We start from the raw sequence: 57671 nt of genomic DNA on the forward strand, positions 1-57671 counted from the left end.
CGACGACATGACCATGCGCCGCTTCTCGAAGGAGACGCAGCGCAACTATCTTCGCGATGTCGGACGGTTCGCGACCTGGCTCGGACGCTCGCCCCACACCGCGAGCGCCGAGGATGTCCGGCAGTTCCAGATCGAGCAGCAACAGGCGGGCGTCCCCGCACCAACGATGAACAGCATCGTTGGCGCGCTGAGGTTCTTCTTCACGCACACGCTCGACCGCCCCGATCTCGCGCGCAAGCTCGTCCGCACGAGGCAGGTTCGCAAGATCCCGGTCGTGCTGACCATGGCCGAGGTGAAGCGGCTGCTCGATGCGACCCGTTCCCTCAAGCATCAGGCGGCGCTGTCGGTCGCCTATGGCGCCGGGCTGCGCGTCGCCGAGGTATCGGCGCTCAAGGTCACCGATATCGACAGCAAGCGCATGTTGCTGCGGATCGAGCGCGGCAAAGGCGGTCGCTACCGCAACGCCATGCTGCCCGAAGGCCTGCTCCTGCTGCTGCGCGACTGGTGGCGCGCGGGGCGGCAGCAGGGCATCCTCGTTCCCGACGGCTGGCTCTTTCCCGGACAGAGCGCCGCGGCGCCGATCAGCACCCGCCAGCTCTATCGTGTCGTCGTCGAAGCCGCGGAGGCCGCCGATATCGACAAGCGCGTCGGACCGCACACCTTGCGCCACAGCTTCGCCACCCACCTGCTCGAGGATGGCGTCGACATCCGCGTCATCCAGGCGCTGCTCGGCCACGCCAAGCTAAACACCACCGCCTTCTATACGCAGGTTGCCACCAAGACCGTCCGCTCGATCGTCAGCCCGCTCGACAGGCTCGCGCTCGCATCGCAGAGCGAGGAGGCCCCTGACGGCTGAGCGGTGCGCGCCTCACTCGAGGTTGCCGACATCTTCCGCGATGCTGGACCTGCCTATCGCGCCGCCCACGCCGGGCACATCAGCCTGCATCAGCTCAAGATCATGTCGGCGATCGAGCATTGCCGCACCGCCGCTCTCGGCGGTCATGTCGAGGCCTGCACCGACTGCGGGCATTGGCGGATCGCATACAACAGCTGCCGCAACCGGCACTGCCCGCGGTGCCAGGGCGCCGCCGCGCGCAGCTGGCTCGAAGCGCGCGAGGCCGACCTGCTCCCGGTGGGCTATTTCCATGTCGTGTTCACCCTGCCTGCCGAGGTCGCCGCGATCGCCTTCCACAACAAGGCGCTCGTCTATGACCTGCTGTTCAAGGCCGCGGCCGACACGATGCTGACCATCGCCGCCGACCCCAGGCACCTCGGCGCCCGGATCGGCATCACCGCCGTCCTCCATACCTGGGGCTCAGCGCTCACCCATCATCCCCACATCCACATGATCGTGCCGGGCGGCGGCATCTCGCGCGATGGGACACGCTGGATATCAGCACGCCCGGCCTTCCTGCTGCCGGTCCGCGTGCTCGGCGCCCTGTTCCGCCGGCTGTTCCTGACCCGCCTTCGCGCGCTGTACGATGCCGGCAAGCTCGCCTTCTTTGGCAGCATTACGCATCTCGCCGAGCGGCGCGCATTCCTGCGGCACCTGTCACCGGTCCGCAAGAAGCGCTGGGTGGTCTATGCCAAGCCGCCGTTCGCGGGGCCCGAGGCGGTGCTCGCCTATCTGTCCCGCTACACCCATCGCGTCGCCATATCGAACAGCCGGCTCCTCCGGTTCGACGAGGCCGGGGTCACATTCCGCTACAAGGATTACCGCAAGGCCGGTGACGGACGGCAGCAGGTCATGACCCTCGACGCCGACGAGTTCATCCGCCGCTTTCTTCTCCACGCTCTGCCGCGCGGGTTCCACCGCATCCGCCACTATGGCCTCCTCGCCAGCGCACGCCGCAAGGATCATCTCGAACGCGCCCGCCGCCTGCTCGATGTCGCATCTCCACCCATCGATGAGCCCGCCGACGATGCCGAACCACGGCCAACCTGTCCGTGCTGCGGCGGTACGATGATCATCATCGAGGTCTTCGAGCGCCGCTATCAGCCTCGCGCGCCGCCACCGTCCGTACTCTCATCCGGGGCACCTGCGCCGTGACCCGGCACGGCCCATCGCCTTCCTCCTCCAGGGCACACCCGCGCCTGGAAGCGGACCCGCTCACCCCGGCGCTGCCCAAAAGCAGACGTCGCCTCACCAAAATCGGCCCGTCTGCTTTTGCACGTCCGCTATTACGACCCATATCCAGACGGTCCGATATCGCGCACGTCTGCTTTTGGGCAGCACCTGGCTTCCCCACCATCAGCGCAAAACCGCTTTCCCCATAGCTCAGCCCATGACCCCCGCGGTTCGGGCATCGAAGACTTTCCGACGCCTGGCGGCGTCCGAAACTCTCAACGTTAGCGGTCAGGCAGCTTTCGGCCAACGAGACAACAATGCAGACTTTTCGACGCGGGTCGTGCCTTGGCATGAATGACTTAATCGTCAGGTCAGCCCGAAAACAGCTCAAATGGGGCCCATAGCCCCGGATTGTCGACTTTCGCTTCACCGTCATTTCCCTTGCGAACCGTCAATATGGCGGCGCGCAGGGCCTCGGCGGGCGTTTCGCCGGCACGCATCCCGCCGACCATGCCGACCGAGAGTCGCCGCGCGATATCGTCGCGGACGGGCCAGTGACTCGCCATCACCTCGTCGGCTCCGGCAAGGAAAAACCCCTGAACGAGCCCCGAGAGCTGGGGCCGGTCGGCACCGGCCGCGCCTGCGCTGTTGCAGGCTGAAAGGATGACCAGCCGCGCCGGCAGGCTCAGCGACCCAATTTCGCTCGGCTTGAGGAGACCGTCATCCTCTCCCGCCGGGTTGAGCAGCAGCGCCGGCTCGTCCAATCCGTCGAAATCGCCGGGCAACAGGCCATGCGTGGCGAAAGCGAGCACCGATCCCGGCGGCACCGCGGCCGCGCGCAGGCCCGCCTCGGTCGCGTGATCGCCGATCAACAGATGGTTGCTGCCGGTCCCCAGCGCCTCAGCCAGCGCCCCCAATTCACGTTGGGCATCGGGCAGATCGGGCAATTCGGCGATTTCGTGCGCCGCGCCGCCCGATCGCATCGCCATCCGTTCGCCCGTCCGGCGCCCCTCCACGCCGCCGAGCGCCACCAGCGTGTCGATCGCGCCGGCTCCCGTTTCCGCACGCGCGCCTTGCGGAGCCCGGACCAGGCGGCTGATTGCCATGCGGTCGATCAGATAGGGTCCGCGCTTGCCCCCGGGCATCAACATCCCGAACGGCAGGGCCCCGAGCGATCCATTGGCGATTACCGCCAGCCGCTCCGTGCCCTTCAGCATGGTATCGGCCTCGCCGGGGAAAAGGCGGGCGTAGAGCATCGTGGCGGCGGCCGGATCGAAATCCGACGCCGCGCCGCCATCGATCGCGGTGCGCAGACGGCCGACGAGGCTCGCCAGCGCCGCCCCGTCGGGAATCAGATATTGCCGCGTCCCGGCATCGGTCGCCATCGTTGCCAGCCAGGACGGACCGAGATCGGTGAACATGACCGACGCGCTGCGCGGGGTGACCGGACCGGCAAATTGCGCGAGCGTCGCCGGCGTGAAGGTCAGCCTTGCGCGCTGCGCGGCGGAGAGCGTGGCGTCGAGATCGCCGATCGCGCGCCGGTTGTTGTCCAGCTCGCGGGCCAGACCAGCCAGATCGAAAGCCGCATCGGGGCGCATCAGATTGGCGTCGAGCTTCGCCTCCAGCCCCTGCCGCGCGGCGAGAAGCTGGCGGCGCGTTGCAACCGCCGCGGCAAATTCGGGCTCGACCGTCACGGCGCGTTCGCTTTCGACGATCGCAAGCGCGTCGTCGATGCTGCTCCGCGCCGCCCATTGCTGTGCCTCGAACGCATCCTCGACCGCCCCGCGCCGGGCGAACAGTTCGGCAAGCCAGCCATAAGCCGGGCGCTGGCGCTCCGCCTGCGCCGATCCGCGCGCGAGATTGGCGTTGAGGGTCAGCGCCCGGAACAGCGCGCGCGCCTCCATCAGCAGATCCGCCGGCGGTCGACGGTCGGCGCGGTCCTGCGCCCGCAGCAGCATGGCACGCGCCAGCAGGAGGTCGGGATGTTCGGGTGGCAGCATCCGGTCGCGCAGCGCGACCGCCTCTGCCGCAGCCTGCTCCGCCGTCTGCCAAGCGGCATTGACAAAGGCAGCCTTCGCCAAATTCTCGCGCGCGTTGGCGCGATCCCGATGCCCCTCGGGCAAGCGCGCATCGCGAATGCCGATCAACTCCCGCGCCAGCGGTTCCGCCTCTGCGCCGTGACCGGTGTTGAGCAGCGCGATCAGCCGAGTGTCGCGGGCAACCAGAGCGCGGTCGCTCTGGGCACCGAGCTGGGCATCGATGATCGGCGTGGCCGCGTCCAGAAAGGCGATCGCGTCGACATCGCGCCCGGCGCGGATCAGCGCCTGTGCGAACTGGACTCGCATCGCCGCGCTGTTCTGATTGGGGCCGCCATTCGCCCCCTCGGTCAGTTCATAGGCATGGCGGATCATCGGCATCGCGTCGTGCGGACGGTTCACGCGCAACAGGATCGCACCGAGATTGGCATAGAGATTGGCCATCATCGGATGGTCAGGGCCGATGGCCGGGCCGACGCGGGCGATGGCGTCCTGCGCTGTCGCGATCGCCTTCTCGGTGCGACCGGCCGAATAGAGATAGACGACGCGATTGGCGTTCCAGATCGCCACGTCGGGGGGAACCGGATCGAGCGTCAGCGCGATGTCGATCGCCTGCCGGTTGCGCGCGAGCGCATCGTCGAGCCGCCCATGTTCGAGATAGGATGCAGCGAGATTCGAGAGGGTCGTCGCATAGTCGCGCTCCTTCCGGCCCTCGGGGATCGCTTCATAATCGGCGATCAAGCGTTCGTTGAGCGCGAGCGCCGCGGCATGTTCGCCCTTGAAATTGAGAATATAGGCGCGCGCGCCGATCGCATTGCGCCAGTTCCCGCGATAGGCGGGATCCGCCTCCAGGCGCGGGATCGCGCGATCGACAAGGGCGAGCGCGGCGTCCATGTCGCCCGAAGAGGCCAGCGCCATGGCGACATGCAGTTCGCCCAGCGCGATATCGGGGTGATCGCCGCGATGGAGGCGCTTTGCCTCGGCCAGCGTTTCGTCGGCCAGCGCGCGGTATCCGGCGGGATCGGCGTCCGCCGTTGCGGCGTCGAACTGTGCGGTCAGAGCTTCCAGCCGGCTGCGATCGATCGCGCCGTCCTGCGCCCAAGCCGCCGCGTTGCAGGCTAACGCCGCAGCAAAGCACGCGACCCAGACCGTCCGGTCGATTCCCCGCGTGACCATGTCATCTCCCGAAAATAGGGCTAGAGCCGGTACGATCTTGATGGAGTCAAAATCTGGCCCTAGCTTGTTGTTTTACCGCGATTTATGATTCGTGAAATGTTCCATTTCACTCGAAATCACTCTAATCGACCACCAGATAATAATGCGCCGTCGCCGCGCCGCCATTGGCGATCTCGATCCGGTAGCGTTGCGTAAAGACGGGCGTGAAGCTGCAGTCGCGCACATGGGCGGGCGAGCGGTCGCAGACCAGCTTGCCTTCACCGTCAAATATCTTCAGCCGCAAATCCTTTTGCGGTCGCGCGCTGGCGGCCACCGTCGCCACCTGCCCCGACAGGAACACCTGGTCCATGCGCCGCGCCCCGCCCGGCGCCAGCGTGCCGCGAACATAACCAGGGCCGAGCGCGCGTCCGCGCACGGGCGGTATGGCCTCGGGAACGGCTTCGCGCCAGCGGGCGACGGGATCGCCCGCGCTGTCGTCGATCGGATGCGGGTTGCGCCGATCGATGCGCGCCACCGCCGTGGCAAGTGCGGCCTTGTTTCCGGTTTCAAAGGCCCGTTCGGCATCGATCATGTCGCGGGCCAAACCGCCAGCCAGCGACGCGGGCTCCGCCGGGCTAAGGCCCGCCGCTCGCGGCGCGGCGCAGGCCGACAGGACCGAGAGGAGGATTGCCGCGCCCGGCCATATCACTCCGCGTATCATCGCCTTCCCTCCTTCACCACAAATCTGGCTCCCCTTTCGGACGGCTCGAGCACGATGGTCAGATCGTGTCGTTCGGCGATCGCCTTTGCCAGCGCCAGACCAAGCCCGCTCCCCGGCGAATCGGACGCCTCGTCGCGGCTGCGATAGAAACGCCCGAAAATCCTGTCGCGATCGGCTTCCGCGATTCCGGGGCCGTCATCCTCGACGGTCAAGACCGGTCCGGCGGCGAGCGAGAGCCGGATCGTGCCGCCCTTCGGAACATATTTTAGCGCATTGTCGAGCAGGTTGGTCACGAGCTGCGTGAGTTGCATTTTCTCTCCGTCGAACAGGATGCCGGGCGAGATGTCCCAGGCGAATGCATGGCCCGAATCCTCGGCGCTGTCGGCGTATAGCTCGCAGATTCGCGTGACCATTTCGCTGAGGTTGAACTGCTTGAGGCCGTGGCGATCACCCTGACGCGCCTTGCTCGCCGCGATGTCGAGCAGCGATTCGAGCATTGCAACCAGCCGCTTGATGTCGGCGCGCCCTTCAAGCAGACGGGCGGCAACGGTCTCGCCGGGGTCGGCAGCGAGCGCCTTGGTCAGCCGCCCGTCGAGATGCATCAACGGCGTCCGGATTTCGTGCGCGATCTGATCCGACGTGTCGCGGTAGGCCTCCACCAGCCGCTTCTGCCTCGCGAGCGCCGCGGCGCTGTGCCCGGTCAGTTCGTCGATCTCGTCGGCGCGGCGGCCCGGCGCCATGGCCGTCAGGCGTTCGTCGTCGGATTCGCGAAAGGCATCGTTCAGGCGCTGGATGCGCCAGCGCAGTCGCCCCGCCGCCGTCCGCCCCCACGCGCCGACCAGCAGCACGAACAGCGCTCCCCCACCCAGGAACACGATGGCGACATGGCGGCGAAGCACGCCATTGTCCGACGTTTCGCGCGCGACGAGCAATTGCAGGTCCGGCCCCAGCCGGGTCGCGCGCGCATAGGCGCTCGTTCCCTTGCCCACCCGGATCGCGCCGCTTTCGGAAATCGCCGGATCGAGCTTCGGCCATTGATGGATATCGCCCGCGATGCGCCGCCCGTCCGCGTCGGCGAGCATGTAATGCGGCGCGCTGCCGTCACGCGGCGTGATCGCCAGCCGGTCGGCGATCCGGCGCTCGAGCTCTTGCGGACCGCTGGCCGCATGGATGTCGGCAAGACCGGCGAGATCGACGTCGATCGACCGGCGCGCCGATGTTTCGAGCGTCGAGCGGATCGTCCGATCGGTCAGCGCCCACAGGCCCGACACGAGAGCGACGGACAGGAAAATCGCAACGGCGACGAGGCGCGAAAAGATGGAACGGCGAGCGATGCCGACTACCTCCCGTCCAGCAGGCGATAGCCCGAACCCCAGATCGTTTCGAGCGCCGGTGTGGCAAACCCCTCCTCCAGCTTGCGCCGCATCCGCCCGACATTGACATCGACGACATTGGTCTGCGGGTCGAAGGACATGTTCCACACGTCCTGCAACAGCATTTCGCGCGTCACGACCTCGCCCGCATTTTCCATGAAATAGCGGAAGAGTTCGAATTCGCGCGGGCTGAGCGCCAGGTGCCGGTTGTCGCGAAAGGCGGTGCGCGCCTTCACATGGCATTCGAAGGCGCCATAAAGGATTACCGCACTATGTTCGCGGCCGGCGGCGCGCCGGTGCAGCGCGCGAAGGCGCGCCAACAATTCCTCGGCCTCGAAAGGTTTGGCCAGATAATCGTCGGCGCCGGCATCGAGTCCTTCGGCGCGGTCGGTCGTGCGGCCGAGTGCCGACAGCATCAGGACGGGCGTCCCGACCCCGCTTTCGCGCAGCCGCTTCAGAATCGTCAAGCCGTCGAGGTCCCCGAGCATCCGGTCGAGGATGATGATATCGAACTTTTCCATGCCCGCGCGCAGCAGCCCCCCCGACCCGCTGTTTTCCCAGACGACCATATCGCCCCGACGGGCGGCCAGTTCCTGGACCTCGCCTGCGGCGCGTTGATCATCCTCGACATAAAGGATTTTCAGCGTTTCCATGTCGTTGGCGCTGTCATTCCCCCAAGATCGCGACCCCGGCCCTTTTGGCATAGCCTCCGGACCGGGGCAAGACGGGCTCTCAGCCAAGGTCTTCGACCGATACCCATCCCTGGGTGCCGTAACTGTCCTTCACCTCAATGAAGAGACCATCGCGCTTGCCCGTCGGGGTCAGGTCGGTCCCGGCGCGCAAGGCGCGGACCGAAGCGCCATCGACGGCAGGCGTTGCGCGCATCACCGTGTCGATCGCCACATTGGCTGCGGAGGCAGCAGGCGCAGCGGCGGCGAGCGGTGGGGCCTTGGGCAGCGAGGCGAGGGTCGCGCCCTGGGCGGACACGGCGTTGAAGGCCTTGACGAAGGCCTCGACAAGCATCTTGCCGTCCTTGCTCGCGCCATAGCCCGCAGCGTTCGCCCCGGCGGTCCAGGCATTGCCGCCTCCAAAACTGATCGAGGTCTTGCGTACCTCGCCGGTCCCCGTGACGATCGCTTGTCCGGTGGAGGGACTGAGCAGCTTGATGCCCGCAGCGACGCGCTTTTTCTTGCCGCCAAAACCGCCGAACATGCCGAGCAGGGCACCGCCGACGGGGATCTTTGACACCAGGCTGCTTGCCGCGCCGGAACGCACCAGCCCTTCGACCGCCGCCGATTTCGCCATCTCGACCGATTTGTCCACCTCTTCGGAATCGCCCGCAACAACGTTCATCAGGAAATCGGCCGGGGCGACCGACGCCGGACTATGCGGCGTGAAGCAACCCGATTCGATCGCCAGCGAAGCGATCAGTTCGCGCGGCGAGCCGAGACCATAGTTCGACCAGCCCTGCGTATCACCCTCCACCACGGCGATGGTGCCATAGCTTTGCGTGCATTTGTTGAGCGTAACCGCTTCCTGCTCCGCAGCGTGGGCGGCGGATAACGGGCCCGCGAGCAGCGTGGTCGCGGCGATGACGGCAATCGACTTGTTCATGGAAACCCTCCCTCGTTTGAACAACGGAATATGGGCCGCGTCATCGACACGGCCCACACACCAAGGCTGTCAGGCAAATGACAATTGCCGTTAGGAAGCGTCGATATCAGGGTACGGCAGGCGGCGGAGCCGCGAATGTCGCAACACCACTGACCGCCAGGCTTCCGTCGTTGATCGAGTAGCCGACCCCGACATGCGATGCTCCCGGCCCGAACAGGGCGCCGCGCACATTGCTCGAACAACTGGTGGTGCAGCTCGCGGCGGTCGTGCCGCTGATCAGCGCGGCGCCGTCGAACTCGACCTGTCTGCTTCCCAACAGATTGTGGCCGCCGTTGGCCGGGTTGGCCGCGCCGCCCGCCGTCCGGACTTCCCAGCCATATTGGTCGATGGCGACGGCGAAATCGAAACCGACCTTCTTCGTCGCGAAATCGATCGCGAGGTTGCCGGTGAAGGTGCCGGGTTCCAGATTGGCGTCGCGATCGACCGGCCGCGTCTTGCCGATCAACTGATATTCGACTCCGCCGCTGGTCGGCAACGCCGATGCCTGGGTGCCCGTCACGATCGGATTGCCCGAATTGGGCAGCTTAGGGTCGCTAGTGTTGAAATTATTAGTGTCGAGCCAGCGCGCCCAGCCGATCACCCCGTTGACGCTGCCGCTTTCCTCGGCGGGTCCGCGATGCTGCGGCAGGACGCCGACCGGCGATCCGTTGCTGCGCGTCCACTGCGTGATCGCCCCGTTCGCGTCATAAGTGACCTTCGAATTATAATGGGCATCGTTGGTCCGGGCGTAGGTCACGTTGAGCAGATACTGGTTCGTATAGTCGCCGGTCGAGACGGTCGGGGCGGGCTGCGCCGCGAAGCCGGCGACACCGATCACCTCATTGGTCGCGCTTCCCAGCTGGACGACATATTCGAGGCCCATTTCCTTGCCCGAGGGTCCTGCAAGAAAGCCGGTCCAGATCGCCCGGCAACTGGTGGTGCAGGTGCCGCCCGTGCTGGTCACATTGCCGTTCGCGCCGATCGCGTAAAAGGCGCCGTTTGAGAGCGAAAGCTCGCTCGCCGACAGATCGGCGAGCCCGCCTGCGGTCCGGGCGGTGAAGCGGTCGCTGTTATAGTCGAACACCAGATCGATTCCGACTTTGGCCTGCGCGCCGAACTGCACCGCCGCGGCGCCGCTGACCAGTGCGCCGGGCGCACCGGCGCCATAGCGCTGCGTCGGACGCGTGCCGCCGACGAGCTGATAATCGACGCGGCCCGAAGCCGGCAGGTTGACGGATGGAGTGCCGACGATGAAATGATAGCCCTGGTTATCGGAAAGCGTGACGGGGCTCCGGCCGCCAGTGCCGGCATTGCGCCCCATATCGAGCGTACCACCCCTCCAGCGCGTCCATTGCAGGACGCCGCTGTCGGTCATTCCGCTGTCGGCGTGCGTCGCGGTGCCGATCCGGTCGTATCCGCCGAAGCTTCCAATGGTCCGTATGCCGACAATCGCGCCGCTCGCGTCGATTTCATAACCCTGGTTCGCATTGGGGTTTGCCGTGACCGACAGGTTGATCGGATGGATGGTATTGGCGTCGTATGTCGAACTGAGCCGCGCCTCCGCACTGAGGAGGTTGGCGGTCACGAAGGTCGGCTCGGGCGCAGGGCCCCCGGAAAGCGTTCCGTTGCCGAACAGCGCGGCGCCGATCAGCGTCTTGGCGTCGCCCAGGTCGTTGCGCGCGGCATAGGTCAGGCCGAGTTGCTCGCTGTTGCCGGCAAAGGCGCCGTTCGCGTCGAACTGACAATTGGCCGTCTGGCAGTCGGGGCCGGCGACGCCGGGAACGAGGAAGCCGAAACGGCCGCCGCTGGAGCTGGTGAGGCTGGTCTGGCTCTGCGTCGGGTCCGACATCCCGCCTGCGGTCGCATAGCGGAAGGTCCGGTTGGCTTCGCCGATCAGTCCGGGCATGGTGATCGTCGCGTCGAACGCCACCTTGGGCGCGGCGCCCAGCACGATCGCCATATCGCCGTCGAAGCCGCCCGCCGGCAGCGAACCGTCGATGATCGTCGGCCGCGTCGCGGCCAGCAGGTCATAGCTGATCAGGCCCTGCACCGGCAGCGCGAAGTCCGATGCGACGGGTCGGGTCAGCATGTAATGCAGTCCCTGATCGGCGCTGAGTGTAAAGGGATTGGCGCCGGTGTTGACGCCATCGGTCCAGCGGCCGATCAGCATGTCCGCATTGCCCGACGCGTCGGTGATCGTCGTGCTCCCGTTGGTCCGGGTGACCCCTCCGTGGGTATATTGAACGAGCCCGCCATCACCGGACAGCCCGTAGCTGGTCGCGATCGATCCGCTCTCGCTTCCCGGGACCGTCTGACCGTTGTTCAGGGTCAGCGTGGTGATGAAGTTGACCACCGGACCCGTCGGACTGAAACCGCCAGCATAGGCGAGCCGGGGCGGCGGTGCGACGCTGTTATACTGCGGATCGGGGTCCGGATCGACGCCGCCGGTGCCGGCCGAGGCAAAGGCGACTGTGCCCTGAATGCGCTCGGCACTCTGGAAATTGGGGTTGTCGACCGTCTGATAGGTCATGCCGATCCGGTCCTGCGACCCACCGAAGCCGCCGTAGAAGAGGATCAGGCAATTGCTGCTGTTGCAGGCGCTGCCGCTGCCGGTCATCTTGCCATTCATGTTGAAGACCGGGTTGATACCGCCGGTATTCACCAAAGCGCCGGTGCTGCGTCCCTCCGACGCGAAGTCGTAGCGGACGTCGCCGCCATTCTCGGGCATGACGATCGTGCCGTCGAAGCCGTAGCTGAGGTTGGAGGGGCCGAAGCCGATGGTCAGACTGGCGTCGAAGCTGCCGGGCGCGGCGCGGCCGGAGGCGAATACGGGCTTTGTCGCGGCGAGCACCTCATAGTCGATCGTGCCGGCCGTCGGCAACGGCGCGGCGAGCGGCGCGGTCACCACCCACGGCACGCCGCCATTGGGGCCGATGTTGACATTGCCGCCGCGAAAGCGCGCGGTGCCGTTGGTATAGCGTCCGACGACCACCGACGCGTCGCCCCCGACATCGGCGACCTGTGCATCGACGTTGGCGAGGTCGCCCGCGTCGGTCAGGGCGCCATTGGCATCGAGTTGGGGCGCTCCCGACGCGTGTGCGGAGACACCGGCATGGGCGGCATAGGCGCGCGCGCCGGTCACACCGCTCGGGAACCCGCCCGGATAGCCGGGATTGGTGCCAGTGCCGGGCAGTCCGGCGAACTGGTCGGGATCGGCACCCGTTTCGATATGGGCGAGATAAGCGACCAGGAATTGCAGCGCCGCGCCCGGCAGCCGCTCCTCCAGCACCCCTGCGCGGTCGAGCGCGGCAAGATAGGTTTCGACCTGTTCCGGCGTCAGCGCCGTATATTCGGACGGCACCCCACCGCCGAGCAGGAAAGCATAATAGGCCTGCACCGCCTGCAGCCAGTTCGCATAGACCGGCAGCCCGCCATAATCCGCGGCATCGCCGCCACCGGCGAGGAAGGCGTAATAGGCGCCGAAAAAGGCATCGAGGTCGCCATGCGCCGCAAAGCCGCCCGCCGCATTCAGCGCCGCAAGATAGGCAGCGATCTGCTCCTGCGTCAGCGTCGTATAGCCAGCGGGGAGGCCCCCGTTCGCCAGATAGGCATAATAAGCGTTCAGCGCCGCGACATAGACGTCATGGACGGGAAGATCCGCATATTGTGCGGGATCGCCGCCGCTCGCCAGATAGGCGTAGTAAGGGGCGAAAAAGCCATCGAGGTCCGCAAAGGCCGACAAGCCGCCAGCGCCGTTGAGCGCCGCCAGATAGGCGCGGATCTGCGCCGGTGTCAGCGCGCCATAGCCCGCCGGAAGACCCCCGTTCGCGAGATAGGCGTAATAGGCATTCAGCGCCACGACATAGTTGGCATAAACTGGAAGGCCGCTGAAGCCGTTCGGGGCACCGCCGCCGGCAAGATGGGCGAAATAGGCATTGAGAAGCGCCGCATTGTTGCCGAGCAGGTCGGCAAGCCGGCCCGAAGCGACGACCGCGTCGAGATAGGTCTTGAGCGTCGCCAGGCTCTGTGCGTCATAATCCGCCGGCAGGCCGCCACCGGCGAGGAAGGCCGCATAGGCATTCAGCGCCGCCGCGAAGGCGGGATAGTCGGGCGGCACGGGCAGCCCGGCATATTGATCGGGATTGCCGCCACCCGCGATGAAGGCAAGATAGCCCGCATAGAAATCGGCCCTGTCGCCGAGGAAAAGCCCGCTGGCCCCCGCCGCGTCGAGCGCGGCGAGATAGGCGCGTATCTGCGCCGGTGTCAGCGCGGTATAGCCCGACGGAATGCCGCCATTTTCAAGATAGTCGAAATAGGCCGCCAATGCCTGGGCGTAGCCCGCGAAGATATTGGCGTTCAGGCCAGCGAAGGCGTCGGCCTGTCCGCCGCCCTGCAGAAAGGCGAGATAGGCGGCAAAGAAATCCGCCCGCTCGCCGAGGAAGCGTTCGAGCGCCCCGGCAGCCTGCAATTGCGCGAGAAACGCCTGTAGCTGCGCGACGTCCGCACCCTGATAGGCGGACGGGAGCTTGCCTGCCGCGAGCCAGGCGAAATAGGTGTCGAGTTGCCCTGCGTAGCCCGCAAAGACATTGGCGGGCAGCCCTGCGAAGGCATCGGGCGCGCCGCCGCCGCGCAACCAGTCGAGATAGGCGGAGAAGAAGGCCGCCCGCTCGCCCGCCACCGCGGAGAGCAGACCGGCGCTCGACAGCGTTTCGAGATAGGTCCGCAGCGTTGCGGCGTCGAGTTCCGCATAACCGCTCGGCAACCGGCCGGCCGCGAGCCAGGCGAAATAGCCGTCGAGCGCCGCGCGATACTGGCCGGCGAAAGCCAGCCCGCCGTTCGCCAGATAGGCATCGAGCAAGGCCCGATCGCTCGCGCCGAGTTGCTGCGCCAGTCCGCTGTCGGACAGGAACGCGATGTAGCGGGCGATGGTGTCGGCGCTTGCCTGTGTGAAGTCGTCGGGATTTCCGCCTGCCCGGACGAAAGCGAGATAGGCCCTGGTCAGATCGACGAAGCGCGCGGTGAACAGGTCGCGATCACCGCCGCCCCGCAGGAAGGCCAGATAGGCCTCCGCCAGCGCGCGATCGCGCGCGCCGAGCTGGGCCAGTCGGCCGGTCCGGTCGCCATAGGCCAGAAAGGCCTCGATGTTGGCGAGGTCCGCCGCGCCAAAGCTCGACGGCGCCGCGCCCGAACGCAGCAGATCGAGATAATCGCCGAGGAAGCCCGCATAGGCCGTCAGGAAATCGGCGCGCGAACCGCCTCCCGCCAGCCAGGACAGATAGGCGCGAACAATGTCTGCCTGCGCCGCCGGGAAGGATTCGCCGCCATAAGCATGGGCAAGGTCGCCGGCCCGGGCGACGAGCAGCGCAAGATCGCCACTCGGGAACGTCTCGATCGCCGGATTCGCGACCGCCGCATCGATGCGGCGCGCCGCCGCCAATATGTCGCTCGACGCACCCGCCGCCGCCAGCGCATCTCCGAGGGTGACGGGCACGCCGTTCTGCGCGGCCGCGACGGGCCCGCCGTCCGCCATCGACACCACCGGCGGCGCGTCGGCGCCGGGCGTCGCCTGCGCGCCGTTCGCGACCGTCTGTTCGGGCCGCCTGCCCGGCGCGAAGGCAAACATCTCGCCCGCCTTGAAGCGCCGCAAGTCGTCGGCGGGGCCAACGCTCACCTGCCCGGACAGGGCATGACCGCGCCCGGCGCCGTCGGCGGCCACGCTGAAATTGGCCGCCGAACCGCGACCGGCCACCCGCCCTTCGACACCGGCCGGCATCCGGACGACGGTCTCGCCGGCGCCGCTCGCGACCGTCACGCTTCCCGCATACAGATCGACCGACCCGTCGGCGTTGATCCGATAGTCGGCGGCATCGAGCACCGAAATGGTCGCACCGCCGTCGAGCCGGATCTGCTTGAGCCCGTCGACCTGGTGCACCCGTTCGCCGACCGACGGCAGGGTATCGCCCTTCGATGAGAAAAGGATGTGCGCGGCCTGGGCCGGTATCGCGAGCGACAGACCCGAAACAGTCGCCATCAGCACGGCGCTCAGGCGAATCTTGGGATTGGAAGTCATCACATCATCTCTCCCGGGGAAATCAGCGGATCAGAATTCGAGGCGAAGGCCGGCCGAGACGGTCCAGCGTTCGTAATCGTAAAGGACGATGTTGCTCCAGTTGCGCGTCCAGGTGGCGCGCGGCTGGAGGAAGAGCCGGTCGGTCAGCGCGAACTTCACGCCCGCCGTCAGGTCGAGGCGTTCATCCTGGCGCTTCGTCAGGAACAGCACGTCCGGCTGGTCATAGCGGCGCAGATCGAACGCCGCGCCGGCGACCAGCGCCAGCCTGGGCGCCACCGGCAGTTCACCACCGATATTCGCGCCCGCGAACCAGTTGGATTCGGCATCGCCCGCCCGGCGCCGCACCTCCTCCTTGCCGCCGGTCAGATTGACCGCAACGGCACGGGTGACATAGCCGATGCCCACGGCAAGACGGTCGGCATCGCGCAGCGGCGCGCCATCATAATCGAACCGGTTCCACTGCGCCGACAGGGTCAGCGCGCGGCCGCGATCGAGCGTCTTGGTATATTGGCCGATGACGCCATAGGAGGTGCGATAGCCATTGTGACCGAGCCAGAATCTCTGCACCTGCCCCGACATGGAAACGACATCGCGATTGGCGAAGCTGTGCGCGTAGCCTGCGGTGCCGGTCAGCGCCGCCTGGTCGAAGACGCGGCTGTCGACATTGTCGCGCCAGTTGCCGAGCACGCTCGCGAACAGCCGATCTTGCCGCCCGATCGCGGTGACGCCGGACACGCCGCCCTGGATTTCATAATATTCGTCATCCTGCGCGACCGCCCCCGGGCCGAGCGTGCCGGGGCCCAGAAAGCTGAACAGCGGAATGACGATGCTGGTCAGGTCGGTCGCGGCGTTGACGTTGCTGTCGTGCCCGACGCGCGCGTCGAGAAAGCCCGAGACGTCCGACCCGCCCCCGCCGATCTGCTTGTCGAACTGGCGCACGAAACCGGTGAAGCGCTGCCGCACCGGGTCGGGCAGGCTGGGGTCGTCGACGACCGTCGAGAATTCCTGCCGCGCCGTGTCGATGTCGCCGGCAAGCGCATAGGCGCGAGCCAGTTCCGCGCGAGCCGGGGCATTGTTGGGCTGCACTGCCAGAACGCGCTGAAGCGCGATCACCGCCTCGCCATAATGGCCCGCGTCGAGCGCCGCGATCCCGAGCTGATAGTCGAAATCGGGATCGCCGGCCCGCTGGCCGACCTGTGCGGCCAGCGCGTCATAGCTGGCAGTTGCCGACGCCTGCTGCGCCGCGGCAGCTTGCAACGGCATCATTGCTCCCAGCGCAAGTACCGTCAGGCTGGTCAATAATCGCGTCGTCATGGCCCCATCCATCCATCGTTTCGGTGAGGACCGACCTATGGCGACGCCGGCCGCCCTGTCCGCTGACGAAGCCTGTAGGAATGATGACAATCGCTGACAGGTGAGGCGATGCCGAGACAGCGGCTACCCGCCGTGCACATCCCGGACGGTTACAACCGGGTCGGAATGGAGCGACAGCGACATGCGCGTGTCCAGGCACCGACGACGAACGGCATCATCGCAGCGCCGTTGCTTTGGATTAATCACGACGAACCGAAAAGCATGTGCACGGTCAGATTCGTCCACCGCAAGGAGTTAAATGTCCGCTCTCAGATTCCCTTGCCCTCATCCGAGCAGCCGGAAGCAGGCGCATAACTGTCACCCCGGCGTGCGCAAACACTACAAAATCGGCAATCGGATGCGGGCCTGGGAGCGCGCAGCCTCGCAATGTGGTCATCCCCAGTTCTGGGTATGGCAGAGCGCAAACTAAACACCGATGATGTCGGATATTCACTCAGCCGAGAGGAGGAGCACATGAGACCGATCTGGATTTTCACCGCGATTGCGACGGCCAGCCTGAGCGCATGCGGGTCGCCCGAGCCGCGAAGCGAGTTGTTTTTTGCCGAGCATCTTGATGAAGCGAAGCGCGTCGTTGAAGGTTGTCGTGATGGTTCAGTCCGCGGCGAGGAATGCCACAACGCCGAGCGTGCCCTTACGCGAGCCAAGGCCAAGGAACGCTCGGAGAGGATTTTCGGCGACGGAAAGGCCTATACCCCGATAAAATAGGCGTGGCACCCCGGCAGTCAATTCTCGACTGGACGCTCGCCTGCCAAGGCTTCGAGTTCGGCGATCCGCTCGGAGCAGATCACATGGACGGCGCGCCCCAGATTTTCGACCCGGGCACCGAGCCACCGCAGTTCCTCCGCCGAGATGCGGTAATGTTTCGAGTAGCGCGCTTTCACATAAGCTTCCTTGAGCTTCTCGAACCGAGCGCGGTCGCCGCGGGTTTCGCGCGGCCAGGCTTCGACGAGGCGCATGTCCAACCGCTCCGCTTGCGTGCGGAGAAAGCCAAGATTGTGTACGTGTGGCGTGTAGAAGGTCCGGACTAGGAGCACGCAATGATATAGAAACTCTGAGCTTTGATGCAGATCGAAGGCGGCCGGCTTCAAAAACCCCTTCTCCGCCCCCATCTTTGAAAGTTCAAATCGCTGCATCGCGAGCGGAAACCACTCGTCAAAATATTCTCGCGCCATGTCGAGCGCCTGCTCAGGCGTCTTCGGCTTTGGCGTGTGCAGTTCAACGTCGTCAAATTCGTAGAGCGCAATCCCATCGCGCGCGACATCCATGAAAAAATATCGCCCGTGCGCGAGCCCGTCATTCACTTCCTGTAGGGTGTGAACGATGAAGTTCACCGGCGTGTGGAGCGTGCGGTCGATCGCGAGCTCGCGCGTCAGCCGATCATCAAGCTTCGACCAATAATCGACCTTGTCGGTGAGCCGCTTGTCGTTGACGATGATGAGCAGGTCGAAATCCGAACGATAGCCTTTCGCGGTGTGGGGTTCGTCGACCCAACCGCCGCGCGCATAGCTGCCATAGAGGATGATCTTGTCGATCCGGCCCTTCTTCTTCCAGCCTTGGGTCGCGAGAGCCAGCGCATCTTCGAACTCTTCGAAGACGATCTGCTTCACGCGCTCGAGTTCGCGCTGTTTGTTCGCCGGAAGATGATCAAGATCGGTTCGCATTACGTCTTCTACTGTGTCCGCGCATGCCGGCATTGGCAAGGCCGAACCCCTTCCATTCGGGAGGAATCGCAACCGTTCCCGGATGTTAACCGCAGCGCGCACGACTAGGAAATCGATGGTCCGCCGCGCTGGCGCCCGAGCGACCAGTCGATGCCGCCGGCACGAAGCGTTCCTGCAATCGTTTTGCCGATATGACGATCGAGGACCGGGCGCCATGGCACCAGGGTAAAATCGCGCGAACGTTCGACGAGGACATGGCGCCTGCTTTCCATATTCACGAGACGCGCAAGCCGGCCCTCGATTCTCTCCCCGATCCCCGCCTCGTGAAAGCGCTTTCCGAGCTCCTCAGAAATCCGGTTTGCCTCACGCAAAAGTTCGCGACGCGCGAGGAGGTTCAGCGCGTCGCGGCGGATGATGAGCCGGCCCCCGCTTTCATGGGCCAGATTTTCATCAAGAAGCCACTGGCGCCGGATCGCCTGGGCCGCCCTGACTTCGCGCCCGAAACCCGCATCGCGCACGGGAGCGGGATGGTCGGATATCATATCGCGATCGAGCCAGGTCGCGCCATCCAGCGTCGCCGTCCGCTCGACCGGTTTGAACGACAGCAGCTCGACGCCGACCGGCTGGTCGCGCAGGCGCCCTCGTTCCCAGGCTTCGACCTTCGCCAGATGATCGGGGGTGATCGTCCAGCTTCCATCGGCTTCGCGCTCGACGCTGCGCATCGCCTTGCGCATCGCCTCCAGCCTGCGGACGTGCGTGCCCGCGAAAGCTTCGCTCGCCCCAGCGTCATATTCGAGATGGGCGTCGAGTGAATATCGCCCACCGTTTGCCGCCGCCACTTCGACGATCGTGCGGTCGGCCTGCCGCACGCGTGCATCGCGCTTATCGATGCGAATGATAGCGCCTTCGGGTGTCGCCTCTAGGTGACTGCCCAGCCCGACATCGACATAGTGAACACGCCCGTCGACCCCATCGACGATCACAAAATGTCGGTCGCGAAGTTCGTCTGCGAGCCCGCGCGAGACGACGCGGCCGAGGAGCGGCGCCGTCCCCTGCTCCTCCGGATCGAAAATCACCCGGTCGCTGTGCAACTGCGCACCGCCGCGCGCCGTGATCTCGCGCTGCATCGTGCGGATGATATCGCCGCGCTCGCCCATCCGGCGCAACGTAGTGGCGAGATCGGACTCGAGCCGCCAACTTTCGCCGCCCATATACGTCGCGAGACCGAGGCGCGCGAGCTTCTGCAACCGGCCTGTGCGAAGCGCCTGTCGAAACGCGTCGGCAGCCGACGCGGATACTATACGATGCTCGTCCATATCGGCGATCAGCTGACGGTCGATCCCGGTAAGCCGCTCGGCCCCCGTCTCGGCGCGCAGTCGCGCCTCGATTTCGAGTTCTGTGCGGGGCCCGAGATCGAGCGTCGCAATCTCAGCCGCCCGCTCCCGCGCCCCGTGGGAAATATATTCGCGGGCGATGACGAGATCGTCGCCGCGATCGTTCCTGCCACGAAGGATGATGTGGCTGTGTGGATGGCCGGTGTTGAAATGGTCGACCGCGACCCAGTCGAGGCGGGTTCCCAGATCCTTTTCCATTTGGTCCATCATGCGGCGGACGAAGGGCTTGAGATCGGTATATTGATCGCCGTCCTCCAGCGACACGATCAGGCGGAATTGATGGCGGTCGCCGCCGGAGCGTGACAGGAATTCGCGGCCGTCGGCGATGTCCGTCTCGGCGGAATAAAGCTGCCCCGGCGAACCCTCGCGCGTCACCCCGTCGCGCTCGATATATTTGAGATGTGCCTTTGCGCCGCCGGCACCCCTTCCGCCAAGCGTCGCGAGACGAAATTTGACGACCGCCCGCCGGGACCGAAAAGCGGAATGGCGATCGCGCGATCGCAACACGCGGGCGACGCCGGCGCCGCGGCCGATACGGCTGCCGTCGAAGCCTCCGCGTCTGGGCGCGCGGCGGCCTGCGACGCGCGCGGCTTTCACGACGAGTGCAAGATAGCCTGCTTCCTTGCCCCGGCGGCGCATCCGCCCCAGCCGCGGCGTAAACTCCTCGTCGTCCATAGTGCGTCCTTCCTCGCGGAATGACGCTCCCCGGAACATAAATGGGACATCAGCGCCGCGCCGCAAGGAGTCTCGCGGTATTCCGCCACAATCAACGCAAATCCGCCGTTGGCGCTTACCATATCTCGCCGGCGGGTGACCTGTCTCGCGATAGCGACTAAAAAAGGATGTGCAGACAAAGGCTTGCAGTATCGCGAGATATTGCTTCTATCTTGCCCTCCGGACTTCTGCTCCCCAAGCGTGCCCCTCAGCCGCTCCTACGCCCTCCCCGCCAACAGCTCGCGAACCGCCAGCCCGAGCTCGGTCGGCTCCCACACCAGCCATTCGTCGCCGCTGTCGCTCTCCCAGATTTCGCCGCAGGTGAAGAGGTCCTCGGGGATCGCTTCGGCCTCTTCGAAACTCGTTGGACCGCAGGCGACAATATCGCGCTGGGTATCCGAGAGCGCGTCGGCGATTTCCTGCGGCGTCGGCTCGGTGGCAGTTTTGGTCATGCAAAGAGCATAACGAAACGCATTATGGAGTGAAGAGCCGCACCGCGCCGGGAATGCGAAAAAGGCGGCACCGAAGCGCCGCCCCTTGGCGGTCTCGTGCGACCGTTAATGCATCGATGCAAAGGCGCGGCCAGCGTCTTTCTCGTTCGCAAAATCGCGGCACCCAAGCATTCCGTGCACCGCAAATCCTGCATCCAAAAGCAGCACCGCAACATAGAAATGGCCGTCGATAAAGCCCAGGACCGCGACCCGTTCGAGCGCTATCTCCTCCTGCTCGAGGCTCCAGTAGCAGCCGAGGACGCGCTCGCGGATGCGCGCGTCCCAATGGAATTCGGCATCTTCCGCCGCGACGAAAATGCGCGCCAGACCTTCTGCTGCCGCCTCCCCGAATTCGCGTTCGAGCCCCGCGACAAGCGCCGAGAAGCAGCGGTCCGAGGGCTGAATTTGCGATGTGTAAGCCATGTTATCCTCCTGGATTCGACCGTTCCCGACCTTGGGAACAACCTTCCCGGGACGGGCGGCGGCGCGGCTGTCAGGGCCGCGCGGAGCGCGCCGCGAAGCGGCGGTGGGGGAACCGATTTTCGCAGAAAATTGGGGGGACCGCCGGCCTTGCACAGCCGCGCCGCCGCCCGTCATACTCGGCCTTTTCCGAGACGAACCATCCACCCTCTCGAAGCGGCGCGCCCCCTCGGCCTTTAGCAATTGCCAAACAATCTGTGCCGCCACTGACGTACGACACGCGCCGTCTTGAGGGAAAAGAGCAGCGCAAAGCCCCCGCAAATATTGGTGCGGGGGCTGCGCGGACCGGCCGGATCAGTCGTTCGGATTCCAGATCAGCGCATAGGCGTCGTCATCGTCTTGTCCCGCAGCGCGGCCGAGATTGCAGTAGAGGCGGCGCGGCCCGAACTCGGGGGCGGCGAGGCTCAGCGAGACATATTCCTTGCCCGAAACCTCGCCGGTGCGGATCCAGCCTGCGCCGATTTCGACGCCGTCGGAATAGACCCGGTAGTCGGGCTGGGTTTCGCCCGCCTTGCTGCGATTGGTGCGGACCTCGATGCCCGCGCGGATGGTGAGCGTCTTCAGCTGGCCGACAAAACCCTTGTCGATGCTGCCGTTCACAAAGCCGATTGCTGCCATTTTTCGTCTCCTCAAATCCGCCGCCAGGACCATTCCCGGTGGCATGGGCGGACCAGAGGCCGGCGCCGGAGGCGGGGCGCGAACCCGCAGGGCCGCAGCGTGAGCGGAGGACCCGAGACGCGCGATTATTTGGGAGCGAAGCGGCCGCGAGGAGCCCGCGCATGCGGGCGGGGAAATAATCGCGCGGCGACGGTTTCGCGCGCCGCCGCGCCGGACCAGGTCATTTCGCCCGCCGCCGGACATGGCTTTGGAACGCCGGGAGACGAGCGGCACCGGCGCGTAACGTGCTGCATCGCGGATTGGCATGCTGGGGACCTTCCCGCGCGCTATCGTGAACCGAACCAGCTTCGGCGATGGCCTCACCCAGTATGATGCGGTCTTCGAACCATGGCGCGAGGAGGCGTGAACCGACCTCGATGATCGGAGGCAATATGGCTCGACGCGACACCGCCACCGACGTTTTGGCGTTTCGGTGCAATGCAACGAGACGCGCTGACGGCAGAGGGGCGCCGACGGCATCTTCTGCCGACCGGAGGCTGCAGCGACCCGCAGCCGCCAACAATCTGTAGGGGCGATGATCCCGGTCATGGATAGGCGGCGCGCGGAGCAATCCGCGCGCCGCCGCTTTACTTTGGGGCTCGCGCGGGCCGGTGCCGCCCTGCGGCGCGGCCCGCGCGCGCAAAAAACCATCGCGCCGTCCCGAGCCGCAATGCGGCGAGGGGCGGCGCGATGGCGCACCGGACGGGACCGGAAAGCTTTCCCAAGGAGGCGGACACCGGGGTGCCCGCCTCGCTCAAGGTCAGGCCGCGAGCGGCGGCGTCTCGATGTCGCCGTCGCTTGTGCCAGCGTCATCGGGATCGCCCTGTCGGGCTTCGGCGTCGATCATCGCTTCAAGCTCGGCGCCCCACCTCCGATGCGCGCGAACGCTCCCGACGCCGCCGCGCGAAGTATAGGCCTCGGGCGGGAATGCCATCCACTTCGGCACCCATGGCGCGATCTGCGCACGCCCGTTGGTGCCGTCCAGATGGTCGGCGATGATCGCTTTCTGCGCCTTCGCCTTTTCCTTCGCATTGGCGTCGGCGACCGCCTCGCCCGCAACTTCTGCGGTGATCGCGAGCAGCACTTCGCGGTCGCGAAGCTGATCGAAAAAGGCCGCATCGGCGCGCCAGTGGGCGCGCATATCGGTGCCGAGATAAAGACCGATCGCCTCGACCGCCTCGCTGCCCGCCTGCAAGGTTTCTCCCATCACGATCGCGACGATTTCGAGCACGACGGGGTCGGGAAGTTCGAGCAGCCGCGCGAAGACGCCCGCGAAGGTCGGGCGATTATAGCCCGTGCCGGTGACGGTCGGCACCTCGGAATCGAAGCCGAGCACGCCGAGCACCGCGCGGCGCTGCGTATCGAAAACCGTCTCGGCGGCGCAGGTCTCGACGCTCTCGGCAATATCTTCCTTGGGCCCGCGCTGGCCTTCGACATCGACGCGGTAATGGCCCGAACCCGCGATGACATGCGCCGCCATCGCGCGCAGCGCCGTCCCACCGTGCCGCGCCAGATCGGCGCGGACGGCGGCATGGCGGTGAAGATCGATATAGGCGTTCATCGCCGATGTGACCTCGGGCCGCACCGGCTTCGCCGCATCGGACGGCGCCCCGTCCGCGCCGCCGCGCGAGCCGCGCGCGGCTTCCTTCGCCGTCACGAAACCCTCATGGAAGCTGACCTCGCCGCTGTCGCGAATTTCGACATAAATGCGCCCGCCTTTGCGCTTCGATGCATGGGCATGATCCCATGAACGGAACCAGTCGCCGCGCGCCATCACGACGACATCGCTCCATCCCGCCTCGATATAGGCCGCCTTCCGCGCCTCGATTTCGGCCATCTGCGCGGTCCAGAATGCATCGCCGTCAGCGAAGAAACGGTCTTCGCCGAACAGGTCGGCGACGATGGCGGCGCCGCTCGCATCGACGTCGAACAGCGCATGTTTGACGGCGACGGCGGTGCCGCCGAACAGCCATGCTTTCAACTGGTGACCGGTCGGGCAATAGGCGTCGGCGTCGTCGCGAAGCGCGAGCCATGCGGTCTGCTGGCTTTTCGATGCGAGGGTCAGATGGCGCACCGTCGCGGCGTCGATTTCGCCGCCACGATACAGCGTACGGATGCGCGGCAAGAGCGCGCCGAGGGCGAGAATCCGCTTCACCGCCGCCGTCTCGAAACCGAAAATATCGGCGATGTCGTCGATGCCCCGTCCCGCCTTCACGAGCGCGACGAAGGCTTCCCACTGGCTCACCTCGTCGGGCCGGACGCGCGCGAGATTTTCGAGCATCGATGCTTCGATGGCGGCGGCGTCGTCGGCATCGTCGAGGATCGCGCAGGGAAGCGGACGCGCGGCACCGCCTTCGCGCACGATGGCGTTCGCAGCCGTGAAGCGGCGGCGGCCCGCGACGATTTCGAAGCGCCCCGCCTCGCAGTTCGGGCGCACGAGCAGCGGCACGAGTACGCCGCGCGCGCGGATGCTCGGCAGGATATCGGCGACGTCGGGGTCCTTCCCCTTGCCGCGCATATTGGTCTTCGCAATCGAGAGATTGCCGAGATCGACAAAATCGAGTTTCATGATGCTGCTCCGTGTGAGCGCCGGTCCGTCGAGTTTCGCGATTGGGCGGACCGGCAATTGACGGCGAAACGCGCCGCCGCGTCAGCTGCCCTCGCCCCCTTCTCCCGCGTCGGGGAGCATTGGAGGGCGGGGCAGAAGCGGGTCGGCCTTGCGGCGCCGGAGCGCGCTTTCGGCGCCAACAATCGAACCGAGGCGCCGCGCCTCGCGCGTCCAGACCGAGAGGGGCCCGAGCGGATCGAACTGCCGGTCGCGCTCGATGGCGAGCCCGAAGGGCAGCCGCACCGCGCGGATTTCACCGAGCGAGAAATAGCCGAGTTCGGGGCAGCCGAAGCCGAGGTCGGCGAGCCCGAACAGCGTGTCGCCGTCCTCGCCAAGTTCGGTGGCGATCCATGTCGCGGCGCCCACGGGGTTGAAAAGCTTGATGACCGGCCACGGGTCGAAAGCTTCGTCGCGCGCGGCGTGGATGCGGCTCGTCACGCCATTCGCGTTGAGCGCGAAAGCGAGGCTGTGGGGGAGCAAGGTCATGCGCCCGCTCCCGCCGCGTCCACGCCGCGCGCGCCGTCCTCGGCATGGCTTGGCGCGAAGGCGACCAGATAGTCCGCCGCCTTGCTGGCAAAGCTCGCGGCCTTGAAAATCGCGCGCGTGTCGGCGCGCATGATCGCGAGCCACGCGCCGATATAATCGGCATGGCGCACGCTCGGCACGATGCCGAGCGACGCGCAAAGAAAGGCGCTCGCGAGTTCGGCGCACAGTTCCTCGCGGCCATAGGCGGCGCTGCCGAACGCGCCGGTCTGGTCGCGGCCAAGCCGCGAACCATGGCCGGTCCAATGCCCCAGTTCGTGGAGCGCGGTGCGATAATAATCGATCTGCTCGCGGAACGCCTGTTGCGGCGGGACCGCCACAAAGTCGTGCGAGGGCGAATAATAGGCCTCATTGCCGCCGACGCGGAAGTCGGCGCCGGTCGCCGCGATCAGCGCCTCGGCGTGGGGGATGGTGTCGCGGGGCGGCAGCGGTTCGGACAGCGCCGTGCAGCGCTCGGGCAAGCCCTCGCACTGGTCGACATTGAAGACGGTGAAGCGCTTGAGGAACGGGATCGAACGCTCGGCGTCGCCGCCGCCGTCGCCGTTTCCTTCTCCCCTCCCGGCACCTCCACGCCCGCTGCCATCGCCGCTTTCGCCCTTGGGCGTGAAGCGGGCGGCGTAGAAAATCGTGGTGCCTTTCTCGCCCTTTCGGACATTGCCGCCGACGCCAAGCGTTTGGCGGAAGGTCAGCCAGCGCTGCGAGCGAAAGCCCCGCGCCGCCGCCTCGCCCCAGAGAATGAGGATGTTAATGCCCGAATAGCCGCGCCCACTGTCCGCGTTGACCGGAAGCCCCGGCGCAAAGCTTGCCGCATCCCAAGGCTGCACCCACGGTACGCGGCCCGCCTCCAGCTCGGCGACGATCCGCGCGGTCACCTCGTCATAGAGCGACAAGCGGGGCGCCGCACCCGCGCGCGCGCCCGCGCCGCCCCGCGCGGGAGCGCGCCGCTTGTCTCCAAAGGCCTGTTTTTCCCGGCACGGCGCAGTCGCAGCAGCGCGGTTATTCGGACCCGTCGAGCCAGTCGCGGCGCCCTCGCGGCCATCGGCCAAGGCTTCGATTTCATATGACATCGGTGCGGTTCCTCCTGACCAAAATCCGCCGCGGCTCGCCCCGGACGGCGGGGCGGGCGGCAGATCAGGACAAGGGGACCGCCTCCCGAGGCGGGTTCGCACCCGAAGGGCCGTAGCGAAGCGAAGGAGCCGGCTTGCCGGCTTGCGAACGCGCCGGGCGGGCCCATGGCCCTGCGCCGCCCGGCACGCCGACCCGGTGCGCCGCCACCGAAACGCCGCCGCGCGCGTCCAGCGCGGGGCGCCATCTTCGGGAGGCTATGCCGGTGCGATCAACATCCCGTCGCCCCAAGCCCCCTCGACAAATGAGAACATTAAGTGAACAATGCTGATATCGAATGTGAGTCGGAGTGAAAAAGATGGAGCTGACGCCCGAGCAGGTCGACGCTTATGTGAACGAGGCGACCCCGCAGCTTTTAAAGGCGTTGATGCCTGAAAATGTGATGATCGACGGCAAGCCTGCGACATTTTTTGCCATCGAGGGCGCGCTGGCGGCGCTCGCCAGGACTGCCGCGATGGTGGTCGCGATGAGCGGCCATTATCGATCCCCCCGCGACCGCCGGTTTGTGCTCGAACAGATGACGAAGCAGGCGGTGAAGGAGGCGAACGCGATTTCGGAGAGCGGCGAGCTCGCGGGCCGCAATTTTGCGAAGATGTGGCCCGCTGGGCTCGTGCGCGGAGCGAACGACTGATGTTTCTGGTGCGCTCCATCACGCCGCGCGAACTCGATGCCGCCGAAAATCTGCTCGCCGCTGCTGTGGCGGAGGGGCGCGAACGGGTCCCGTCGCTCGCGGTTTATACCGATGGCCTCTACCATAATCCTGAGATGGCGCTGCTCATCCGCGAGGACGGGCGCGAGTTGATCGAAGCGGTCCTGCCGGGGGGCTGGGGGCCGTGCACCGACGCGGAAGATTATGACTGGTTCCTGTGGGCGGGCAGTCCCTTCGCCGATATGCACCGGGGCCTGAGGCTCGCAAGTCTTGGCGGTGGCTATAAGGCCTATTCGACGCGCCCGCGGAATGACTATTCGACCCCGCTGCCCTTGTTCGCCGACGCATGACCAGCGGCGCACATTCTTCCCAGCGCCGCGACGCAGACCGGATCGCCGCCTATCTCGAAACCAAGGCGGAGCGGTTCAGCCGGCGCGCCGATCGGACGGGCGACGACGAGCTTCGCGGACGGGCGACGACGCTCAACGCTGCCGCTTCGGATATTCGCGCGCGTCTTTTCGAAGATTGAGATGGTCTATCGCAAAGGCGAGCGCCCGGTCCCGAAAGTCGTTCGCGCCTACAATGAAGCGCATCCGGTCGCCAAGTGCATCGCAGACGGCGACCTTTGGCTGCGCGCCTGGATGGTCCAGATGTGCACGCCCTGGCCGTCGATCGCCCGGAAAACGGGGCTGTCGATCGAGCGCATCGCTGAACTCGACAAGGGCGCCGAGCCTACGCAAAGCGAGGTCGCGAAGCTCGCCGCGCTGTGGTGGGTGACCCCCGAGGATCTGAGCCTCTCGATCGCGCAGGCGGCGGGTAAACGATAATCCGCCGCTACCGCCCTTTGCCGCTTTCCCGCACCGTCGTTCCAATGAGCTTGCCCGCAGTGATATTGGAGCGCCCCAGAATTCGGGATCGACGCCAAGTCCGGCGCCGCGCGCCGGGACCTGAAGGAAACCGCGCCCTTGGCGAGCCGCAGACGGGGCGGCGTGGGCGCAGCCGCGGCGGGTCGGTCCTGGCAAAGCCATGACCGGGACAGCGGCGAAGCGCTGTCTACCCGATGCGGAAGCGACCCGCCGCGCCGGCAAGACAGCGAGACCAAGAGCGCGCGCGCGCCAGCAAGAACGGAACGCGGCCTCTGGCGGCGGCTTCCGCCGCCAGTGCACGCTCCTTCGAGACGCGCTCACTGTTACCGCGACCAGCGGGCAGCCACCGAAAACCTAACAGCGCTGGCGTCGCGTCAGCGCCGGATGAAGAAAATCTCGCTTTTCCGAGCAGCCTCTTCGGGTCGAGGTAGCCCGCCGCTCCGAACTCCAATATCATCGGCGCGCGGCGCGGCCGACACCGATCGGCGCAGCTTGGCTGCCGGGACGATTGATGGGTTCGCCCCGCTGTCCGTTACTTTCATCATATAAGCACGCGTCTCGGCAGGCAGCTGCTGGCGGCCGCCAAGATAGGCGGCATAACGGGCGGGCCCCGCATTATAGGCACCGAACAGGCCGGGATATCCGAAGCGGTCGTGCATCAGGCGCAGATAAAGCGTCCCCGCCATGATGTTGTCGCGTGGATCGTGCGGATCGGAACCCAGTCCCAGCCGTCGCCGCATGTCGGCCCAGGTCCCCGGCATGAGCTGCATGAGCCCCATTGCGCCCGCGCTGCTCGTGGTTGGTCTTCCGCGGAACATGGTACGCCCGCCGCTTTCGGCCATCATCACGCGCTTGATCCAGCGAGCGGGAACGCCGAATCGGCGCGATGCTTCCTCGACGAAGGGACCCCAGGCGACCGGCGATGCCGCCGGTCCAAGTCCGATGTCGACAGGCTGGGCCCCCGCCCCGATTGGCATCGCCGCCGCCGGGGCCGCAAATGCCGCCAGCGCTGCTGCAAAGAGGCACGGAAGCATCGGGCGACGGCCCGGAAATGTCAGCGCGTCCATAGCTGCCGAACCTCGCCGATGAGGTCGGCCTGCGACGTCGGACCGAAATAGCGGCCATCGAAAGATGCCGCGTCGTCCGTGAGGAGCAGATATTGATCCCGTCCCAGCGTCCGGCAACCCTCCCAAGCCGGCAGCCGTCGGCCTTGACCATCCTGCTCGCGGCGGATCGCGGCGACGCGGCCGTTGATCGCGAGGCTGCGGCCGAGTGAACATATGCGGTCGCCGCCCGCCGCAGCGACGCGCTTGATCAGCGGCACATTGGCCGGAATATAATGGCGGCCACTCGCGATGCCCCGCCATGGAAGCGGCACCCGCGCCGCGACCATATCCCCTCGTACGATGCCCTGTTTCGACTCCAGCAGATAAGCCCCGATGGGCGCGCTCGGCGACATGTTCCAGATGATAATGGGGTGCGGCGTCCAAACGAGCGTCGCGACATTGGCTTCAATAACGAGGGTAACGACCATGATCCAGCGCGTCAGCCGGCGCTCGGATTCTGGGGGGTGAAAAAGTCGCCAAAGGATAACCAACAGCGGACAGCGATCAATTTCCATGCGATTTCTCTCGCGAAGTCGCACGCGACCACATCTCAAGATCGTCGCGATGATAAAGGATGAGGCGGCCATGCCGCCGGAAGTCGGGACCTTCCCCGGCGACCCGGAGCCGCATCAGCTTGCGCCAGCCGATACCGAGATAATGAGCCGCCTGCGCGGTATTGAGGAAGGGTCGGTCCGCCCGCTCGATTCCGGTACCGGCGTCACCCATGGCGAACGACCTTGTCTGCTGGTCGGCACCGCGCCGTCTCGCAGCCGGCCTGGGCGGACGCGCTCCCGACTGCTCCGCGCGGCTTGCCCGCCGTCGTATCGCCGTCTCTTTCCAATCGTGTCTGCATGATCTGCTCCCGTTTGTTCGACGGGGAAGGGGAGCACCGATCCGGAAGCGCGGGGATCATCATTACTGTGTAAAAATGTCGTCGATGCCGAGCAGCCCGAGCCGGTGCGCAAGCCGAGCGAGCTGGGTGCGGCTCCGGACCCCGTAGACGCGGCGCAGATACGCCATATGCGTTCGCACCGTGGCGAGCGCGATGCCCATCGACGCCGCGATATCCGCGTCGCTCATGCCCATGGCCGCAAGACGAAGACATTCATGCCGCCGATGGCTCAGCGGCGGGGCCACGTCGTCGCGCGGCACTGGCAGTCCATGCAGCCGTCTCGCCTCCGCGAAAGCCTCGTCGATGATCCACGCGGCCGCGCGGCAGTGCTCGCGCGGCGGAAGCTCGCTGGCACCGGTTCCGATCGATCCGCATCCCGCTGGCTCGCCGGGTACGCCGACCGGGACCGTCATCCCGCAGCTGAGGCCATGCCGCGCCGCTTCGCGGAGGATCGGCTGATGCACATGTCCGGCACCGAGGATCGCCGATAGCTCGCTCCAGGCAAAGCAGCGGTTCGTCCGCAGCGAAGCGAGATGCGCGGGATCGCGCCGGTAATAACCTCGCGCAAGGAAGACGTCCCGCCACTCGCCATAATTGTCGAGACAGAAATGCTGCGGTCCCCGCTGCTGAAACCATATCATCTGGACGAGCGCGACGCGCTCGAACCCGAGTTCGCCTACCGCGCCGACGGTATGGCCGAGGAGCTCGCCGCCGCTTCGGGCGGCGCGCGCGGCGCGCCTATGCTGATCGATCAATCGGTCGATCATCACATACGCCTCGAGGTGCGGTGCCGCAGCGGGTCCATGTCGAAGCCTCCCCGTGGAACCGGCCGCCTGCTATCGCGCTCGCGGCAACGGCGCCCGGCTGTCCTAGATGCTCGTCCGAATGCCACCGGCCAATTCGCTCCTTGAACGACACGGTCTCGGTTTCTCATTGATCGACACGACGCGCGCTATACCCAGAAGCGGTTCCCCAGCGGAGGGAAGGGTCACCGTCCCCCACATCACCATATCACTGGCCCGCGATTCCGCTTCGGAGAGGTAAGTGCTTGCGCAACCGCGCTTTTTGACAAGAGTGTCAAAATGCTCGATTCGGGGTCGCCATCACCGGAAGACGAAGCCTGCTGGGCGCGCCTCACGCCCAAGCAGCGCGCCTGCCTCGATCTGCTTCTCGAGCGGAAGACATCGAAACAGATTGCGCGCATCCTCGGAATTGCGAAACCGACCGTCGACCAGCGGATCGCGACGGCGCGCGCGGTCCTCGGCGCCGAGGACCGCGATGAGGCCGCACTTCGATATGCCGCGCTCAAGACAATGTATGACCGGATCATACATGATCCGGTGGGTATTCCGGCTCAGCCGACGTTCGTGCCATCCCATTTTCAGGACGGAGACCCCGCCATGCTGACGTCGCTCAAGGATGACGCGTCGGACATTCAAGGGTCGTCGGGGTCGCATCCGCCGTTCGGGGATATTTGGAGACCCGACCATTCTCCCAAGACGCGAGTGATGCTGATCGCCGCCATGCTCGTCATCGCGGTCATCCTCATTCTCGCCGGCCTCGCCATCGGCAACGCTTTGACGGAGCTGATCGCGGGCTGACCCCTTTCCGCAGCCAAGAAGATGCCCGGCGCGAACATATCGCGTTCCGGGAAAGGAGAGACTATGCCTGACATGATCGCCGCCACCACCGCCCGCCTCCAGCGCGAAGTTCCCGCAGCCGAGCATCGCATCGACGATGCGATCGTCGCCATGTCGTCCCTCATGGGAACCATCGCGGCGGCGCGCCGCGATATCGCCGGGCTCCCGCCGCGCGAGGGCCAGGCAACGATTCGCCGCCTCGCGGCGGCACAGCTCGCTCTCGTCGACGTCGGCGGCGACGTGCTCCGGGTTCATGGCGCGCTCGCCCGGATGGGCCGCGAAAAAGCCGGGTACGATCTTCATGAGTGCCCCGAGTTCTCCGCGCCCAGCGGACGACATCTTCATGCCGTGCCAGCCGCTTGATTGACCGGGGGCAACCGGCATGAAACTATCGGAACATGCGAATAATCCTGTTCCTCGCGATCCTGCTGGTTGCCCTTGGCTACGCCGCTTGGCGCGGCGGGGCGCCCGAGCGAGCGATGGTGGCAATTGCGCTCGCCATGGTTGGCGGGGACGCGCTACTTCACTATTTCTTACCGGCGAACTTCATCTCGCTCGACTTTGGACATCTTGCCATCGATCTGTTCGGAGCATCGTCCACCGTGCTTCTCGCGATATTCGCCTACCGCTTCTGGCCGCTCTGCGCCGCGGCGCTTCATATCCTGCCGTTGCTGGCGCACACGAGCCGGGGCCTGGAGGTGTCGCTCCATCCGGCAGCCTATCTCACGATGCAGGTGGCGGCCTCCTGGCTGGTGCCCCCGCTCCTGATTTTCGCAACCTGGCGTCATCGGGTGCGGCTCAGCCGAACCGGCAGCGATCGGCCCTGGCTCGGCTCATTGCGCTCGTCGACCCCGCCGATGCGGATGCGGTAGCGTCGAGGCTTCTGGGGGAATTCCAGAGTCTTGCCCGCATTCTCGCGCAGAATCCTGGATCCACGGCACGCATCGTGGGCAACGCGAGCCCGATCCCCGCCCTGCTTCGCGCGGCAGGCGCTGCGGCGACGGAAGCGGCGCGCGCGAAGATCGAGGGGATGCGGTTATCCCCGCGGTCGCCTAACCTCGCCGAGTATCTGAAATGTTCGATGGGCGGGCTCCCAATCGAGACATTTCGCGTGCTCTTCCTCGACCCGATGCACCGCCTCATAGCCGACGAGCAGATGCAGGCCGGAACGGTCGACCGCCTGGCGCTTTTTCCGCGCACACTCTTTCAACGCGCAATGGAGCTGCAAACTGCAGCGCTGATCCTTGTCCACAATCACCCGAGCGGGTGCGCTGACCCCAGCAAGTCCGATATTGCCGTCACAAATCAGCTGATGGCTATAGCCCGCACGCTAGATATCGACATTCTCGGTCATGTCATCGTGACGGCCTCATCACACCAAATTCTGCTGCCCGACTTGAAGACCGCAAGGGGTTCTGCCGGGACGTTCGACCTGCGAAGCGACGGCGGGCAAGCAAGGACGGGGGACTTTGGATCAGCCGACGAGCGCCTGTCGCTGGCATTGGTCAATGCGCGCAGAGCGATACGTCGGCGCATCTTGCGCGATCAACTGCTCGATGCCCCCGGCCTCTTCGGCGAGCCCGCATGGGATATGCTGCTCGAAGTCTTCGTCCATCAGGCCGAAGGAAGACCGATCTCGACGAGCTCACTGTGCATCGCATCGGGGTTGTCTATGACGGCAGCGCTGCGGGTCCTTCCAAGGATGGAGGAGGCAGGGCTTGTGCAGCGCGAGCCCGACCCGGCTGACGGTCGAAGGAATTTTATATTGCTTGCCCCGGCGATCCTGCAGCGTCTCGTCGCCTTCTTCGAAGAATATGACGTTTAAAACGTGGAAGTCGGCGTCGTGCGGACGCTGAAGGCGCCGCACAACGACGCATGGCGATTTATTTAGATGTTCATGGCACTTTGCAGCCATGGGAAAGCGGGGAAACAGCAATGTCGGAGCGATCGCGATCGTCGCGTTGATCGCCTTCGCTGCCGGGAAAATGTCCGGCGACGATGGTGGTCCGGACGGCGGGACAGGTCCGCAGGCCCTTGTCACGCCCGTCGCCGACGGCTCGCCTGCGGCATGGTCCTACGCGGAGACAGATGCGCCGGACCCGGCGCCCGATCAATTTGTCTCTACCGAGCGTCAAAGCGCGTTCGGCAGCGCGCCGTTCCGAAACTGCTCGCACGCCCGCGCAGCTGGCGCGGCTCCGGTCCATGCCGGAGATGCGGGCTACGGGCCGCATCTCGATCGCGACAGTGATGGCGTCGGTTGTGAATGACGAAAGCAAAGTGCTTTCACTGAATCTTCAGCCATGCATGGCGCCATCGTCCGATGCAAGCGGCACCTCGACACGAAGCACGGCAATCCTGGCGATGCTGGCGGTAATTGGCAGCCTGCCGACCTACGCTCGAGAAACTGCGAGATGACGACCCTAGACCCGGTCCACCTCAACGATATGGTCCCAACCCTTGCCGTCCCAAAAGGCGACGTGTGTGGCACCGGCCCGGTTTGCCTCCGACAGCATCAGCGTTCGGCGGTTCTCCGGGATCGTCACGGGCCTCCATTTTTCGCCTATGCGGATGAGCCCGTACCAGCCGTTTAGCAAAGTGCTGGGCTTCTCCCGCATCAATGCGGCATGCCGCGGTTGGATAGCGGCCTTCGATCACTAACGCTCATCGCTCGGCTCCGACATTCGATGTCCGAAATTCTCCGGCGTCATCGGCTGGATGCGACCAAAGTCGATGCCGCGGATTAGATATTCTGTGCGCGGAGGAGAAATGTAGTGGATGATCGAAAGTTCCGGAGACTGGAACTCTGGGAGGTCGACGATCTCGAGCCAGCCGTGGTCGATGCCGCAACCGCAGCGGGCTTGGAGGTGCTCGATAATGCTGGCGTGTCGCCATTGGAGGCCCGCATGGCGCAATTCAACCTTGAGGGCGCGGATGACCGAGGCGTTCTCGACAACGCCGACGACCTCGAGAGCGTTGGTGTCAGCAAGTCTCATCTCGCCGCAGGGCAGCTTGCGTCGCGTGAGGCGATGCGGGTGATCGAGCGGCTGGCACCGGGCCGCGCCGAGCCTTATCTCACGCTCGGGATAGCGGCGTGGGTCATTGAGGACTGGGACGCGAGCGGCGCTGATCCAACGAAGGTCTAAGTTCCGACATCGGCGGTCGAAGTTGAAAAGACGCCGAGGCGCCACCCATCCACGGGGCCATCCCTTTACCCGTATTTAGAACCGGAACCGGTTCCAGTTCCTTCCTCCGAGGACTTTTCCCGGCGATCTCCAATTGTTACACTTATGTTGCCGGTTGTCATCGAGCATGGGGTAGCGGCCAAAGCCGGCCCTTCGGTGACAGGACCAATCGCGCATCCTGTTATGGCGCCGGACCGGGAGAGGAACCCGCGATGGAGCGAAGCGGAGCGGTCGACGGGCAGGCAGGTTGGGACTGTGTCCGCCGCCGACATACTCATGATGCAATATCATTTGACGGAAGACCTAGCGCTCTCGGTCGCAAGCGCCGCGACCGAGGAGCAACTCAGAAACGAGCTCGCCAAGGCGTCGGCACGGCTCGGGTTCGAGCATTTTGCCCTCGCATACGACCGCCGCGGCCGCGCCGCGACTTCGCTGCTGGTGCACGACTACCCTCAGGAATGGGCCGATGTGTATGTGAGCTTCGATCTCGGCGGGGCCGACCCCGTCCGGCGCGCCGGCGAACATTCCATGGTAGGCTTCGAATGGCGACATCTAGCCGAGCTCATCCCCCTCACCCGCGCCGATCGGCAGATGCTCGATATCGGCCGCGACAACGGGATCGTCGACGGCTTCACCGTGCCCCGGCATTTGCCCGGCGAAGCAAGCGGCGCCTGTTCTTTCGCCGTCGGCCCTAAAGGCCGGCTCCGCGGCGAAAGTCTCCTTACCGCCGAGATCGTGGGAGCTGTCGCGCTGACCACGGCGCGCCGTATCGTCGGCGCGATGCCGCCAAAGGGGCGACCGCGGCTCAGCGAAAGACAGCGCGAATGCGTGCTGTGGACCGCGCGCGGCAAGACCGCCGCCGAGGTGGGCGCGATTCTCGGGATCAGCGAAGAGACCGTGATCCAGCATCTGAAGACCGCGCGCGACCGTTACGACGTCCATTCGCGGCAGATGCTGATCCTCTGCGCCCTTTTCGACGGACTCATTGGATTTGCGGACATCTACGACTGGTGGCGCATCCGCTAGGCTGCGACGGCGAGGGAACAAGAATACGCCAAACCCTCCCCAGAAATGGGGATACCGGGTAGTTGAAGAACATGGTTTGATCCTCGGCACAGCCAACAGAACCGAGGATCAAACATGACCGACATGACCGTGCGGGCGCGCCAAGCGCCCGGCGACGATGCGCTGCGTGCAATGTTCGCCGCCCGGAAACGGGTATTTATCGATCTCTTGAAATGGGACCTGCCGGTCCTTGCCGGCGAATATGAACTCGATCATTTCGACAATCCGGCAGCCCATTATCTCATTCTTATGGGTCCCGACGGGGAGCACCGCGCCTCGGCCCGCATTCTGCCGACGACAGGATCGCATCTGCTCGGCGATCTCTTTTCCGAGCTTTGCGAAGGCGAGGTGCCTCGCGGAGAGAGCGTGCGCGAGATCAGCCGCTTCTGCATCGAGCCTTCGCTGGACGCCGGCGCGCGCCGCGACGCACGCAACCAGCTCGTCACGGCGCTCGCCGAACATGCCGTTCAAGAAGGTATCACCGATTATACCGCGATCGCAGACATCTGCTGGTTCGGGAAGATCCGTGCCTTCGGCTGGAAGTGCGAGGCGCTCGGCCCCGTCGCGGACGACGGCGAAAACAAGTTGACCGCGCTCCGGATCACCATCGACGACAGGACGATCGAAGGGCTGAAGGCGAACGGCACATATGCGCCGCTCTCGCTGCGGCTCGCCGAGACCGGGGAGTTCGTCCGGTGACCGCGCTCTCGGCAACCCATATCGCAAGCGAGATGCGCGAGACCGGCTATTGCATCGTCCCGGACCTCGTTCCTCGGGCGACCATAGAAGCCTTCACCGCCGACCTTGACCCCGTATTCGAGGCCACACCCTTCGGCGAAGGCGACTTCTACGGATATCGCACCAAGCGCTTCGGTTCACTGCTCAAGCGATCGCTCCACGCCGAAGCGCTCGTCCTCGATCCGGTCATTCTCGCCGCCGCGGAGGAATTATTGCGCGAAGGCTGCGACCGCATTCAGCTGAACGTCGCGCAAGCACTCGAAATCCATCCCGGCGAAGTGCGGCAGTTCCCGCACCGCGACGAGGATATGTGGGCCGGCGCCAAAAGCGATCAGGAATATCTCGTCAATGTGATCTGGCCGCTCGATCCCTTCACCGAGGCGAATGGCGCGACGCACCTCTATCCTCACAGCCATGGCGGAGCGGGCCGGCCCGAGGCGCCGCCGGCTACCCCCGTGATCGCCGAATGCGCGCCCGGCTCCGCAATCTGCTTCCTCGGTTCGACGCTCCACGGTGCCGGAGCCAACCGGTCCGCCGCGCCGCGCCGCGCTGTGATCTTCGGATACAGTCTCGGCTGGCTCAAGCCTTATGAGAATCTCTGGCTCGCCTACCCGCCCGCGGTCGCGCGCGGCTTTTCGCCCGAGCTTGCCGCGCTCGCCGGCTATGCGCAGCACCGCCCCAACCTCGGAAATTATGAGGGCCAATGCCCCTCGGTACTTCTTGGCGAAACGACGCCCACGCACCTCGGCGCGATCGACGCGCTCCGCCCCGACCAGCAAAGCGCGCTCGCCGACTTTGCGCAAATCGAGCGAGGTGGAGCATGAGCCCGTCGCATGTCGTCGAACCGACCTACCAGGCGATCAAGCGCCGGCTGATGGCGGGAGACTGGCCGATGGGCATGCGCATCGAGGCCGCGAGGCTCGCCGACGAGCTTGGCGTCAGTATGACGCCCGTCCGCGACAGCCTCTTCCGACTCGTCGGCGAACGCATGGTCGACTTCTCGCATGGCGAAGGCTTTCGGGTTCACCGCCTCACCGAGATCGAGCTGCGCGACATGCTCGAACTCCATCTCATCCTTGCGCTCGCGGCGCTGGCGACCTCGGTCGGCGCGCGGCAGGAACAGCCAGGAGAACCGTTGCAACTTGCGGACGATGCCGACCGCGCCGCGCGGCTGTTCGGATCGCTGGCACGGCGTTCGGGCAACAGCGAGATCGCGCTCGCGATCGCCTCGCTGGGCGACCGGCTTCATCTGGCGCGCGCGAGCGAAGCGTCGGTCATAGGAGAGACGGGGACCGAGATGGATGCGCTGGAAGATGCAACGCGCGGTGCGCACATAATGCCAACCATCCGCGACCTGATGCTGCGCTACCATGAACGAAGGGCCCGCGAAGCCGCCGCCATCGTACGGCTCCTCGCCGGGGAGGCGAGCTGAGAGGTCGCATGCCAAACCGTCCGCACTCTTGTCTTTCTGCGGCCACTTTGTCATGATTCTCCAGCGCGGCCCACGGATGGCATCCGCCGCGCATCGGTGCCGCGCATCAAATACGCCCGTCCCCGCTGGACCGGCCGCAGCCTTGGGACGAGGATTTATCCGGAGCCCGAAGGCAGCAAAGCGCTGGACGACGAGCCGCCGGCTTCGACCGGCGTTTCGCCGTGCCTCTGGATTGCAGCGTGCCCTTCCCTCCCTGCGACGCCGCCCTGGCCGACCGCCGGCCTTGCCTGTCGGCAGCATGCCCGCTTCCACCGGACGATCGGCGCAGCTGTCCCCACGATGGCGACGGTGAAGCCGCGCTCGAGCAGGCGTTTCGGGTCCATGGCGGCGCGCTGCTTCGCTATCTGCGCCGCAAGACCGGCGCGGATGAGGCGGGCGATCTGGTGCAGGAGGTCTTCGCGCGCGCGGCGGGGAGCCCGCAGCGCAGCCGCCTTACCAATCCCGGCGGATTCCTGCGGCGCATTGCCCAGAACCTCCTTATCGACCGGGCACGCAAGCAGCGCTCGCACTCCGTGGTGCTGTTCCCGCTGCTCGACGACCGGGACGCCTTCAGCCCGCCAGAGCAGGAATGGAACCTCGTCGCCGGCGACCTTATCCGGCAATATGAAACCGCGGTCGAGGGCATGCCGCCCAAAACAAGGCGCGTCTTTCTGATGCACCGCGTCGACGAGATGAGCTATCGCGAGATCCACCAGAGGCTAGGCATCAGCATCGCGACAGTGGAATATCATATGATCAAAGCCTTGGGACACATAGCAAAGGTGGTCGACGCCGGACGATGACTGATGATCGCGAGGGCTATTCTCCGGACGAGATTGCCCGGGCCTGGCTCGTGAAACTGCACGGCGAGGATGCGGCGGCGCTGCGTCCCGAGTTCGAGGCATGGCGCGATGCGGCCCCGGAAAACAGGCAGGCGTGGGAACAGGCGCACGGTCAGTGGCAGAGTGCAGCCGCTCTCAAACAATCGGCGCGTTTCGGAACCGGCCATACGGTGACCCGCCGGAAAATGTCGTGGAGCATGACGAAGTGGCCCGGCGCTATCACCACAGCCATCATTCTCGCCGCCGGCACAGGCGCACTCGTGACGACGATGCCAAATGCGAGCGTATCGAGCGCGCGCGCGGCGGAACGGTTCGCCACGGCGCGAGGGGAAATCAAGACATTCGAGATCGCCGACGGTGCGGCGGCGACTCTCGACACAGCGAGCCGCCTCGACGTGCTGGCCGGCGGGGGCGAGCAACATATCCGCGTGGTGAGCGGCCGGGCGCGGATCCGGTCCTTCGGCAACGGCCTTCCGATACGCATCGAGGCCGGCGGCGCGACGATCGTCGCGACGAACGCCGAAGTCGACATCAGCATCGGACCAGCTGGCAAGCTTCAGATCTTGCTGCTCCGCGGTTTGGCGCGTTTCGAAGGAAACTGGGCGAGACGCGTTCCCGCCGAAATTCCGGTCGGCAAACCCCTGCACTTTTCGGTCCGCGGTGAGTTGCAGCGCGGCACGCGACCGGACGCGAGTCTCGCGACCGACTGGCCCGCCGGCTGGGCCGAATATGACAGCGTCAGCCTCGGCACGCTTGTCGGCGAAGCCAATCGTTATACGGCGCGGCCGATCAGGATCGACGATCCGGCGATCGCAAGGCTAGAGCTGTCGGGCCGGTTTCAGGTCAGCGAAACACCCCGCTTCGCGCGGCGCATCGCAGAACTTTTCGACCTCGAGCTCCAGCAACGCTCGGATGGCATCCACCTGTCACGCAAAAAAATCTCGGCTGGCGGCTAAGGTCGTCCCCCTCACTACGTCAACGCAGTCCCGCAAGCCGCCTGAACCAATCGGGGCGGCCACAGGCGGGGAGTTGATATGCCGAAAAAGTCCATTTTGTTCGCGGCCTTGCTGCTTGGCAGCGCCACCATTTGCGCCCCTGCCATGGCGCAGGCATCGCAGGAGCAACGTCACCGGTTTGATCTTCAACCCCAAGACCTCGACACGGCCTTGCGACAGGTCGCAAGGGTGGCCGGTGTCGAACTTTATGCTCCGTCCGCCGACCTCGCCGGAAAGCGCTCACCGTCACTTCGCGGCGATTACAGTCTTCGCCAGGCGGTGGAGCAATTACTCAGCGGCAGCGGCCTGACCGCGAGGTTTGCGTCGGGGTCGATCATCGTCACCCGGACGAGCGACACGTCCGCCATCGAAGCGATGCCTGAAGAAGCGATCATCGTGACGGGATCGCGGATTGCCGGGGCGCCGCCCACGACACCTGTCACAACCATCTCGTCCGACGAGATCCGTCGGAGCGCCCAGAATGATCTTGGCGAGGTGGCGCGAAGCCTTCCGCAGAATTTCGGCGGGGGGCAAAATCCCGGCATTGGTAATGGTCAAGGCGCAGGAAACGACAATGCCAATGTCAACGGCGCCTCAACCTTCAACCTCCGCGGCATCGGCCCCAACGCCACGCTGACGCTGCTCAACGGCAATCGATTTGCCTACACCGGGGCATCGTCGGTGCTCGACATCAGCGCCATTCCCGTGTCCGCCGTCGACCGGGTCGAGATCGTCGCCGATGGCGCTTCGGCGATATATGGAGCCGACGCCGTCGCGGGTGTGGTTAACATCATTCTCAAGCGCGACTATGAGGGCCTTGCAGCAATGGGACGGCTCGGTGCGTCCACCGACGGCGGCAATTTCCAGCAACAATATGGACTGCTCGGGGGCACACGCTGGAGGTCCGGCGGGATTATGGCCGCCTATGATTTCAGCCGCTCGACCGCAATCGAGGCAGGCGACCGCAGTTACACGCGCGCAGCAAACCCTGAAACAACGCTTTTCCCGTCGCAGCGCCGGCATTCTGTCATTCTGAGCGGTCATCAAGAACTCGGCGCGGGCGTCACGTTTTCCGCCGATGCGCTCTACAAACGAAGCCGCAATCATGCGGCGACCGGATTCACACCGACCGGCGACCTGCGCACTTCGGGCTTCGACGCCGTCACGCACTCGGAGGTTTTCGGCATCGCCCCGACGATCGAGATCGACATGGGCGGCGACTGGACATTCAAGGCGAACGGGTTCTTCGGCACCGATCGCACGGCGGGCACCACCGCATTGTTTGCGGGCGGCACCGGGATTGCGAGCTTCGATCGGTCATTTTTCAACCGCAACCTCGCTATCGAAGGCGGATTTCAGGGATCGCTCCTCGCGCTCCCCGCCGGCGATGTCAGGCTCGCGATCGGAGCGGGTGCACGGCGCAACCGGTTTCGAACTGGCGGCTCCGTCGGCGATCTCTCGAAGCGGCGCGATGCGATCTTTGCCTATGGTGAAATCCACGTTCCGCTAGCGGCGCCCGCACAGGATATCGCCGGTCTGCACCGGCTTTCGCTGTCCGGTGCAATTCGCTTTGAAGATTATTCGGATTCCGAAGGCATCTTCACCCCGAAGCTCGGGCTGGACTGGGAGCCGGTAGCAATGCTGCGGCTCGGGGTATCGTGGGGCCGCTCGTTCAAGATGCCGACGCTCAATCAACAGTATAGCGGCTATTCGGCGGTCCTCGCGCCTGCCGCGGCGTTCGGCGCCGGTTTGCCGGCGAATGCAACGGTCCTCTACGCCGGAGGGGCCGACAGCCGGATCGGCCCGGAGCGCTCGGAGAACTGGACGCTAAGCGCGCAGCTTACGCCCGTCGACGGCCTCGAACTCACCGCCGCCTGGTTCGACATCGACTATCGCGACCGTGTTGCGACCCCCTTTGTCTCTTCCCTTGGGGCACTGGACAACCCGATCTTCGCCGATTCCATCACGCGAACACCGAGTGCTGACTTCCTGTCGGAAATCATCGCGAACGCCCTGCCGCCGCTCCAGAACGCGACAGGTGGGCCCTACAACCCGGCGAATGTGGTTGCCTTCATCGACCTGCGCGATCGCAATATCGCCCGGCAGCGCTATCGCGGCGCCGACCTGTCACTGCGCTACCGCTTTGCAGCGACGGGCGGTGAGGTCGCCATCACGGGCGCAGGTACGCTCCTGCGCAGCCGCCAGCAGCTCCGTCCCGATGCAGCGATTACGCCCCTCGCTGGTACCCTATTCTACCCCGCGCGGTTTCGGGCACGGGCGGGGGCGAGCTGGTCGACCGATCGCCTGTCGATCGCCGCCTTCGTCAATCACTCCGGCGCCCTCACCGACGCGCGGCGAACACAATCGGTCCGGGTGCGAGGCATCACGACGGTCGATCTGACGGGCGAACTGCTTATCGGAAAGGGTACCCGAATCTCGCTCGCGGCCCTCAACCTGTTCAATGCCAAGCCGCCGCCGATCGTAACGAGCTCGATCGCCGAGACACCTTATGACACGACGAACTACTCGCCCGCCGGACGTTTTGTCGGGGTCACCCTGCGGCAGGAGTGGTGAGCATGAGGAAAATCCTTGTGCTCGCCCGAGCCTCAGCGCTTTCGGCCGCCCTTTGCGCTATTCCGTGCTATGCCTCCGGCGACACGGAACGGGGCGCGCCGAAAACCACGGAGTCGAGCAGCGGCGCGAACGGCCGATATTGGACGCTCGCTGACCAGCTAATTGTACCTCGGCTGTGGTCAGTCACAGTTGCCGCTGACGGAAAGAGTGCGGCCTATGTTACCCGTGTGGCGGATGCAGCCAGCAACAAGACGGACGCGCGGCTCATCCTTGCCGATCTCGAAAGCGGCGAGAGTCGCGAAGTCTTGCGCTCGCCGTGGATCGATCAGGTGCGGCGCATCCCCGGCAGCAGCGCGTGGAGCGCGCTCGTCGATCGCGGCCAAGGAGTGCAACTTTACCGCATCGAGGCCGACGGCCGCGTCGATCCGATCGTAGTTCACCCGGCGACCGCGAAGTTTGGCGACATCGACGGGCGGCTTTTCCCCGGCGTCGCGCATGCTCCGATTACGGTTGGGGTGCGTGCATACAGTTGGTCTCCCGACGGGCGTCGGCTCTTCCACATCACGCTCGATTCCGTCAGCGATCAGGGCAAAATCCTGCTCGATGAGAAGGTGAGCGAGCAACGGGGATTGCGACGTCTGACGGGCCAAGCGACGGCATCTCTCCATCTCCGCGCGGCGAATGGGCAAGTGACATTGATCGCGCGCCGTCCGCGTACCGACCTGCTGTCGACCATGTCCAAGGGAGATGTCGTATGGAACAAGGACGGCTTTCAATTTCCCGTCATGGACACTGACAATAGCGGCGGTCAGCGCCGTGTTACGATGGCTTGGTCCTTCTCAGACAAACGCGCACGCGAAATCGCATCGACCCGCGACTATGTCTACTGGCAGATGGTCGGGCCGCGCGGCGGTCAGCTTTCGACCGAAGGGTTTGGCGACCAGCGCGAGATCGTCGAGGTAGGCGAAGACGGAAAGCGCCACAGTTACGGCAAACATCCCTTCTCGATCGGCCATGGCGCCACTTTTGGCGGCGCCCGATCACCGGACGCGCAAACGACGGCCGTCAGTATAAGGGCGCTGGACGATCCGCGCTTCGGGATCGGTGTCGTCACGCGAGACGGCGTGCGGCCGATCTGGAGCGACGGGAGCCTGACCAAGTGCGACTTCACCCCGACGCTTGCCATTGCGGCATGCCTCGCGGAGAGCCAGACACAACCACCCACGCTCGTCACCGTCGACGTCAGATCTGGGCGAACAATGCGCGTTGCGTCGGTATCGCCCGAGCACGAGAAGATAACGCCCCTGCAGGTGACACCGCGCGCTTGGACCAATCGCTATGGGCACAAGGTCAGCGGCTATATCGTATGGCCGCGCGGTTACCAGAAGGGACAACGCTATCCGGCAATTGTCGTCACCCATGGCAATGATGCCGACCAGCGCTTTGCACTGCAGGATAACCAGTGGGAGTACCCGGTCCAGACCTTTGCCGAGCGCGGCTATGTGATATTGCTCATCAACGAGGCGAGCTCGCGCCTCAACCCCGAAATCCGCGCCGCGGATCAGGCTTGGGGGCTGCAGGGCAAGGCGCTTCCACCCGAGAAGATGCGCGAGTTGCTCTGGCTCACTGCCGCGGCAAGTTTCGAAGACGCGGTGACTGAACTGGCGCGCGAAGGCATCGTCGATCCGCAGCGCGTCGGCATCGCAGGATATAGTCGCGGCTCGCAGCTCGTAAATGTGGCGATGACCCAGTCGAACTTCTTCCGTGCGGCTTCCAGCGGTGACGGAGGCTACCTCGAGCCGGTAGCGGCAGCCGATATGCCCGAAAGTTACATCGCGGTCTTCGGAGGACTGCCGTACGATCCCCAGGCGCTCCCCAATTATCTCGCGCTTTCGCCGTCGCTGCGCGCGGGCGAAGCCTGCGGCGCCATCCTCCAGCAAGTCGCGGCGCCGCACGCCGCATCAATCGATTTTTACCGCGCGCTACGCAAAGCCGCCGTCCCGACCCAGATCAGCCTGTTCCCGGGTGAAAGCGCGGCATCTGACGAAACCCATGTTTTTCACATCCCTTCCAACCGCATGGCGGCGATGCAGGAGAATATTGCGTGGTTCGATTATTGGCTGCTCGACAAACGCGATCCTGAATCCCCGTTTGCCGACCGTTATGCCGGGTGGGACGCGATGAAGGGGGCATTGCCGGCTCGCTGCCGCTAGATTGGCGCTGAAGTCCCAGGTTCCGCGACGTCACTTCGCGCGCCGCTCTCCCACCACCGCACCCAAGTCTCGGCGGCCGCAAAGGCAAGGATGCGATGGTCGCGCCCGTCGCTGCGCCAAGCTTCTGCGGCGGTGCGGCCTATAAAGGCAGGGTCGACGACGCCGGCCTCGACAAGGCGGCCCCCGGCGAGCAGTTCCAATGCCGCCGGCAGCTGCGCCTCGAATATCCGACGCAGAAAACCTTGCGGGCTCCCCTTGGTTCTTCGATCAACGATCAGGGGCGGAAGATCCGCGGCGAAGGCGGCGCGCGCGACCGCGCGGTCGCGACCGCCATGCACAGCGTGCCAAGTTGGAATCCCGAGGCAAAGTTCGAGTATCGGCTGTGACATCAGTGGCGCAATCTGCGGAGCGTTCGTTCGACGGGGATAAAGTTCGACGCTTTTTTGTCCGCGCGCCTGCATCGCGACATAGGCTTTCTGACCGGGTAGCGCGCTGGGCGGTGCGTCGAGCCAAGGGTGACGATCGCCTTCTTCGATCGCGGCAGCGGCAGCACGCGGGGTGAGTCCCGTGAGATCGAAGCGGATCCGGTGCGGAGCATGTCGATTGCGAAACCGGTGCCAGCCGTGACGAACAACTTCGGCAAATGACGAACCGGTGAGATCAGCGAGGTCGCGGGCGGTACGCCATGCGCCCGCTCTCGCACCATGGGTGAGCAGCCGGTCGATGAGCGGAGCGGCACTATGAATGTTGCAGAAGATATTGTCGCCACCATTCCCCGTGAAGTAGGCGTCGACAGGCTTGCTCCGATCCTCCGCGCGGTGAATATTACTGACGGCTTGGAAGATCGGCAGTGCGAGTGGCACGGGAAAGTGCGGCAACGTGGGTCTCGTTACATCGACTGTGCCAAGATCAAAGCATGGTGCCGAGAGCGTGGGGCCGAGCGTGGCAGCAAGTGCCTCGGCATAGCGCCGCTCGTCACCTTCGGTGCCGGGTTCAACCAGCGTCAGAAGGCGAAGTCCGGGCGTTCGCGGTATCGCCGCAGCGGCAACGATGCTGCTGTCCACACCGCCCGACACGCCAAGCAGGATGGAATCGAAACATGTCGTCCACGCGCCGACCGATTGTTTGACCGCCCCGCGGAGCGCGCCGGCATGCTCGGCAAAGCTCGCGCGACACCGGCGCTGCATGTAGTTCCAAGGCGACCAAGCCACGGTCACGCTTGAGCCCGAGGCCGCGACGTTGAGACGTTCTCCGGGCAGCAACTCCTCGACACCCGCGATCGCAGTCCTGCGGCCGAGCGCGTCTATGCTCGCGAACATTCTCGCGATGGTGTCGAAATCTAGCTTGGCTGCGCCGGGGGGTACCAGTTCCGTCATGTCACTCGCAACGCGGGTCGAGTTTTCGCCGTGCCGGACGTAGCAAGGCAGCATCCCGGACGGATCCCGGATGACATCAATGCTGCCGTCGCCACATTCGATGATCGCGACATATCCGCCCCAATAATCGGCGAGGAGCGACGCCCCGCGCGTGCGTACCGCAGCGTCGATGGCGTCGGCGTCGAATTCGAAAACTCGCCCGCATGGAGCCTCGCGTCGAAAAAGATAGCCGGCCAAGCAGCCACGCTGTCCGAGGGGAAGCAGCGGCAGCCCACTTCCAACGCGCGCGAAGCGGTTCGAATATTCAAATTGTTCAACCGAGCCTATTGGGTTTTTCGAACGCGGACTTTCGCCTGCGGGAGAAATCTCGGCGTGAAACCAGTAGCTCATGCTGCAGCCAGCGGATGAAAGTTTTGAATGCGGCCGAACGTATCGCTCAGCACAACTTCGCCAGACTGCAGCCAGCAATGCGCCGCGAACGGCAGCATGACTCCAATTACCAGCTCCGAGGCAATGCCTCTTCTGGCAAGCATTTTGCGCATCGCGACCGCGTTTGGCAGACACCGATCTGTCGCCGACCGGTAACGCGCGGCGATATGGCAAGCCGCGACGACCGGGCCGCAAGTTTTCGCATCTTTCCTACCGGGGACGGGACGAAGGATATCCATGAGCGAGGCGCGGAGGACCTGGCGGCGAGCGACAAGCTGCACGGCAAGCGCTTCCGCCACCATCCATGGAGCCGGGCGATCCAAAGGCTCGTCGATCAGACTGCGCGCTGCGGCGATCGGCAGTTCGGCGGACATAGCCGGCACGCCCGGCTCGATAATGCCGTGACCGCAAAGCCAGTCGAGCTCGCGAAAATCGGAGGAGCCTTCCCGAAAAGCCGCAAACCGCGCGGCAGCTTCGCTTTCGAGGAGAAAGTAGCGGCTGGCGGCGAGATCAAGAAAGATGAAGCGCTGACCGATTTTGCACACACGGAGATGTACGCGGAGGCGATAATGGGGATGGATTGCGGTCCCGCGTGCCAGTGACGCATCTGGCTTGGCGACAGCGGTCTGTAAGTCGGTCACAAGATCACCCCCGCTTCGCGGCAGCAAATCAGCGAGTGGCGTGCGGCCCGGATTCGAACCGCACGCCGGGCCCGCTCAGTCGTCGGCCTGGATGCCGCCGTCGATCTTGCGCAGTCCCGTCTGGAGATCGACAGGACCGACCGGGTCGATGCCCTTGGTTTCGACACGGACATCGCCCAGATCGACGACGCCGGTGTCGTTTTCGAGCTTTTTCATGGCACTTCCTTTCCACAAATTGCGACCGAAATGAGTCGCAGTCCCAAAATATGGAGGCCGGAAAGTGCAATCCATTTTATAATCGGATTATAATCGTCGGAGCCCGCTAGCTAAAAAGGTGACCGAGTAGAGGAAACACGCGTTTGGGAATGCGCATCGACACCTTTAGCGTATCGCCTGGACATACGTGTCGAATCCCGGTCACGCGCCTTTACAGATAAAGGTGCAATTCAACTCTGCTGGAGATTGGATGTTGTGCAACCTCAACTGCATCCGACACCGGATGTTGTTTGGGGATCGGCGTCGCTCGTCTGGCGCGCCGTAGCGAAAGCTGGAACAAAAAAGGCGGCCCCGAGAGGCCGCCAAGATTGTGAATGAAGGGAGCCCTCCATTCGGGTCGCGTCGGTGCGCTAATACCAAGCAGGATAACATGCCAGCGGATTTACCATTCCGTAGCGGAAACTTCGTGTGTGATGCCTACATGCAACATATAGCCATGCCGAATGGCACGCCCGCCACACACTCGCAGCTCTTCGATCGGTCGCAAAAACATGTGCGCGCCGAGCGAGGCTTAAGCGCCGAGGAGCCCGCAATCGCACCGCAAACGGGTTTTTTTGGTGCTTGCTATGTGATTGCTAGAAATTCTAAGCCACGAACAACGGAAAGATAAAGGTTAGAAAATGGCGGAAAACGTGGTGCACCCGGCGGGATTCGAACCCACGGCCCCCAGATTAGGAATCTGATGCTCTATCCTGCTGAGCTACGGGTGCGCCGGCGGACCGTGTAGCGGCGGGGAGCGGCGCAGGTCAATCGGCGCGGTTCAGTTCAGGGTGTCGGGCGGCGCGATCGGTACCAGCAGCGGCATGGCGGCGATCCCGTCGTCATGCAGCGCCTGTGCTTCGTCGGGGGAGGCCTGGCCGTGAATCAGATCCTCTGTCGCCCGCCCTTCGTGCATCGCCCGCGCGGCATCGGCGAAGTCGCGCCCGACCCAGCGCGAGCGGGGCAGCATCTCTGCTTGCTTCGCCGCGATTTCAGCAAGCACCTTGCGGACGAGTTCGGGTGTGGGCTCGGCAGCGGCCGGCGCCGACGGCATCGCTGGCGCCGCTTCGACCGGAAGCTGGTTCGACTTGGCGCCGACGCGGGGCGCCATCACCGCCTTGTTCACATCGACGTCGCCGCAGACCGGGCAGGCGATCAAGCCGCGCGCCTGCTGGTCGCTGAAGCTCTGACTGCTCGCGAACCATGCTTCGAAGCGGTGGTCGCCGGCGACACAGCAGAGGTCGAATACGATCAAGATCAGGCCGCGCGAAGCATGGCGTCGAGGTCGCCCTTCGCATCCAGCGCCGCGAGATCGTCGCTGCCGCCGACATGCGTGCCGTGTATAAAGACTTGCGGCACGGTTCGGCGGCCGCCCGACCGCGCGACCATCGCGTCGAAACCGGCGCGATCCATCGTCACGTCGATTTCCTGAAAATCGGCACCCTTGCCGTCCAACAGCGCCTTCGCGCGCGTGCAATAGGGGCAGAACGCCTTCGTATAGATTTCGATCTTGGCCATGCGGCTACATCATCCTTTCGCCCTGCATATCGGAATCAACGTCGGCAAAGTCAAATATGTCGCCCGCCCCACCCGTCAGCGCCGCGTCGGGAACCACTCTCGCCCAGGTCAAGGCCGAAACGCGCGCGGCACCGCATCTCCGGAGCGTCCTTGCCGCCGCGCGCAGCGTCGCGCCGCTGGCGTGAACGTCATCAATCAGCACGAGATGCCGGCCCGCCGCGCGGTGCCGCGCATCGGGGACGAGCGCGAACACGCCGGCGACGATCCGCTCCCGCTCGCGGCGGCCCTTGCCGCGCAGCGCCGCCGTCGCCTTCCGGCGGACAAGAAGATGGGAGTCGTGCGGCGTGCCCGTGATCCGCGTCAAACCGGCAGCGACAAGCGCGGCCTGGTTGAAACTACGCGACCACAGCCGCCAGCGATGCAGCGGCACCGGAACAAGCAGCATCTCCTCATCCCCGCGCAGCGCCGCAAGCGGGCGCGCCATCAGCTGCGCCATCAATCGCGCATGCCCTGTCCGCCGACCATATTTGAGCCGCAAGGCGACAGTCCGCGCGACGGGGCCATAAGCGACGGCCGACGGCGCCCCGCGAAAGGGCGGCGGGTCGGCCATACAGGCGCCACAAGTCGCTTCGCCGCCCGCGGGCGCCATCGGCAATGGCAACGAGCAGTGCGCACAGGCGGGGCCGTCCAGGAAATGCAGTGACGTCCAGCAGGCCAGGCAGAATTGCCGGTCCTTGCCGACGACGACTCCGCAGCCCGGACAGCGCGGCGGCAGCGCGTAATCGATGATCGCGCGCGCGGCCTGTCACGCCACGCCAAACAGGGCGCGATCCGCGCCGCGCGGCGTTTCGATTTCAGCGTCCCCGGTTGCCACGCTCATGTCGCACTTGTGAAGCATGGAACCCCGAGGCACAAGCGCCCCCATGTCGCCGTCGCCCTCACTCTTTTCCTCCGCCCGTCATGCCGCACAGCGGGACCGGATGGCGCGGCTGCCCGCGGAGGCCAATTTCCTCGCGCCGATCATCGCCGAGACCTTGCTCGACCGGCTGTCGATGGTGACACGAACGTTTCGGCGCACACTGCTGATCGGAGCGCACGACCACACCCTGATCGCACATCTGCGCGCGAGCGGAACCGAATTGACGCTGTTCGAAGCCGGAGCCCGCGTTGCGGCTTCGACCGGTGCCCTCGTCGGCGAGGCCGATACGATCGACCTGCCACTCGGCACGTTCGACCTGATCCTGTGGCCGGGCGGACTTGATGCGGTCAACGACGTTCCCGGAGCGCTGGTGCGGATGCGAGCTCTGCTGGCACCCGACGGGCTGCTACTCGGCGCCTTCGTCGGCGACGGCAGCCTGCCGACCCAACGCCGTGCCGTAACGAGCGACGGCGTGCGGCCGATCGCGCGGCTGCATCCCCAGATCGACCTGTCGGCGACCGGCAACCTGCTCCAGCGCACGGGCTTTGCGCTTCCCGTCGTCGACGTCGACGCGCTCACCGTACGCTATCGCGATTGGTTCGCTCTGGTACGCGATCTGCGCGCGTGCGGATTATCGTCACGACTTGCGCCCGCACCGCCATCGCTGACCCGCGAGGAGGCGGCGCGAATCGCAGCGGCATTCGCGGCGCAAGCCGATCCCGACGGACGAATCGCGGAAATTTTTCGTGTCATTCATTTCAGCGGGTGGGCGCCGCACCCCGACCAGCCACAACCCGCCCGCCGCGGCAGCGCCACGACATCGCTCATCAATGCGTTGAAACCGAAAGCCTAGGGTCAGGACCCTAGATCAGCGCTTCGAGGAGGCCGATCAGGGGTTTGTCGGCGGGCGGCATGTCGAGCCCGTGCAATTCCACCGGCCGCACCCAGCGAAGCGCGCTGGCATGACGGGCGATGGGGGTTCCGCCCCATTTGCGGCAGACAAAAAGCAACAACAGCAGGTGCTTGTCGTCCAGCCTGTCGCTCGCGAAGCAAGCGGGGGCAAGGCAGGCATGATCGACATCGATCGCCAGTTCTTCGGCCAGTTCGCGGATCAGCGCCTGCTCGGGCGTTTCGCCGGGTTCGATCTTGCCGCCCGGGAACTCCCACAATCCGGCCATCGGCTTGCCTTCCGGACGCTGCTGAACCAGCAACCGGCCGTCGCGATCGACAAGCGCTGCCGCTACGACAATGAGTGTTTTTCTTGCGGCAGTCACGCCCCCGAACCCGGACAAATTGTTAACCTTCCTGTGCGACCCTCGGAAGCCTCGGGAACTATAACTTCAATTAGGGGCGGAACAATGAACAAGTTTCATGGGCTGCTGCGGTCGACCAGGGCCGCCACAGCCGTCGAATACGGGCTAATCCTGGCCCTGATTTTTGTCGCCGCAATGTTGGCCATTACCGCCGTCGGCACCTCCACCAACAAGATGTGGACCAAGGTGTCGGATACGTCGGTCAATGCGATGGGCGGGGGTTGAGCGTCCTAAATCGGGACTTGAAAAAGCCGAAAACGTCGGGCGAGGCATTAAGATTTTCAAAACCAATTCGCCCTAATCTGCAGTTGTTGACCACGACCAGACCGTCAACAGGGTAAGTGATTGTCAGGAGACCAGACATGAAGTTCATCAAAAAGTTCGTTCGCGATACCAAGGCTGCGACCGCCATCGAATACGGCCTGATCGCCGCTCTCATCGCCGTTGCCGGCATTTCGGCCATGACGGCCGTCGGCAAGAGCGTCAGCACGACGTTCTCGAAGGTCGATACCGGCCTGAAGACGACCTAATCTGGCGAATAGCCAGCTCCGGTTCGGTTCGCCGAACCGGCGTAGGAAAAAAGAAAGGGCGGTGGATCACTCCACCGCCCTTTTTCTTTAGTCTGCGCGCTTAGCGGCTGGCGTAGACCACGATCTTGACCTTCTGCCCCGGCGTCAGCCGGCTCGAGGCGGTCAGCCGGTTCAGTACCTGAAACCGCTCGGTCTGATAGGTGCTGTAGGCCATGCGGCGCGATAGCGTCGCGACCGTATCGCCGCGACCGACCGTGACGACATCGACACGCCGCGGTTTGATCGCGGCGGCCTCGGCCGCGCTCAGCCGCCGTACACTCTTGAACATCGAATCGAACACGCCCGCACCGCCGGCCTGGGTCAGCGTGACAAAGTGAAACGCGCTGCTTGTCGAAAATTCATAGGCGAAGACGGTGACATCGACCTGCCCCGACTGGGTGTTCGCGCGAGCGACCGAATAATAGGCCGGGATCCCGTTTACCGTCGTTCGCTGGATGTTGCCCGGACTGAGCGACGCCTTGCCCGCCACTTCCTTGAACGCCGCCGAAATATAGGCGTTCATGTCACCATTATAGGCCGCGGTCGTGAACTGGGCCTGCCCGCCATTGCCGCTGACCAGCACCGCCGTCGCCCCGTTCTGCATGCCATAGCCGCTCGGCACGGCGAACTTCAGGCGAAGGTCGGGATGCAGAAACTCCTGCCCTTCGACGACGCCCTGCGCCGGATCGTCGCCATAAAGGACGCCATCGACCGAAGCGAGAAAGGCGTCGGCGTTGCGCACGCCGCCGCCACCGACCCTGGCGGCCAGCGTTTGCGCATTCTTCACGCGCGACGCGGGATCGGGGTGGGTACTGGCCCATTCGGGGATCGCGCGCGCATCGCCGCCCGAGACCCGGGCTTCGAGCGCCGTCTGGTTCGCCAGGCTCGCCAACATCGTGGACAACGCCACCGGGTCATAGCCCGCCTTCTTCAGATACTGGACACCAAGTTGATCGGCCTCCAGCTCCTGGCTGCGCGAGAACCCTAGGGTCGCGAGCTGCGCCGCCCGCATCGCGTTATTCTGAAGCAGGCCGCCGAGCCCTCCCAGCAGTCCACCATTGTCCCCGATCGCGCCGCCGATCACCGCCCCAAGCACGCCAAGGATCGTATTGCGCGTCGCCGCCGACTGGCGCTTCTTGCTGTGCTGCGCCGCGACATGACCGACCTCGTGCCCCAGCACACCGGCCAGTTCGGCCTCATCGTTCATCAGCGCCATCAACTGGCGCGTGACATAGACATAGCCTCCGGGGATCGCGAACGCATTGTTGACCGGCGAATTCAGCAGCGTGACGGTAAAATCGCTCGGCGAACGCGACAGCCCCGACTGCACGGCAATATTTTGTCCGATGCGATTCACATAGGCGGCTTGCGGGCCGGCGTACGCCCCGCCGAATTCCTGCAGCAACTGCGGATGCGCTTCATCGCCTTGCTTGCGCTCGGCGGGCGTGATGTTGGTCTGGGTCCGGATCGCCTTCAGCTGCGCATCCGCCGCGCCCGTAAAGGCGACACCGCCCAACACCAACAGGGCCGCCAGCCTCTTTCCATAAGTCCGGGTCATCGAAGTGCCTCCCACTCAGCGCGTCCGTTCAGAGATATCCTCGAAACGCCACAAGGCAAGCCGTCTGAACGAGGCGTCGCCTGAATCGAATCCTGAACGCGGCAGGCGCGGATCGGGTTCCGGAATTCAACCCCGGCCCATGGCGAGAAACTTTTCCTCGCGCACAGTCAGCAACGTCTCGCGGGGCAGCCCGGCCAGCGAATCGAGCTCCTGCGCAATCGCATCGCCGAGCGATCGGATCGCCACTTCGGGAGCGCGATGCGCGCCGCCCACTGGCTCGGGGACGATATGATCGATCACCTTGAGACCGAGCAGATCCTGCGCGGACATCTTCATCGCCGTCGCGGCGTCGGCGGCCTTGTCCGACGTACGCCACAGGATCGAGGCACAGCCCTCGGGCGAGATCACCGAATAGACGGCGTGTTCGAACATCAGCACGCGGTTCGCTGCGGCCAGCGCGATCGCACCGCCCGATCCGCCCTCGCCCACGATCGCCGCGACCATCGGCACGCCAAGCCCGAGGCACTGCTCGGTCGATCGCGCGATCGCCTCGGCCTGGCCACGCTCTTCGGCCTGGATGCCGGGGAAGGCACCGGAGGTGTCGACAAGCGTCACCACGGGAAGGCCGAAGCGGTCGGCAAGCTGCATCAGGCGGATCGCCTTGCGATAGCCCTCGGGCTTGGCCATCCCAAAATTATGCTTCATGCGCGAGGGGATATCGTCGCCTTTTTCGTGGCCGATCACCATCACGCGGCGGCCTCGGAACCGCGCAAGCCCACCAAGGATCGCCTGATCGTCGCCGAAATTGCGGTCGCCGGCCAGCGGCATCCAATCGTCGAACAAACCCGCGACATAATGTTTGAAATGCGGGCGATCGGGGTGCCGCGCGACCTGCGTCTTCTGCCAGGGCGTCAGCTTGGAATAGATTTCACGCAGCAATTTCGAGGACTTGTCCTCCAGTCGTGCGATGTCATTGTCGATGTTGAGCGAGGGGTCGTCCCCCATCTCCCGCAGCTCGGCAATCTGCCGGTCGAGGGCCGCGACCTGTTTCTCGAAATCCAGAAAGGCTGTCATGCGCAGTCGCTAGGACGAAGGGCCATCGAGGTCAACGCCTGCCGGGCGCGAATCGCCCGCGCCCATACGCGCCAACGGATGCCGCCGGTTGACCAGTTCGACCAGCCTGCGACTGTCGACATGGGTGTAGATTTCGGTCGTCGCGATATCGGCATGGCCCAGCATCAGTTGCAGCGCGCGCAAATCCGCTCCGCCTTCGAGCAGGTGGGTCGCAAAGGCATGGCGCAGGACGTGGGGACTGATCGCCGCCGGGTCGATGCCAGAGCGCGCAGCCAGCTCGCGCAGCATCTGAAACAGCCGGACCCTTGAAAGATGCGATCTGCCCGACGGAAACAGCCAGGGCGATCCCTCGGCAAGCAACGGGAGCCAGCGCTCGATGGCATCGCGCGCACGCTCGGACAGCGGCACCAGCCGTTCCTTGTCGCCCTTGCCGCGGATGATCAGGAATTCGCGCCCGCCCGCGATCGCCCGGCGCGGCAGCGACACCAGCTCGCTGGCACGCAGCCCCGAACCATAAAGCAGTTCGAGCAAGAGCAGCATCCGCACGGCCTGGCCCGGCGCAGCCTCTCCGCCGGCCTCCTCCCCCGCCTGCGCAAACAGCCGCTCGACGTCTTCGTGCGTCAGCAGGCGCGGCAACGGCCGCTGGGTCGCAGGGCGGGCGATGTCGAGCGCGGGATTATCGGTCCGATCGCCCTCGTCGAGGAGAAAAGCGAAGAATTGGCGCAACGCCGACAATTTGCGCGCTGCGCTGCTTGCCGCCAACGATCGATAGCCAACCATCAACTGGCGCAAATCACTGGCATCGGCATCGCCAAGCGCGCCCCGGACGAGTTCGGCCGCTTGCTCCAGGTCGCGGCGATAGGCCGCCAGCGTATTGCGCGCGGCACCGCGCTCGGCGGCCATCATCTCGAGGAAGCGGTCGATCAGTACCGCGTCAGACACGCACCAGCGCTTCGGCGGCGATCATCCGCGCTTCGGAATCCAGACCCACGTCGCGCAGCGCGCGAACGATATGATAAAGATGATAGGGCGGAAGCTTCGACCAGTCGCCCTGCATCCCCGCGGCCGCCAGCAAGGCGACCATCCCGGGTTCGCGCCGCTCGGCCGCGGTCCGGATGGCGCGCGTCCAGCGCGTCTGCTTACCAAGATCGAGGTCGAGTTCGCTCGCCGCCGACGCCGCCTGCCCGTCGTCCAGCCGGCCGAGCCCCGCCAGACCCGCGACAAGGAATTTCGAACGCAGCGAGGCATCGCTGTCATCGCTGCCCGAAAAGCTGTTGATATTGCTCGCACTCATGCCGTTAAGCGGGCGCGGAGAACCCACCGCGAGGACGCCCCACGCGCGGCTGCCGACGTTGATCTTCGACGCCCAGTCCATCGCCCTGATGTCATAGCCGCCCGCAAGCATCGAACCCAGAAGCTGCCAGGGATCCGTCCCGACATCGGTGTTCGCCGGCAGGCCCGCCGCGGCCCGCGCCGTCGCCACCATCGCGGCATACTGATGCACCGGGTCCGAACCTGCCGCCCACAGCGTCTGCATGGCCGCATAGCGATCGCCGCCATTGGCCGCGCCGAAGGCGTTGCGAAGCTGGTCGATCTGCCCTGCGATCGCCTCGGGCGGCTCCTCTTCGCTCGATGCGGCACTCAGCAGCGAGACATAGGCTTCGCTCGACAGCACGCCGCGCGCCGCCGCATCCGGCGCGGCCGCGATCCGGTCGGGCATGTCGGTCATCGGCGCCAATACCGTCCAGCCGCGCATATAGGCCGGTTCGGTCTTGCGCAGCTCGTCCGGGATGCCGATCCCTGTCGCGGTCGCCATCCCAAAGCGCCAACTCGTCAGCCGGTCGACCTTGGTCCATTCGATGGTCGTCGAGCGACGGCCGGCGCCAGTCGCGCCCAGCACCCGTTCGGCCAGCAGGATGTCGAAATTGCTGATCCGGCCGCTCGATCGCACCCGCGCGATCGCCCAGCCCGCCGGCCCCGCTTCGCCCGACAGACCGGCACAAATCCCCGCCGCCAGCCGCCAGGACTGTTCTTCGCCATGGGCCAGCCCGGCGCCGACATAGGGGCAAAGACCGGCCGGGTCGGCGTTCGCCAGAAAGGTCTGCTGCGCCACCTGCACCAGCCGCGGACTCGCGCGGTCATAGTCGACCGACTGGACGATCCAGCGCGCCGCAGTCGATTCGCCCATCCGAAGCAGCAGCCCCGCCCGGTCGGCGGCAAGGTCCGCCCCGTTGATCGTGTCGGGCGTATCGATCGCCGACGACAACGCGCGGCGGACCAGAATCTGGCCCCAGCGCGAGGCGAGCGTGCCATTCGTCCGCCGCATGATCGCAGCGGCATATTGGCCCCGGACGCCAAATGCATCGGGCGCAAGTCCTCCGCTTTCGGGGGTCAGCGGGCCGATGCGCGTCAACAGCCGGCGCGCGCCGGGCGGCAGATCATATTTGAGGCCGCCCGAACCTTCCACATCCTCCTCGGTCGCCTCCTCGCCGTCCTCGCTTGCGACATCGCTTGTCGTCGCGACGACCGCCGGCGGCGTGACCCCCGAAGGCGATCCAGACGACGATGGCGTCGGCGTCGGCGACGCGGTCGGCGAAGGGGTCGGAGATGATTTGGGGGCGGGCGTTTCGGACGGGTTGCCGAAACCTTCCGGAAGCAGCGATTCCTGTGCCAGCGCAGGCAGGACGAGCGCGGCGGCCATGGCGGTGCCCGACAGGCCCAGCGTCAGCGTCAACAATTTCTTCGTCATCGCGCGCCGCTTTCGATGATCTTGTCGCTCACGTCCACCCATATCCTCTGTGCATCGCAGCAAAATGATTGTTCCGCGCGCTTCGGTCGGTATAGCCGCGCGCAGCATGTCACGAAACCCGAAAAGCCCGGCTTCGGCCGCCCCGGGACCGATCCCCGCCGCGATCCGCGAGCGGTCGATCGTGCTCGTCGGTCTGATGGGGTCGGGCAAGTCGACGATCGGTCGGCGGCTGGCGATGCGGCTGGGCATGGCCTTTGCCGATGCCGACGACGAAATCGAACGCGCCGCGAGCATGACGATTTCCGATATTTTCGCGAAGTTCGGCGAAGCCCATTTCCGCGATGGCGAACGGCGCGTGATTGCGCGGATGCTGGCGGGAAGGCCACATGTGCTGGCGACGGGAGGCGGCGCGTTCATCAACGACGAGACGCGCGCGCTGATCCTGCGCGACAGCCTGTGCATCTGGCTCGACGCCGACATCCCGACGCTCGTCGAACGAACCGCGCGGCGCAGCCATCGCCCCCTGCTGAAGGACCGCGACGCGGGCGAGGTGCTGCGCGAACTCGCAGCGGTGCGAAATCCCATCTATGCCGAGGCGCATATCCGCGTCAGTTCGGCATCGAGCCCGCACGAATATACGGTGCGCGCGATCTTGCAGGAGCTGTCGCAATGGAAAGCCTGACCGTCGATCTTGGGGCCCGCAGCTACCCGATCCTGATCGGCGACGGCCTGCTTCGCGATATCGGGCGTCATGTCGCGCCGCTGCTCAAACGTCCGCGCGCGATGATCGTCACCGATACGAACGTCGCGCCGCATTATCTGGTCGCGCTCGGCGCCTCGCTCGGCGCGGAAAATATCTCCTTCTCCTCGCTCGTCCTGTCTGCCGGCGAAAGCACCAAGAGCTGGGCGGGGCT

56 protein-coding genes, 1 tRNA gene and 1 pseudogene (1 of these 58 running past the window's edge) are annotated in these 57671 nt (G+C 65.3%); 26 read left to right on the forward strand and 32 right to left on the reverse strand.

The annotated features are described in order from the left end of the window. A partial coding sequence (locus tag JNM03_RS17810) for a tyrosine-type recombinase/integrase (protein WP_294038711.1) occupies positions 1-856 on the forward strand: 856 nt, incomplete at its 5' end. Positions 857-859: 3 nt separating this feature from the next. Next, positions 860-2050 carry an IS91 family transposase gene (locus tag JNM03_RS17815; RefSeq protein ID WP_294038713.1) on the forward strand — a complete coding sequence of 397 codons (1191 nt, stop codon included), beginning with the start codon at positions 860-862 and terminating at the stop codon, positions 2048-2050. 389 nt (positions 2051-2439) lie between these two features. Here JNM03_RS17815 and JNM03_RS17820 read toward each other — a convergent pair whose 3' ends face one another. The 7 genes from JNM03_RS17820 to JNM03_RS17850 form a co-directional block, all read right to left on the reverse strand. Beyond that, entirely contained in the window at positions 2440-5280 is a 2841-nt protein-coding gene (locus JNM03_RS17820; RefSeq protein ID WP_294038715.1) for a CHAT domain-containing tetratricopeptide repeat protein, read from the reverse strand. Between the two features lie 121 nt (positions 5281-5401). Beyond that, positions 5402-5980 carry a hypothetical protein gene (locus JNM03_RS17825; RefSeq protein ID WP_294038717.1) on the reverse strand — a complete coding sequence of 193 codons (579 nt, stop codon included), beginning with the start codon at positions 5978-5980 and terminating at the stop codon, positions 5402-5404. Further along, positions 5977-7251 (reverse strand): HAMP domain-containing sensor histidine kinase, encoded by a 1275-nt coding sequence (locus JNM03_RS17830; RefSeq protein ID WP_294038719.1) that lies wholly within the window; start codon positions 7249-7251, stop codon positions 5977-5979. The genes JNM03_RS17825 and JNM03_RS17830 overlap by 4 nt, the downstream gene beginning before the upstream one ends. Before the next feature lie 68 nt (positions 7252-7319). Further along, on the reverse strand, positions 7320-8006 hold the full coding sequence (locus JNM03_RS17835) for a response regulator transcription factor (RefSeq protein ID WP_294038721.1): 687 nt from the start codon (positions 8004-8006) through the stop codon (positions 7320-7322). A 79-nt stretch (positions 8007-8085) separates the two neighbouring features. Further along, complete coding sequence (locus JNM03_RS17840; RefSeq protein WP_294038723.1) at positions 8086-8967, reverse strand: SH3 domain-containing protein; 882 nt, start codon at positions 8965-8967, stop codon at positions 8086-8088. A 106-nt stretch (positions 8968-9073) separates the two neighbouring features. Next, a complete protein-coding gene (locus JNM03_RS17845) occupies positions 9074-15079 on the reverse strand; it encodes a hypothetical protein (RefSeq protein ID WP_294038725.1) in 6006 nt (2001 codons plus the stop codon). Positions 15080-15106: 27 nt separating this feature from the next. Continuing rightward, positions 15107-16390 (reverse strand): tetratricopeptide repeat protein, encoded by a 1284-nt coding sequence (locus tag JNM03_RS17850; RefSeq protein WP_294038727.1) that lies wholly within the window; start codon positions 16388-16390, stop codon positions 15107-15109. 513 nt (positions 16391-16903) lie between these two features. Between JNM03_RS17850 and JNM03_RS17855 the strand changes: the two genes are divergently transcribed. Next, positions 16904-17155 (forward strand): EexN family lipoprotein, encoded by a 252-nt coding sequence (locus tag JNM03_RS17855; protein ID WP_294038728.1) that lies wholly within the window; start codon positions 16904-16906, stop codon positions 17153-17155. 17 nt (positions 17156-17172) lie between these two features. On the opposite strand, the gene JNM03_RS17860 is transcribed toward JNM03_RS17855, so the two are convergent. The 8 genes from JNM03_RS17860 to JNM03_RS17895 form a co-directional block, all read right to left on the reverse strand. Next, positions 17173-18111 carry a nucleotidyltransferase and HEPN domain-containing protein gene (locus JNM03_RS17860; RefSeq protein WP_294038730.1) on the reverse strand — a complete coding sequence of 313 codons (939 nt, stop codon included), beginning with the start codon at positions 18109-18111 and terminating at the stop codon, positions 17173-17175. 104 nt (positions 18112-18215) lie between these two features. Beyond that, complete coding sequence (rlxS, locus tag JNM03_RS17865; RefSeq protein ID WP_294038732.1) at positions 18216-20180, reverse strand: relaxase/mobilization nuclease RlxS; 1965 nt, start codon at positions 20178-20180, stop codon at positions 18216-18218. Positions 20181-20437: 257 nt separating this feature from the next. Continuing rightward, positions 20438-20671, reverse strand: coding sequence for a hypothetical protein (locus tag JNM03_RS17870; protein WP_294038733.1), 234 nt, complete (start codon positions 20669-20671; stop codon positions 20438-20440). A gap of 105 nt (positions 20672-20776) precedes the next feature. Next, positions 20777-21133, reverse strand: a complete 357-nt coding sequence (locus JNM03_RS17875; RefSeq protein WP_294038734.1) for a hypothetical protein — start codon at positions 21131-21133, stop codon at positions 20777-20779. A 351-nt stretch (positions 21134-21484) separates the two neighbouring features. Then, positions 21485-21808: a DUF736 family protein gene (locus JNM03_RS17880; RefSeq protein WP_294038735.1), complete on the reverse strand. Its 324-nt coding sequence runs from the start codon at positions 21806-21808 to the stop codon at positions 21485-21487. Between the two features lie 799 nt (positions 21809-22607). Beyond that, positions 22608-24416: a ParB/RepB/Spo0J family partition protein gene (locus JNM03_RS17885; RefSeq protein WP_294038736.1), complete on the reverse strand. Its 1809-nt coding sequence runs from the start codon at positions 24414-24416 to the stop codon at positions 22608-22610. 81 nt (positions 24417-24497) lie between these two features. Continuing rightward, positions 24498-24941: a DUF2958 domain-containing protein gene (locus JNM03_RS17890; protein ID WP_294038738.1), complete on the reverse strand. Its 444-nt coding sequence runs from the start codon at positions 24939-24941 to the stop codon at positions 24498-24500. Beyond that, entirely contained in the window at positions 24938-26065 is a 1128-nt protein-coding gene (locus JNM03_RS17895) for a zincin-like metallopeptidase domain-containing protein (protein WP_294038740.1), read from the reverse strand. The genes JNM03_RS17890 and JNM03_RS17895 overlap by 4 nt, the downstream gene beginning before the upstream one ends. A gap of 356 nt (positions 26066-26421) precedes the next feature. On the opposite strand from JNM03_RS17895, the gene JNM03_RS17900 reads away from it, so the two are divergent. The 4 genes from JNM03_RS17900 to JNM03_RS17915 are packed head-to-tail and all read left to right on the forward strand — an operon-like array spanning position 26422 to position 27599. Further along, entirely contained in the window at positions 26422-26754 is a 333-nt protein-coding gene (locus tag JNM03_RS17900; protein ID WP_294038742.1) for a hypothetical protein, read from the forward strand. Further along, positions 26718-27122, forward strand: coding sequence for a hypothetical protein (locus JNM03_RS17905; protein WP_294038744.1), 405 nt, complete (start codon positions 26718-26720; stop codon positions 27120-27122). The genes JNM03_RS17900 and JNM03_RS17905 overlap by 37 nt, the downstream gene beginning before the upstream one ends. After that, a complete protein-coding gene (locus JNM03_RS17910) occupies positions 27119-27301 on the forward strand; it encodes a hypothetical protein (RefSeq protein ID WP_294038746.1) in 183 nt (60 codons plus the stop codon). The genes JNM03_RS17905 and JNM03_RS17910 overlap by 4 nt, the downstream gene beginning before the upstream one ends. Position 27302: 1 nt before the next feature. Further along, positions 27303-27599, forward strand: a complete 297-nt coding sequence (locus tag JNM03_RS17915) for a hypothetical protein (RefSeq protein ID WP_294038748.1) — start codon at positions 27303-27305, stop codon at positions 27597-27599. A 413-nt stretch (positions 27600-28012) separates the two neighbouring features. Here the strand turns inward: JNM03_RS17915 and JNM03_RS17920 are convergent, their stop codons facing one another. The 4 genes from JNM03_RS17920 to JNM03_RS17935 form a co-directional block, all read right to left on the reverse strand. Further along, complete coding sequence (locus JNM03_RS17920) at positions 28013-28615, reverse strand: lytic transglycosylase domain-containing protein (protein WP_294038814.1); 603 nt, start codon at positions 28613-28615, stop codon at positions 28013-28015. Positions 28616-28692: 77 nt separating this feature from the next. Next, on the reverse strand, positions 28693-29172 hold the full coding sequence (locus JNM03_RS17925; protein ID WP_294038750.1) for a S26 family signal peptidase: 480 nt from the start codon (positions 29170-29172) through the stop codon (positions 28693-28695). 76 nt (positions 29173-29248) lie between these two features. Beyond that, positions 29249-29470 (reverse strand): helix-turn-helix domain-containing protein, encoded by a 222-nt coding sequence (locus JNM03_RS17930; protein ID WP_294038752.1) that lies wholly within the window; start codon positions 29468-29470, stop codon positions 29249-29251. Between the two features lie 189 nt (positions 29471-29659). Beyond that, positions 29660-30403, reverse strand: coding sequence for a LuxR family transcriptional regulator (locus tag JNM03_RS17935; RefSeq protein WP_294038754.1), 744 nt, complete (start codon positions 30401-30403; stop codon positions 29660-29662). A gap of 315 nt (positions 30404-30718) precedes the next feature. Between JNM03_RS17935 and JNM03_RS17940 the strand changes: the two genes are divergently transcribed. The 14 genes from JNM03_RS17940 (at position 30719) to JNM03_RS18005 (ending at position 44356) form a co-directional block, all read left to right on the forward strand. Then, positions 30719-31237 (forward strand): helix-turn-helix transcriptional regulator, encoded by a 519-nt coding sequence (locus tag JNM03_RS17940; RefSeq protein WP_294038755.1) that lies wholly within the window; start codon positions 30719-30721, stop codon positions 31235-31237. Between the two features lie 63 nt (positions 31238-31300). Beyond that, complete coding sequence (locus tag JNM03_RS17945; protein ID WP_294038757.1) at positions 31301-31639, forward strand: hypothetical protein; 339 nt, start codon at positions 31301-31303, stop codon at positions 31637-31639. Positions 31640-31674: 35 nt separating this feature from the next. Next, positions 31675-32148 carry a hypothetical protein gene (locus JNM03_RS17950; RefSeq protein ID WP_294038759.1) on the forward strand — a complete coding sequence of 158 codons (474 nt, stop codon included), beginning with the start codon at positions 31675-31677 and terminating at the stop codon, positions 32146-32148. Positions 32149-32306: 158 nt separating this feature from the next. Beyond that, positions 32307-33101, forward strand: coding sequence for a JAB domain-containing protein (locus JNM03_RS17955; protein WP_294038761.1), 795 nt, complete (start codon positions 32307-32309; stop codon positions 33099-33101). Positions 33102-33189: 88 nt separating this feature from the next. Further along, positions 33190-33543, forward strand: a complete 354-nt coding sequence (locus JNM03_RS17960; protein ID WP_294038763.1) for an excalibur calcium-binding domain-containing protein — start codon at positions 33190-33192, stop codon at positions 33541-33543. A 504-nt stretch (positions 33544-34047) separates the two neighbouring features. Next, positions 34048-34419 (forward strand): hypothetical protein, encoded by a 372-nt coding sequence (locus JNM03_RS17965; RefSeq protein WP_294038764.1) that lies wholly within the window; start codon positions 34048-34050, stop codon positions 34417-34419. Positions 34420-34749: 330 nt separating this feature from the next. Continuing rightward, a complete protein-coding gene (locus JNM03_RS17970; RefSeq protein WP_294038765.1) occupies positions 34750-35484 on the forward strand; it encodes a LuxR family transcriptional regulator in 735 nt (244 codons plus the stop codon). A 114-nt stretch (positions 35485-35598) separates the two neighbouring features. Then, complete coding sequence (locus JNM03_RS17975; RefSeq protein WP_294038766.1) at positions 35599-36222, forward strand: acyl-homoserine-lactone synthase; 624 nt, start codon at positions 35599-35601, stop codon at positions 36220-36222. 32 nt (positions 36223-36254) lie between these two features. Then, positions 36255-37085, forward strand: coding sequence for a phytanoyl-CoA dioxygenase family protein (locus JNM03_RS17980; protein WP_294038816.1), 831 nt, complete (start codon positions 36255-36257; stop codon positions 37083-37085). Next, the gene (locus JNM03_RS17985; protein WP_294038768.1) at positions 37082-37693 is read left to right on the forward strand and encodes a GntR family transcriptional regulator; all 612 of its coding nucleotides are present in this window, start codon (positions 37082-37084) and stop codon (positions 37691-37693) included. The genes JNM03_RS17980 and JNM03_RS17985 overlap by 4 nt, the downstream gene beginning before the upstream one ends. Before the next feature lie 239 nt (positions 37694-37932). After that, on the forward strand, positions 37933-38535 hold the full coding sequence (locus tag JNM03_RS17990) for a sigma-70 family RNA polymerase sigma factor (RefSeq protein ID WP_294038769.1): 603 nt from the start codon (positions 37933-37935) through the stop codon (positions 38533-38535). Beyond that, positions 38532-39530, forward strand: a complete 999-nt coding sequence (locus JNM03_RS17995) for a DUF4880 domain-containing protein (RefSeq protein WP_294038771.1) — start codon at positions 38532-38534, stop codon at positions 39528-39530. The genes JNM03_RS17990 and JNM03_RS17995 overlap by 4 nt, the downstream gene beginning before the upstream one ends. A gap of 78 nt (positions 39531-39608) precedes the next feature. Beyond that, positions 39609-42143: a TonB-dependent receptor gene (locus JNM03_RS18000; protein ID WP_294038773.1), complete on the forward strand. Its 2535-nt coding sequence runs from the start codon at positions 39609-39611 to the stop codon at positions 42141-42143. A 227-nt stretch (positions 42144-42370) separates the two neighbouring features. Further along, positions 42371-44356 (forward strand): prolyl oligopeptidase family serine peptidase, encoded by a 1986-nt coding sequence (locus JNM03_RS18005; RefSeq protein WP_294038775.1) that lies wholly within the window; start codon positions 42371-42373, stop codon positions 44354-44356. Here JNM03_RS18005 and JNM03_RS18010 read toward each other — a convergent pair. The 8 genes and pseudogenes from JNM03_RS18010 to JNM03_RS18980 form a co-directional block, all read right to left on the reverse strand. Next, positions 44353-46122 carry an asparagine synthetase B family protein gene (locus JNM03_RS18010; protein ID WP_294038777.1) on the reverse strand — a complete coding sequence of 590 codons (1770 nt, stop codon included), beginning with the start codon at positions 46120-46122 and terminating at the stop codon, positions 44353-44355. The genes JNM03_RS18005 and JNM03_RS18010 overlap by 4 nt on opposite strands. Further along, positions 46119-46829 (reverse strand): lasso peptide biosynthesis B2 protein, encoded by a 711-nt coding sequence (locus JNM03_RS18015; protein WP_294038778.1) that lies wholly within the window; start codon positions 46827-46829, stop codon positions 46119-46121. The genes JNM03_RS18010 and JNM03_RS18015 overlap by 4 nt, the downstream gene beginning before the upstream one ends. A gap of 48 nt (positions 46830-46877) precedes the next feature. Next, entirely contained in the window at positions 46878-47018 is a 141-nt protein-coding gene (locus tag JNM03_RS18020) for a hypothetical protein (RefSeq protein ID WP_294038780.1), read from the reverse strand. Between the two features lie 693 nt (positions 47019-47711). After that, positions 47712-47788, reverse strand: a tRNA-Arg gene (locus JNM03_RS18025). Between the two features lie 50 nt (positions 47789-47838). Continuing rightward, positions 47839-48312, reverse strand: a complete 474-nt coding sequence (locus tag JNM03_RS18030) for a DUF1178 family protein (protein WP_294038782.1) — start codon at positions 48310-48312, stop codon at positions 47839-47841. Between the two features lie 2 nt (positions 48313-48314). Further along, a complete protein-coding gene (gene grxC / locus JNM03_RS18035) occupies positions 48315-48575 on the reverse strand; it encodes a glutaredoxin 3 (protein WP_294038783.1) in 261 nt (86 codons plus the stop codon). Positions 48576-48579: 4 nt separating this feature from the next. Then, complete coding sequence (locus JNM03_RS18040) at positions 48580-49185, reverse strand: ComF family protein (RefSeq protein ID WP_367236035.1); 606 nt, start codon at positions 49183-49185, stop codon at positions 48580-48582. Between the two features lie 9 nt (positions 49186-49194). Then, positions 49195-49365, reverse strand: a pseudogene (locus JNM03_RS18980) (double zinc ribbon domain-containing protein); the annotation flags it as partial. A 190-nt stretch (positions 49366-49555) separates the two neighbouring features. Between JNM03_RS18980 and JNM03_RS18045 the strand changes: the two are divergent. After that, entirely contained in the window at positions 49556-50347 is a 792-nt protein-coding gene (locus JNM03_RS18045) for a methyltransferase domain-containing protein (RefSeq protein ID WP_294038785.1), read from the forward strand. 10 nt (positions 50348-50357) lie between these two features. Here the strand turns inward: JNM03_RS18045 and JNM03_RS18050 are convergent, their stop codons facing one another. Further along, the gene (locus JNM03_RS18050; RefSeq protein WP_294038787.1) at positions 50358-50768 is read right to left on the reverse strand and encodes a (deoxy)nucleoside triphosphate pyrophosphohydrolase; all 411 of its coding nucleotides are present in this window, start codon (positions 50766-50768) and stop codon (positions 50358-50360) included. Positions 50769-50852: 84 nt separating this feature from the next. On the opposite strand from JNM03_RS18050, the gene JNM03_RS18055 reads away from it, so the two are divergent. Continuing rightward, positions 50853-51032, forward strand: a complete 180-nt coding sequence (locus JNM03_RS18055) for a Flp family type IVb pilin (protein WP_294038789.1) — start codon at positions 50853-50855, stop codon at positions 51030-51032. Positions 51033-51169: 137 nt separating this feature from the next. Then, on the forward strand, positions 51170-51337 hold the full coding sequence (locus JNM03_RS18060; protein ID WP_294038791.1) for a Flp family type IVb pilin: 168 nt from the start codon (positions 51170-51172) through the stop codon (positions 51335-51337). Positions 51338-51437: 100 nt separating this feature from the next. Here JNM03_RS18060 and JNM03_RS18065 read toward each other — a convergent pair whose 3' ends face one another. From JNM03_RS18065 to JNM03_RS18080, 4 genes are all read right to left on the reverse strand, one after another. Beyond that, positions 51438-52934, reverse strand: coding sequence for a M48 family metalloprotease (locus JNM03_RS18065; RefSeq protein ID WP_294038793.1), 1497 nt, complete (start codon positions 52932-52934; stop codon positions 51438-51440). Positions 52935-53060: 126 nt separating this feature from the next. Continuing rightward, positions 53061-54008, reverse strand: a complete 948-nt coding sequence (locus JNM03_RS18070) for an acetyl-CoA carboxylase carboxyltransferase subunit alpha (RefSeq protein ID WP_294038795.1) — start codon at positions 54006-54008, stop codon at positions 53061-53063. A gap of 9 nt (positions 54009-54017) precedes the next feature. Next, complete coding sequence (locus JNM03_RS18075) at positions 54018-54950, reverse strand: tyrosine recombinase (protein WP_294038797.1); 933 nt, start codon at positions 54948-54950, stop codon at positions 54018-54020. Then, positions 54943-56757: a hypothetical protein gene (locus JNM03_RS18080; protein ID WP_294038799.1), complete on the reverse strand. Its 1815-nt coding sequence runs from the start codon at positions 56755-56757 to the stop codon at positions 54943-54945. Before JNM03_RS18080 ends, JNM03_RS18075 begins: the two co-directional genes overlap by 8 nt. A 106-nt stretch (positions 56758-56863) precedes the next feature. Between JNM03_RS18080 and JNM03_RS18085 the strand changes: the two genes are divergently transcribed. Continuing rightward, on the forward strand, positions 56864-57439 hold the full coding sequence (locus JNM03_RS18085; RefSeq protein WP_294038800.1) for a shikimate kinase: 576 nt from the start codon (positions 56864-56866) through the stop codon (positions 57437-57439). Continuing rightward, positions 57427-57671, forward strand: partial view of a 3-dehydroquinate synthase gene (gene aroB / locus JNM03_RS18090; protein WP_294038802.1) — the start only. 865 nt of this gene lie beyond the right edge of the window; only the first 245 of its 1110 coding nucleotides appear in the window; its start codon is at positions 57427-57429; its stop codon lies beyond the right edge, outside the window. Before JNM03_RS18085 ends, aroB begins: the two co-directional genes overlap by 13 nt.

Origin of the sequence: Sphingopyxis sp. (assembly GCF_016793825.1) — a bacterium.
Taxonomy (GTDB): Bacteria; Pseudomonadota; Alphaproteobacteria; order Sphingomonadales; family Sphingomonadaceae; genus Sphingopyxis.

Coding starts and splice junctions, on each gene's coding strand:
- JNM03_RS17960 (WP_294038763.1), top strand. CDS start 33,190: ATGGGAAAGCGGGGAAACAGCAATGTCGGAGCGATCGCGATCGTCGCG.
- JNM03_RS18020 (WP_294038780.1), bottom strand. CDS start 47,018: ATGAAAAAGCTCGAAAACGACACCGGCGTCGTCGATCTGGGCGATGTC.
- JNM03_RS17975 (WP_294038766.1), top strand. CDS start 35,599: ATGACCGACATGACCGTGCGGGCGCGCCAAGCGCCCGGCGACGATGCG.
- JNM03_RS17860 (WP_294038730.1), bottom strand. CDS start 18,111: ATGCGAACCGATCTTGATCATCTTCCGGCGAACAAACAGCGCGAACTC.
- JNM03_RS17950 (WP_294038759.1), top strand. CDS start 31,675: ATGCGAATAATCCTGTTCCTCGCGATCCTGCTGGTTGCCCTTGGCTAC.
- JNM03_RS17985 (WP_294038768.1), top strand. CDS start 37,082: ATGAGCCCGTCGCATGTCGTCGAACCGACCTACCAGGCGATCAAGCGC.
- JNM03_RS17955 (WP_294038761.1), top strand. CDS start 32,307: ATGCGGTTATCCCCGCGGTCGCCTAACCTCGCCGAGTATCTGAAATGT.
- JNM03_RS17850 (WP_294038727.1), bottom strand. CDS start 16,390: ATGACGACGCGATTATTGACCAGCCTGACGGTACTTGCGCTGGGAGCA.
- JNM03_RS17835 (WP_294038721.1), bottom strand. CDS start 8,006: ATGGAAACGCTGAAAATCCTTTATGTCGAGGATGATCAACGCGCCGCA.
- JNM03_RS17980 (WP_294038816.1), top strand. CDS start 36,255: ATGCGCGAGACCGGCTATTGCATCGTCCCGGACCTCGTTCCTCGGGCG.
- JNM03_RS18010 (WP_294038777.1), bottom strand. CDS start 46,122: ATGAGCTACTGGTTTCACGCCGAGATTTCTCCCGCAGGCGAAAGTCCG.
- JNM03_RS17885 (WP_294038736.1), bottom strand. CDS start 24,416: ATGAAACTCGATTTTGTCGATCTCGGCAATCTCTCGATTGCGAAGACC.
- JNM03_RS17840 (WP_294038723.1), bottom strand. CDS start 8,967: ATGAACAAGTCGATTGCCGTCATCGCCGCGACCACGCTGCTCGCGGGC.
- JNM03_RS17900 (WP_294038742.1), top strand. CDS start 26,422: ATGGAGCTGACGCCCGAGCAGGTCGACGCTTATGTGAACGAGGCGACC.
- JNM03_RS18055 (WP_294038789.1), top strand. CDS start 50,853: ATGAACAAGTTTCATGGGCTGCTGCGGTCGACCAGGGCCGCCACAGCC.
- JNM03_RS18000 (WP_294038773.1), top strand. CDS start 39,609: ATGCCGAAAAAGTCCATTTTGTTCGCGGCCTTGCTGCTTGGCAGCGCC.
- JNM03_RS17945 (WP_294038757.1), top strand. CDS start 31,301: ATGCCTGACATGATCGCCGCCACCACCGCCCGCCTCCAGCGCGAAGTT.
- JNM03_RS18045 (WP_294038785.1), top strand. CDS start 49,556: ATGGCGCGGCTGCCCGCGGAGGCCAATTTCCTCGCGCCGATCATCGCC.
- JNM03_RS17890 (WP_294038738.1), bottom strand. CDS start 24,941: ATGACCTTGCTCCCCCACAGCCTCGCTTTCGCGCTCAACGCGAATGGC.
- JNM03_RS17930 (WP_294038752.1), bottom strand. CDS start 29,470: ATGGGTGACGCCGGTACCGGAATCGAGCGGGCGGACCGACCCTTCCTC.
- JNM03_RS17880 (WP_294038735.1), bottom strand. CDS start 21,808: ATGGCAGCAATCGGCTTTGTGAACGGCAGCATCGACAAGGGTTTTGTC.
- JNM03_RS17825 (WP_294038717.1), bottom strand. CDS start 5,980: ATGATACGCGGAGTGATATGGCCGGGCGCGGCAATCCTCCTCTCGGTC.
- JNM03_RS18080 (WP_294038799.1), bottom strand. CDS start 56,757: ATGACGAAGAAATTGTTGACGCTGACGCTGGGCCTGTCGGGCACCGCC.
- JNM03_RS18065 (WP_294038793.1), bottom strand. CDS start 52,934: ATGACCCGGACTTATGGAAAGAGGCTGGCGGCCCTGTTGGTGTTGGGC.
- JNM03_RS18040 (WP_367236035.1), bottom strand. CDS start 49,185: ATGGCCGACCCGCCGCCCTTTCGCGGGGCGCCGTCGGCCGTCGCTTAT.
- rlxS (WP_294038732.1), bottom strand. CDS start 20,180: ATGGACGACGAGGAGTTTACGCCGCGGCTGGGGCGGATGCGCCGCCGG.
- JNM03_RS17820 (WP_294038715.1), bottom strand. CDS start 5,280: ATGGTCACGCGGGGAATCGACCGGACGGTCTGGGTCGCGTGCTTTGCT.
- JNM03_RS17895 (WP_294038740.1), bottom strand. CDS start 26,065: ATGTCATATGAAATCGAAGCCTTGGCCGATGGCCGCGAGGGCGCCGCG.
- JNM03_RS17920 (WP_294038814.1), bottom strand. CDS start 28,615: ATGCCAATCGGGGCGGGGGCCCAGCCTGTCGACATCGGACTTGGACCG.
- JNM03_RS18060 (WP_294038791.1), top strand. CDS start 51,170: ATGAAGTTCATCAAAAAGTTCGTTCGCGATACCAAGGCTGCGACCGCC.
- JNM03_RS17995 (WP_294038771.1), top strand. CDS start 38,532: ATGACTGATGATCGCGAGGGCTATTCTCCGGACGAGATTGCCCGGGCC.
- grxC (WP_294038783.1), bottom strand. CDS start 48,575: ATGGCCAAGATCGAAATCTATACGAAGGCGTTCTGCCCCTATTGCACG.
- JNM03_RS17910 (WP_294038746.1), top strand. CDS start 27,119: ATGACCAGCGGCGCACATTCTTCCCAGCGCCGCGACGCAGACCGGATC.
- JNM03_RS17915 (WP_294038748.1), top strand. CDS start 27,303: ATGGTCTATCGCAAAGGCGAGCGCCCGGTCCCGAAAGTCGTTCGCGCC.
- JNM03_RS17875 (WP_294038734.1), bottom strand. CDS start 21,133: ATGGCTTACACATCGCAAATTCAGCCCTCGGACCGCTGCTTCTCGGCG.
- JNM03_RS18070 (WP_294038795.1), bottom strand. CDS start 54,008: ATGACAGCCTTTCTGGATTTCGAGAAACAGGTCGCGGCCCTCGACCGG.
- JNM03_RS17935 (WP_294038754.1), bottom strand. CDS start 30,403: ATGATCGACCGATTGATCGATCAGCATAGGCGCGCCGCGCGCGCCGCC.
- JNM03_RS17940 (WP_294038755.1), top strand. CDS start 30,719: ATGCTCGATTCGGGGTCGCCATCACCGGAAGACGAAGCCTGCTGGGCG.
- JNM03_RS17870 (WP_294038733.1), bottom strand. CDS start 20,671: ATGACCAAAACTGCCACCGAGCCGACGCCGCAGGAAATCGCCGACGCG.
- JNM03_RS17925 (WP_294038750.1), bottom strand. CDS start 29,172: ATGGTCGTTACCCTCGTTATTGAAGCCAATGTCGCGACGCTCGTTTGG.
- JNM03_RS17855 (WP_294038728.1), top strand. CDS start 16,904: ATGAGACCGATCTGGATTTTCACCGCGATTGCGACGGCCAGCCTGAGC.
- JNM03_RS18085 (WP_294038800.1), top strand. CDS start 56,864: ATGTCACGAAACCCGAAAAGCCCGGCTTCGGCCGCCCCGGGACCGATC.